Below are 54,258 nucleotides of genomic sequence, written 5' to 3' on the forward strand. Positions count from 1 at the left end.
CGCCGATTGGAGCCGAAGAGCTCATGCCTGAATCCTCCCTATAGCCATGCCTGCAACCGTATGTTGCCGCGACCGATCACAAAGCCGATTGTTTTGCGGTGTTGTTTCGCTCCCTAGAGTACTCTGAAAGCCATGAGTCTTCCGCAACGAGTAACCAAGACACACGCAACCGGCAATGATTTCGTGGTATACCTCGACAAGTCCGGCAAATTCGAGCCTACCGCCGATGAGGTCCGATTCCTGTGCGACCGTCACTTCGGCATTGGCGGTGACGGCCTGATTCGCCTGACACGGCCTGATTTCGTGTCTGATTTAAGCGATGATCAGCTTTCGGACGTACTGGCCGGGGGCACGAAATGGTTCATGGACTATCGCAATGCGGATGGATCGTTGGCGGAGATGTGCGGCAACGGTACACGCGCCATCACCTTGTTCGCTCAGCGTGAGGGTGTGGCCGACTCCACCGAGCCGTTCCGCCTCGGCACCCGTGCCGGCGTCAAGATTCTGACGCCACGCGGCAATATGAGGCCGTACGGAGCCAACGTGTTCCAGGTCGAAATGGGGGAGTGGAAGATCGGCGAAACCGACGCCTACGAGGTCACCATCCCCGGCACTGAGGGCTCGGCGCGCGGTACGTTCGTGGATATGGGCAACCCGCATGTGGTCGCGGTGATCGAGGATGCCTTCGCGTCCCTGCCAGTGGTTGAATCACTGGATTTGGTCACCAAACCAGTGGTGGCTCCGGTCATCGAATCCGACCAGAACGTGGAATTCGTGCGGGTCGACGACATCGACCAGAACACCGGCGTGGGTGAAGCCACGATGCGCGTCAACGAACGTGGCTGCGGCGAAACCCTGTCCTGCGGCACCGGCCTGTGCGCCACAGGCATTGTGCTGCGGGCCAAGACCGGCATCAGCCACTGGGACATCACCGTACGTGGCGGTACCCTGCGCGTGGACGTCACCGACAGCGACGTAAAGCTGACCGGAGCAGCCACGCTGGTCGCCGATATCGATTTGTTGTAAAGGAATCAGGCAGCGAACAGGGCCGCGCCTTCGGTGACGATGATGAGTACCACGATCGCCACGATCCACAGTATATCGACCATGAGGTCGATGTTGAGGCGGTAATACTTATTGAGTCCGGCCGGCACCATTGCGACCTCAGCCTCACCGTCGCTATCATCAGCCGCCACAGCTTTACGTGACGGCAATCCCTGCACGGCCACGGTCGCATGGCTCAACGCCATGAACTGGATGGTGGTGGAGAACATCAGGGTCAGGCACCACGGGCACAGCGCGTGAATCACGAACAGCGACTGCGTGCTCAGCCAGTACGAGTAAGCCAAAGCGGCCAGTCCGCCCAGCCACGTGCAGGTCGCGAACCAACGCGGCACCTTCACACGCGCCAGACCGATCACCGCGATGGTAACGAACACCGATTCGGCGGCGATGCCGAAGAACGCGTTCGGATAGCTCAGCCCGCCGAATTTCACGATTTCCGCCTGCCAGGACTGGGCCACCGCCGAACAGGACACCGCCGAGTTCAGATCGCAGCCGAGCGCGGACTCCGGATGCCGAGCCAATTGCAAAGTCTCAGCGGACAGAATGAGCGAGGCCCCCAACGCCACTGCCGAGGCAATCAGCATGATGAGATATGTCCAAGTGGCACTGTGGCGCCATCCAATCAACGGTCGTGCCTCCGCCAAGCCAAGCGGCGTGGTGTTCGTGGTGCTGGATGATGTGTCGGTTGCGGTGTTACGAGTCATCATGTCCCTTTCGATAGCGCTGCGCTCCAGATTAGCCTCTGCGGTTGTCAGCTGGGTGCCGAATGTCTGGTTTCGGCCGTTGGCAGAAGGTGACGACCTGTCTGCGCCTTGCGTGGGAATGCTGAAATGAGGTTACGATGGAAGGTATGACTGGATATGTGATGCCTTTGGAACCGCCCGCCGTCGGGTGGGACATCCACTGCCATACCGCCTTCTCGGATGGCACGGAAACGCCGGCCACGTTGGCCGAACAATCCAAGGCATTGGGACTCAAGGGCGTGGCCATTTCCGATCATGACACCACCGCCGGCTGGCCGGAGGCCGAAGCCGCGGCTCATAGGGTCGGTTTGCCGTTGCTCCGCGGCACCGAGATCACCGCCACGGATGAGAACGTCTCCGTGCACATGCTCGGCTACCAGTATGATCCCACGAATCAGCACATCACGGACTTGTTCGCCAATACTCGAGCCGCACGGTTGCAACGCACGCAGCGCATGGTCGAATTGTTGTCTCGTGATTATCCGATTACCTGGCAATCCGTGCTCGCCCAAGTCAAGGAGGGTGGCAAAACCACCATTGGCCGGCCTCACATCGCTGATGCTTTGGTGAGTGCCGGCGTATATCGGACTCGTTCGGAAGCGTTTGCGGATGCGGTCAGCGCCTCATCCAAATACTATATTCCCACGCCTTCGCCGACCTCTCATGAAGTGGTGGCCGCCGTCAAGGGAGCAGGCGGTGTGATTCTGATCGCCCATGCCGGTGATGTGAGCCGTAACCGCAGACTGTTGTCCGATGACCAGATCGAGGCATTGATCAGCGAAGGACTGGACGGGCTGGAGGTATGGCACCGTGGCAATTCACCGGAGCAACGAGAACGGCTGCTCACCATCTGCCGCCGGCACCAGCTGCTGGTCACCGGTGGGTCTGACTGGCATGGCAAAGGCAAACCGAACAAACTGGGGGAGAACCTCACCGACGAGGCCACTGTCGAAGAGATCGTTCATCGCGGCGTGCTTCCGCTATATCGGTGATTCAGCAATACAAAAGCGGCCTTGAGATAATGCCCAAGGCCGCTTATGCGCGATTCATGGTCACAGCGTGCCGAAGCCGACGGCGTGCTTGGTTTCGGAGCCGATGATCGCGTAACCGAGTGCCTTGGCGGGCACGATGATGCGACGGCCCTTGTCATCGGTCAGATCGATCGTCGTGTTGTCGGCCACGGCCTGCGCGATGGCCTGGCTCACATTGTCGGCTGATTCGTCGGTGCTGAAGTTCACCGGTCGTGCCACGTTCTGAATGCCCAGTTCGATATCCATATAAGGCTCCTTGTTCTGCCGTCTTTGTGACGAACATCATGGTAAGTGGCCGTCGCCGGCCGAGGTTCTGTACTCTATTGTGCCGCGTGTCTGCGTCGTCATGTGCGGTGTTACGCGCTCGGCGTGGCGCGGAACACCGTACACGACATTATTTGGATGATGTGGACGATTCGGCCAGCGGATTGCCCTCGCTGTCATACCCGTCCAACCCGGCACGGGCATCGCGCAGAGCGCGTTCTTCCCGCTCCAACAGCGGAATCACCGTGGTTTGGGCACTCGAGGCTCCGTACTGAACGAGACTGTCCGGAGTATCGTCATTCACCGCATCGTCGGTCGGGGCGGCGGATTGAGACGCAGGGGAAGCGTCGGTTGACGTCGTGCCGCTATGCCCGTTCATACTGAGGAGCTCCTTCAGCGTGATCGTCACCGAAGAATGGGAAGCGCCATGTGAGGGCTGCGGTTTGGTCGATCCCGTACCGGTTGCGATGCCGGAGACATTCGCTTGCGGGTGATTGGCGGTCCGGTCAGCATCGGGTTCGACTTCCGGGGTAAGATCCACGTCGCCAGCGGCCACGATGTCAGCGGAACCGGTGCGATCGGGATCGGGCGTGTCGTCCGAGACCTCGGCCGCCGCGGTACCGGTGTCGGACTGCTGCGGTTGTGCGGGTGCCTGATGACGGTCGTCCTGCAACAATGTGCCGACGGTGATTGTGGAAGGCAAACCGGGCTTCGTTGACGAGGCGGCGGCCGACCCTGCGGCTGGGGCCGGTGCCGGAGTGTGCTTGATCACGCCCAACTGGTGTGCGAGTCGTTCGACCTGTGCCTTGAACTGCATGATGTGATCGTTGTCCGCACGGTTCAACGCCTGAATGAATTCGCCCACCTGTTCCATCTGCAGCCACAGGTTGGCCCTGAGCATGATGAGATCGTCAAGTCGAGAGCCCATCATGCGGCCGTATGCGGAAAGCACGGCGTTGCGATGGGATTCGTCGAGCTTGCCGAAAATCCAGGCAAGGTCTCGTGCCGGATCGTTGACCTGCATATCCTGCCAGTTGGTCACCGTGGTGATGGTGGAACCGGAGAACAGGAAGTCGCCGTCGGAAAATCCGCCGTGAACCGTGCAGGTGGAGAACGACCACAATCCCTCGGTGTCCATGATGCGCGCCCAGCTGTCGGTGATTTCTTGGGGAACATGGCCGGCGGAGCGTAAGCGGCGAATCCAGGCGGTCAGCTGCGAACGAATCTGACCGGTGGTAACTACCGGATATTTGGCATTGGCCAGAAAAGTCGAAGGCAGGCGATGAATGGCTCCGATGGCGGTGCCGACGGCCGCGCAGTCATCCAATGTCAACAGGTCGAGAGGCCGCGCCTGGCCATCACGGTGGACGGCAATCATCACGGTCGTCTCGCCTGTGGGACCGGGCTTGCGCGGGGTCAGCGGTGTGGACTCCGCCTGGGTCTGCTGCCCCACGGCCTGTGCGGTGGCCGTCTGGCCGGGTCGGGAAACGTCTCCCGGGGCGAACGCGACCACACGGTCCATATCGAAGCCGAGGCCACCAGGCTCGCGCGCGGCTGCCAGTGTCTGCGCCGCTTTCACACGGCGAATCAGACGCGTACGCCCTTCCTTGGTATTAGTGGCGTATACGTCGTACAACTTGCCTGAGGCATCTTGGATCACGGTCTGATCGATGCCTTTGGCCTCGTCGGTTGCGCTGGCCTGCACGTTCTCGCGTACGCCGGCCACCCCCAGATTCGGCAGGACGGCTGAGGCGAGTGCCGCCAACATATAATCGCTACGTTTCATCACCCTTCCACACTAATACATCCGTGGCGATTCGCACCGCAGAATGACACGCAAAACGCATGATTCTGGCGATGTTTTGTCGTGAGTCCGATTCAGCCATAGGCATGAGTCGTGCCGTGAGCGCGAATCGTGCCACAATGGACGCATGGAACAGGCGCAGGGGATTCTTGAGGGGCTCGATGAGCGGCAGCGTACCGCCGCGACTACGTTGCAAGGGCCGGTGCGCATTATCGCCGGCGCAGGTGCCGGTAAAACACGCACGGTCACGCGGCGAATCGCCTATGCCTGCGCCACCGGGGCATGGAAGCCGGAGCGGGTGCTTGCCGTCACCTTTTCGGTAAAAGCGGCGGCGGAAATGCGCGCACGATTGGGCCAGCTCGGCGTAGGGGGAGGTACTGGACGTTCCGGTTTGGGTGCGGGAACTGCCGGAGTCACGGCCGCGACCTTCCACTCAGCGGCATTGCATCAGCTCAACAGCGTCTGGGCAGACATATGCGAGGCTCCATTTCCGCATGTGATCGAAGATCAGCGTGACGTCGTCTCCCGCGCGATCATCCGCGCCACCGCACGTACCGATGCCGATCCGCTGACCGTTCGCGATGTGCTCGCCGAAATCAATTGGGCCAAAATCTCGTTGGTGGCGGTGGAAGATTATGCCCGGGCATGTGCCATCGCCCATAGGCAGCCGCCCGCCGGACTCGACACCGCTCGGTTCGCCGACGTCTACAGCGCCTACGAGCAGGAAAAGACCTCGCGTGGCGAAATCGATTTTGACGATATTCTGCTGCTCGTATGCCATATCATGGATGGTTTTCCCGAAGCCGCCGCCCAAATTCGTTCCACCATCGGCTGGCTCACCGTCGACGAGTATCAGGACGTCTCGCCCCTGCAACACAGGCTGCTGACCCTGTGGCTGGGCGGGGGAGGACCTGACGGCAAGAGCGCAATGAACCGCAACGTATGCGTCGTGGGCGATCCGGCCCAGACCATCTACTCGTTTGCCGGTGCCTCCAGCTGGGATCTGCTGCGTTTCGCCGATGAATTCGGGCCGCTCGCCGCCGATGTCAATCTCAACACCGACTATCGTTCGACGCCGGAAGTCGTGAACCTCGCCAACCGGGTGCTTGCGGCCGCGCCGAACCGTGAGGATTACCTGAAACTGGTTTCCGCCCGTGAATCCGGCCCGCGCGTTACCCGAACCGCTTATGAGAGCGATATGGAAGAGGCACAGGGCGTGGCGGCACGCATAGCCCGGTTGGTTGCCAACGGGGCCAAGCCGTCCGATTGCGCGATCCTCACCCGCATCAACGCCCAACAGCCGGTATTCGGTGCCGCCTTGCGCGCTGCGAGACTGAAATATCGCGTCCGCAAGGATTCGGGATGGCAATCATCCGCGCTCGCCGACGATGCCGCGTCCAAACGCGCACTATTGGAGGCGATGGGTTTGGACGCCACCGGACTTGCCGCAAACGACGATCTCGGGGTTACGATTTCCACGATCCACGCATCCAAGGGTCTGGAATTCAAGCACGTGTTTCTGATCGGCTGTTCGGAAGGGCTCTTGCCGTATGGTTCGCCGGAAACGGGGGATGCGCTGGAAGAGGAACGCCGGCTTATGTATGTGGGCATCACCCGAGCTGAGGATTCGCTGCATTTGTCGTATGCACGGACCAAGGATGGTTATGGAGTGCAGCGCAGACGCCCATCACGATTTTTGTGACGGGCGTCTGTAATGCATACTGAATGCTCCTGAACGTCGTTCAGGAGCGGGAATTGGCTGAAGGCCGGTTGACTATGCCTGCGTATCCTCCGAGTTGCCGTTTTCACCGTCTTCGCCATCTTCGCCGAGCAGCTTGGACAGTTCGGCATCCCAATCGATATCGCCGGTCTTGCCATCTGCGGCAGGGTGAGAAGCGGAACCGTTGGCATCGGAAGAAGAACCTGAAGGGGCGTCGGATGACGGAGACGCGCCATCTGCGGGCTTGTCGCCAGGCAGCGAAGGCAGCAGATCGGGATGCGACCACTTGGCGTCACGGCCTTCAGGGCCTTCGGCGGCGGTGATCATCTCCCATAGCCCGGTGGCCTCGCGCATGCGCTTGGGACGCAGCTGCAAACCGAGCAGACTTTCGAACGTACGCTCGGCGGGGCCACCCATCGCGCGCTCGCGGCGCATCATCTCACGCAACTGTTCGATATGAGGCAGATGGGCCATACCGGCGCGCCACACCACGCAATCCACCCAGCCCTCGACCATAGCCAGCAGCGATTCCAGCGAAGCCAGCGCCTCGCGCTGTTCGGGAGTGTCGGGGATGCCGACCTTGGTGAGATTCACCGCGCCGGAAATCGACTCCGGATCCATTGACGTGGCGTCACGCAGCTGTTCCTCCATCGCATCCAGATCAATGGAGATGCCGCGTGCGTACTTGCCGATGAGCGCCTCGAAACGCGGCATCAGCCACGGTACCGAGGCATACAGGCGGGCGTGAGCCATTTCCTGCAGGGCCAGGAAGGAAAGCACTTCAGATTCGGGGATTTTCTCGGTGGTCTCGAATCCGGAGAGCGCAGCCTCGAACGCGGCGGCGTCGGCGGCATCGGCGGAAGCATCAGAGCCGGAGACTTGGGCGGTACCGTCAGTTGCCGGAGTATCGCTGTTGCCGGCCGAAGTGAAGCCAATGGGATTGGCAGAAGCGTCGGTGGATGTGGAGAACGGATTGACCGAGTCGGTTGAAGTGCCGGCCGTGTCGGCCTCGGCCGCAGAAGCCTCACCGTTCAGCATCTTCGCGTATTCGGTGGCGTTCTGGGCAATCAGTCCACCAGCCGGGTTCTTCAGCAACGCGATGCCCTGATCGAAGCTGCCATGCACTTCATGGCTCAGATTGCCGGCCGCATGCCCCAACTGCATGGCAAAGGACGTGTTGCCCAGCAGCTTCATCAGTTGGGCTGGGTCTTTCATACCGTCGGGAATCGGAATCGGCACCGGTCCGGCGAACATGCCGGCAATCTCGCCATCGCCGAACGCGCCGCCAAGACGCTCCGAAATCACCGAAGCCAAAGCGTCGTTCATCGACTCGGCCACAGGAGCTGCGAACTTCGCCCACTGGTCGATGGTGCCCTCCACCCAGCCGGCGCGGGTCAGCACATCCGGATCGCCGGGTGCGGGATTGAACTCGCAGGCGGTATCCAGCCACAGGTTCGCCTCACTCATCGCGCGGCGAGCCGCCTCGCCATCCACGGCGGACACGCTGGATGCAGAACCGGAGGCGTTGGCCTGCTGCAAGGCAATCGACTTGGCGAGCTTGACGTTGATCGGCCCTTCCTCGACAGTGCGCTGCATATCACCCATCGTGTTGAGTCCGCCGGCGCTGAACGCGGCCATCATCTGCTGGACTTCAGATGGATTGGGCAGTCGGCTGGGGTCCTGACTCATCAGCTGTTCACGGATCTCCTCAGGCAACTGGCTGATCTGCTGCCAGGCCATCTCACCCTGAATGGGGCCGAAGCATTTGATCAGCCACTCGTGAATCGCGTTGTCGTCCATGCGTATCCTTCTTTGCCGCGGTGTGTTACCCCAAGTGTAGGGTCTGCCCGGGCCTGTTCGCTTGTGGCCGAGCATTATTTTCGGTTTATGTTCGTTTTCGGCCGATTTCGGCCCTCCGCTTACACTGTAGGGTATGTTTGCACGCCACAGGAATCAGGAACCAGACCTCGTCCAGGAGCAGGAGAGCCCGACTGCGGATTCGGAAGCGGGAGATGAGCACATGCCATCGTTCGAAGTGAAGCATGATTCGCGCCTATCTCGTGGAATCAGCCGTGCTCGGGCCTATGCGGCCGCTCGTTCGAAACGCCATTTCGTCGGTGCATTCGCCGTGTTGCTTGGTGTGGTGATTCTGCTGCTGCCCAGCCCGTACGTCATCGAGATGCCCGGACCCACCCAGGATGTGCTGGGCAAAGTTGAGGATGGTGCGGTTATCGACATCACTGGTACCGGCGTGACGACGTATAAGGATTCCGGCAAGCTGCTGCTGACCACGGTGAACGCGTCCGGCGTGCCCGGGTACCCGATCATCAACGCGCAGGCCGTCTGGGGTTGGTCCAATCCGCAGGTGGAGGTCATGCCGCGTGAGGCCACGGTACCGGTGGGCCAGAGTGCGGACCAGTATCAGAAGAAAGTCGAACAAGACATGGCCGGTTCCCAGGATTCGGCCAGTGCCGTCGGTCTGGCGTATGCCAAAGCCCATGCGGACGAACTGGGCATTGACGCCAGTGCATTGCAACACGCCAAGGTGACGATGCACGTGGACAGCATCGGCGGGCCGTCCGCAGGCATGATGTACACGCTCGGTCTCATCGACAAACTCACCCCCGCCAACGAGAGCGGCGGCAAGACCATCGCCGGCACCGGCACCATAGACAAGGACGGCAAAGTCGGCAGAATCGGCGGCATAGAGCTGAAGATGCTTGGCGCCAAGCGCGATGGCGCCACATGGTTCCTGGCCCCCGCGTCGAATTGTTTGGATGTGGCAGGCCGCGTGCCGGATGGTCTGCGCGACGTCAAGGTCGCCACGCTGGACGAGGCGTATCAGGCGTTGGTGGCCATCGGCAAGGGGCAGGCCGACGATTTGCCTCATTGCGAGGCATGACACGCGCGGCCAGTCGTTGTTTCTGGTGAGACGACTCGCATGGGTCTGCCCACAATGCGGCGATTTTCGGCCGCGTTAACGCATTTGTTCGCGAAGACTTGCTAATGTGTCCCCTGTGAATCAAACGGCATCACAGAACGCTGAAGAATTTGGTTTCGAGCCCGGCGATATCGTCCAGGAGTGGCTCTGGGACGACGACGTGGACGATTCCATTCGTGCCCAGATTGAAGAGCTCACGGGCGAGGATCTCGTGGACGAGGACTACGACTCCGCTGTGGACGGCGTCATCGTATGGTGGCGCGACGGCGATGATGAGGACGAATTGTCCGATACGATCGTTGACGCCTACGCGGTACTGGGCAATGACGGCCCGCTGTGGATACTGACTCCCAAGCCCGGCCGCCCGGGTGCCGCCAGCTCGTCCACCGTGCAGTCCGCTGCACAGACCGCCGGTATGAACGCCGCCACCCCGCTGACCGTCAGCTCGGACTGGAACGGCATCCGCCTGCGCGCATTCGGCAAGGGCCGCTGATAAGCCTCAATCAATACGCTTGACTTTAAGCGTGTTGACCGGCGTCGTGTGCTGCGTAGTGCTGCTGGGCGTGACTGAATGTCATTGCGATTGAGCGCTACGGCACGCGTATGCGACACCACGTGTCGCGCAGTGCTGGCCATACGCTATTGTTGTCATTTGCGGGCAATTAGCTCAGTTGGTTAGAGCGCCACCTTTACACGGTGGATGTCGGGGGTTCGAGTCCCTCATTGCCCACTTTCATTTTTCATCGCTTCATGGAATCCCCTCATTCCACGGATATAGGCTGTGACGATATTCCCTGACAGTCTTCGGCAAGGGTTCTGAAATCTCAATGAGATGCGTGCAGAAGGAAACCGGCAGTACTGCTACAAAATCGTGAATTTCGGTCTTCTTGGTCAGATGCGTCTCAATAGTCACGTAAAGTTGTGGCAGAGTGTTTATATCCAGCAGGAGGTCGAATAGCCGATGGCGCAGGAACTTCGTGAAGGGGACGGCAAGTCGGGCATCGCACGTGCGGGCAAGCGCAAGTGGGGGTATGACCCCGCTCAGGTGGACGCTTTCCTGGAGCGCGCCCATGCTTTGTATGACAGCGAGGGCATGAATCTCACCCAGCATGACATTCAGAACGTGTCCTTTGATTTGCGCAAGAACGGCTATGTGATCGCACAGGTTGACGCCGCGCTTGGACGTCTGGAACGTGCCGTGGTCGATAAGCAGACCACATGGGAGATCGCACAGCACGGGCGTGTGACGTGGAAGGCGAAGACCGAGAAGCTGTATCACGAAGTCCAGAACCATGCGGAGCGTAACGAGCGCGAACGCTTCAAGTCCGGAGCGCCCAAGCAGCCTTCGTACGATAAGAAGCAGGTGGATCGTCTGGTCGACCAGATTGTGGACAAGGCGGCGGCCGCATTGGGCGTTGACGGCGTTACCGAAGACGATGTACGGTCTTTGGCCGATCTCAATGCGAATACGGTCAACAATGTGATCTTCACCCAGCGCAAGGGCAAGAAAGGCTATGACGAGCGACAGGTCGATTACTTCCTGAACGCCTGCGTACAGTTGCTGAGTCGCTTGGAATCCTATGCCCGTGTGGCCGATTTCGTGTCCGGCGAGCCTGCGGCTCCTGCCCAGACCGCCACGAACGTGACCGTTCAAGCGAACGGCGTCTCACCGTTGTTCGCTTCCGGAACGCAGCGCCCGGCAACTGACGAACGTTTTGCTCCGGCTGCCGTTGCTCATGACGAATCATTCGATGCCCTGCATCAGGCCGAGCAGAGCTTGTTCACTGCTCCGGCTCCGGTTGCTCCCGCAGCGCCGGCCGCGGCGGCACCGATCGCCTATGCGTCGGCTCCTGCATCGTTCGATGCTTCCACAAGCACCAATAGCACCAATGCGGAACAGCCGGTTTCCTTTGCTCCCGCAGCATACCCGGTGCATGCGTCCAACGAGTCTGCGGCGAAGCCCGTCTCCGAGACGCCTTCCGTGGCTCCTACCGCAGTTGCTGCGGCTGAGCCTCCCGTCAGTGCCCCGTCCGCGCCGGTTTCCGGTGTGACCGCTGGCAGCGTCCCCTCGTTTGCTCCGGCACAGGCAGCTCACGAACCCGCAGCTCCGTCATCGACCCCGTCGGTGTTCGCGGAACAGCCCGTGGATATGGTGCAGAACGATTCCTCTTTGGCCGCTCTCGCCCACATGGCTGCGGTTTCTCAGGAACTTCCGGCAGTGGATGCACCGTCCTTCGCTCCTAAGATGCCCAGCCTTGATGCACCGAATGCGCTGAAATTGAATGAGGTACCGGGTTCGGTTTCATCCCCGGCACCCTCCGCCCCGGCAGTACAGCCTGTGAATAGCACTGCTGACGAGGCTGCGTCCGCTGCTATGCCGGTCTCCTTTGCTCCCATCAGCAAGCCGGATCGTAACACGAACTCCATTCCGGTTCGCGTATCCGATAGTCAGCCTGCAGACAGCACGATCTCCCGTCCGGCTGCGGAATCATCTGAATACGTTGCCGCCTCCCATGACACGGAAGCAGCTCAGCCGTCACAGGATAAGCACGATTCCAGCGATTCGTTCCCGCTGCTGTTCCCGCTTGGTGGTAACTTCGATTCGGATATCCCCGACCTGTCGTTCCCCACACTGAACAATGACGATACGAAGAAGGAACAGTGAGCATAGCCTCCAACTCCACTGTCATCATTCTCGGATCCACCGGATCCATCGGCACCCAAGGACTTGACGTCATCTCGCGTCATCCTGAACGATTTACCGTCACCGGTCTGGCGGCGGGCGGAGCACATATCGAGCTGCTGGCGCAACAGGCCGCACAGTTCCATGTGTCCGAAGTCGCGGTGTTTGATGAGACCAAGGTTCCAGCGCTGCAAGCAGCTCTCGCACAGGCCGGCGCACAAGGTGTCCGCGTGACCGGCGGTCCGGATTCGGTCATCGCCATGGCCGGCTCCGGTGCGAATGTCGTATTGAACGGCATCACCGGCTCCATCGGACTCGAACCGTCGATCGCGGCGCTCAAGGCCGGTTCCCAGCTGGCATTGGCCAACAAGGAGTCTGTAGTCGCGGGCGGGCATCTGCTGTTCAGCGCGCAAGTGCGCGAGAACCAAATCAACCCGGTCGATTCCGAGCATTCCGCCATCTGGCAATCCCTGCGCTCCGGAACCCACGCCGAAGTCGCCAAGCTTGTGGTCACCGCCTCCGGCGGACCGTTCCGCGGCTGGAAACGTGCCGACATGGAGAACATCACTCCCGAGCAGGCGCTGCATCATCCGACGTGGAACATGGGGCCGGTTGTCACCATCAACTCCTCCACACTGATGAACAAGGGCCTCGAAGTCATCGAGGCGTCCCGCTTGTTCAACGTGCCGCCTGAACGCATCGACGTGACCGTGCACCCGCAGTCCATCGTCCATTCCATGGTCGAATTTGTGGATGGCGCCACGATTTGCCAAGCTTCGCCCCCAGACATGCGTCTGCCCATCGCGCTGGGCCTGTCCGCGCCGGACCGCATGACCAATGTGGCCGCCGCGTGCGACTGGACGCAAGCCGCAACTTGGACCTTTGAACCGTTGGACGATGAGGCGTTCCCTGCCGTGCAACTGGCCCGCCACTGCCTGGCCGCCTCCGAGAAGCATACGGCGGTGCTCAATGCAGCCAATGAACAGGCCGTGCATGCCTTCCTCGAGCATCGTCTGCCATACCTCGGCATCGTGGACACGGTCAAAGCCGTGCTGGACCAGATGGACGCCGAGCTTCGTGGTAACCCGCTGTTCACGGACGTGGAGGAAATGAACCAGCTTGAGCTTGAAGCCCGCCGACGCGCCGACGACCTGATAAACAAGCAATGATGAATACCTTGAATACGGAAAATCCCATCGAAAAGCCGTTCCGCAAAACCGGTGATCCGGTCGACCTGACCAGCGAATCGCCCTTGCACCCGCGCCGCAAGTCCCGCCGCATCATGGTGGGCCCGGTGCCGGTGGGCGGGGGCGCGCCCATCTCCGTGCAGTCGATGACCAACACGCTCACGGCCAACGTACCTGCCACGTTGCAGCAGATCGCCGAACTGACCGCCGCCGGCTGCGACATCGTGCGCGTGGCCGTGCCGAGTCAGGACGATGCCGACGCACTGCCGGAAATCTGCCGCAAATCGCCGATTCCGGTCATCGCCGATATCCACTTCCAGTCCAAATACGTGTTCCAGGCCATCGACGCCGGCTGCGCGGCCGTGCGCGTGAACCCCGGCAACATCCGTAAGTTCGACGAAGTCGGCCCGGACATCTGCAAGGCCGCCACCGACGCGGGCATCTCGCTGCGTATCGGTGTGAACGCCGGCTCGCTGGACAAGGAACTCTACGCCAAATACGGTGGCCCGACTCCGGAAGCATTGGTGGCCTCTGCCTTGAAGGAAGCGCACATGTTCGAGGACGTCGGCTTCCACGATTTCAAGATCTCCGTCAAACACCATGACGTCATCACCATGGTCGAAACGTACCGACTGCTCGCTTCCAAGGGCGATTGGCCGCTGCACCTCGGCGTCACCGAGGCCGGCCCTGCTTGGCAAGGCACCATCAAATCCTGCCTGGCGTTCGGTGCGCTCTTGGCCGAGGGCATTGGCGACACGATTCGCGTGTCTCTCTCCGCGCCGCCGGCCGAAGAGGTCAAGGTGGGTTGCAAACTCTTGGAATACATGGGATTGCGCCCCCGCAAGTTCGACATCATCTCCTGCCCGAGCTGCGGCCGCGCCCAAGTGGATGTGATCCAGCTCGCCTCCGCCGTCACCGAAGGCCTGAAGGACGTGACCGCGCCGATCCGAGTGGCCGTCATGGGTTGCATCGTCAACGGTCCGGGCGAGGCACGCGAAGCCGACCTCGGCGTGGCCTCCGGCAATGGCAAGGGCCAGATCTTCATCAAGGGCAAGGTCATCAAGACCGTGCCCGAAGACCAGATCGTCGACACGCTGCTCACCATAGCGAACGATATCGCCGCCCAAATGGAGGCCGACGGTCAAGTCCCCGTCAATTCCACCGGCCCGGTCGTGGTCCCAATCCAGCACCCCGGTCACTGATTCGGCCGAATAGGCCCTCGGCATAAATATCGCGGTCAGATTACAATAGCGCACGTGCCGCAAGAAGAAGAGCATCGCCTGACTGTTCGATCCAAGCCGTGGACCAGCACCCACCGGCTGATGGTCAGCCTGCCCATCTTCATTATCCTGATTGGCGTGCTGGTCTCCATTTCCAATCTGACCACGGTGCCTTGGAACATCGAACCCACCGGCCAGTCGATGGCCACGCTCACCGACGATACCGAAGTCACCTTCGATAACCCGTCCGGAGAAACGCTGCCGGCAAAAGGCACGTATGAGGTCACCGAGCGATACATCACGCTGAACATGACCGGCGACGGCAATCTGACCAAGGAGTCCGGTGCTCGGGGCAAGGCCAATGCGGACGGCGTCCAAGCCATCAAGGTATTGATTCGGGAACCTCAGAACGCATCAGGCAAGCGCCCCGGCGTGGTGTTCATGCACGGTGCCGGATACGGCACCTGTGACAACTCCTTTGGCGACGTGGCCTCCGGTATGGCTTCGGCCGGCTTTGTGACCGCAGTGCTCGACAAACCCGTCTGGAACACCACCGACATCAACCGCGATTATCCGGCCTCAGCCAAGGCTTATGATCAGGTCATCGAATACCTGCGAGACCAAAGCGATGTAGACGAGGCCAAGGTCGGCATCTATGCCACCTCCGAATCGACATGGATCTCCTCGTATCTGCTCGAGGACGATCCGGACATCGCCTTCCAGATTCTTCTGAGCCCGATGGTGTTCAGCCCACGCCAATCACTGGGATTTTTCGTCACCCAAGACTTCACCCTTGTTGGCGCGAACGAAGGCTATCAATCCATCGTCCAACGTGTGTTCAGCGCGGACACCGGCCTGTTCGGACTGAACAATTTCGACCTCGCCACACTCAAACCCGCCGCCTACGCCGTACCCACCTATGTGGCTTACGGTTCGAAAGACGTGATGACGACGCAGGTCGACGGCGTGCGTGCGATTCTCTACAACGCCCACAAAGCCGATAACTGGAATGTGACCGTGCGCAGCTACCCGGTCGCCAACCATGTGCTGCGTTTGGGAGATGAGTCCGAAGCGGGCACCCCGTTTGCGGACGCCTATGTGGACGATCTCATCGACTGGGCCGTCGGCACTTCCGCCGGACTCACGCAGACCAGCGAAAAGGTGGCCGGCACCAATCTGTACCAATCAATCGGTCTGCCGGGCGCTTTGAAGGCAAGACGCGTCGGCACCATATATGGTGTGATTCTGCACGTCACGGTGGTACTGCTGCTGCTCGCATCCATCGTGCTGGCACTGGTGGCGCTGGGTCGCAAAATCGCGGCGGATGCCCGATGGCGGCGAGAGAAGCGCGAGGCCAAACGTGCGGGCATGCTGATACCGGAACGGCCTGTGGTACTCGGTTTCGCACATGGTTTCGGCAATGCGCTGCTGACTTTGACCCTCACCACTCTTGCCACATTGCTCATCTTCTTCGCCGGACTCGGGCAGGTGATCATGGGCGTGGTCAAACTTGCATGGGGTGGCGCACCTACCGAGACGCCGGGTGTCATGTATTGGAGCTGGCCGGTCATCCAAGTGGTGTCCGTGCTGGTGCTATGGGCTTGGTCCCGCGTCTTTATGCATCTGATAGAAGTCGCTTCCGTCCGCGGCCTGATTCAGATACCCCCTCGTCGCGAATCCGTTCGAGACATCGTCACCGGTGCTGACCCGGTACTGGCCTCCACCCGTCTGGGCCGAATCCTGTTCTGGCTGGTGGCCTTCACCATGCTGTACATACTGTTGGTGTTCGCCTTCTGGGGTCTGTTTATTTACTGACTACTTCATTGAGTAGAGTCTGCCAGGCGTCGTGGGAAAGGAGATGAGATGTCGCTGTACCGAGACGAAGGTGTGGTGTTGCGCACCTCCAAACTGGGCGAGGCTGATCGTATCATCACCATCCTGACGCGTGGGCATGGCAAGATTCGGGCGGTCGCCAAAGGCGTACGTCGCACCAAATCACGCTTTGGTGCCAGGCTCGAGCCGTTCATGCGAGTCGATGTGCTTATCGCTGAAGGCCGCTCGCTTGACGTGGTCTCCCAAGCTGAAGCGGTCGCCGCTTATGGTGCTCCGATCGCGGCGGATTATGCGGCGTATGAGGCCGCCAACGTCATCGTTGAGACTATCGATAAAATCGCCAGCACCGAACATGAGCAGCTGCCGAACCAATATCGGCTGCTCATCGGCGCGTTGAACGCGCTCGCCAAACAATCCCACGCCCCGCAAGCCATAGGCGACTCCTATGTGATGCGCGCCTTGGCCTTGGCCGGTTGGACGCCACGATTGGGCACTTGCGTGGTATGCGGCAAGGCGGAGCCGGCGTACCTGTCCATCGCGTCCGGCGGTGTGATGTGCGAAGCCGACCACACTACCGATGCGCGCCGTATCGCACCGTTCGTGTTAAACCAGTTCGATGCACTGATTCGTGGCGATTGGTCGGTGCTTGATGCCGCGCCTGTGGAGCGGGTTGTGCAGGAGTTGGTTGAAGATTGGGGGGAGTATTACCTCGAACGCCCGATTCGTTCGCTGCGCTTGATAGATTCATGAGTATGGCTTTTGAGAACGTTGATTACACGTCGTTGGACATTCCCGCAGCTCCGTTCAGCGACCCCGCTCGTATTCCCGACTTCCCCAAGAACAAGGTACCCCGCCATATCGGTGTGATTATGGACGGTAATGGTCGTTGGGCCAAGCAGCGCGGCATGGTCCGCACCAATGGTCATCAGGCCGCCGAACCGGTGGTGTTCGACACTATCGCCGGTGCCATCGAAGCCGGTGTACGGTATTTGAGCCTGTACACGTTCTCCACTGAAAACTGGAAGCGCTCGCCACAGGAAGTGCGCTTCCTCATGGGTTTCTCGCGTGAAATCATCCACCGTCGTGTGGAACAGATGGACGAGTGGGGTGTGCGCGTGCGCTGGTCCGGCCGTCGCCCCAAGCTGTGGAAGTCGGTGATCGACGAGCTTGAAGCCGCCGAGGAGCGCACCAAGAACAACAAGGTCATCGATGTGGTGTTCTGCATCAACTATGGTGGCCGTGCTGAAATCGCCGACGCCTGCGCCGCCATCGCTCGCGAAGTGCGCGATGGCAAGATTTCCGGCGACCGTGTGACTGAAAAGATGATTGCCGACCATCTGTACAATCCGGACATTCCCGATTGCGACTTGGTGATCCGTACTTCCGGCGAACAGCGCACCTCCAACTTCCTGCCGTGGGAGGCCGCCTACGCCGAGCTCGACTTCGTGCCCGAACTCTTCCCGGACTGCGGCCGTGACGTGCTATGGCGCTCCATCGACCATTACATCCACCGCGATCGCCGATTTGGCGGCGTGAAATAAAGAACAGTCCGGTGGACTGTTCGTTCACGCCGCCTGGCCGAGGCCGATAGGACATGACCAGGTAATGATGAGTCCGGCGAAGCCGGTCCTTGATTGCTGGGGGTGTGAAATAGTCCTTGTTAGGCCCCCTCTGACGGGCTGAGCCGTAAAGCAAACGCCCGGTGGACTGTTTGTAGGCGAAGGCGAGACGAGAGTCGAGCCAGAAGAATGCGAGCGGCAGCTTGTCCGTAATTGCGGTCGAGCTGCCCGTGTAGCGGACTGAGGGGAGTTACCGGCACACCTCAGCCATCCTCTCTACAAACTCATCCAAAAAACGTCCCGAATCCACACCAAGTGCCACATGCACATGCGGCATGGAATGATTCACCAGCCCAACCGGGTCTCCGGTGGTCCGGCCTCGTACTCCATTGAAATCACCGGTATTGGTCTCCGCGCGCAACGCAAGATCAAAACAATCGACCAGTGAAGAATCAAGTGCAACCGCCGCCGCCAACGGATCATGCAACGGCATGCCGCCAGAGAACAGTGCGGGGTCGGCTTCCAAATTTGCCTTGATGGAAAAGTCCGCGAGATCAGCCAAGAACCGCCCGCGCTTGGTCCCCGTCGCACGCCACCGGTCGGCCGCCGATTGCGGTAGCAAACACTGGTGAGTCACATCAAGTCCCACCATTGTGATGTCTGCGCCGGAATGAAATACACGATTCGCGGCCTCAGGGTCTTGGATGATATTCGTCTCAGCTACCGCATCCCAACAATTACCGGGTTGGGTAAGCGTACCGCCCATCATCACCAGCCTGAGTTTCGATGCAATATCCGGTGCTCGAGTAATAGCCGCATCCACATCCGTCAACGGCCCGGTAGCCAGCACGGTAACGTCTCGGCCAAACTCGCGAACCTGCTCAATCAGATACTCAATCCCATCCGCAGCATCAACGGAGCACCTCCTTTTGCCCCCGCTGGCGAGAGCTGTCGGCATAGCCGACTGGGGATGGTCCACCGACTGAGAGCGGTTCACACGAGAACAAGCACCCAACGCCGGATGAGCATGAACATCCCCCGCCAAATACCCGCCAACAGAAACAACCTCATCGGGCACATCCACAGACATATCATCACCAGGCACACAAGCTCCATCAGCCAGAGCCCCGGACCCTGCCAGCCGAGTATTCCCCAGTCCATCATCCCCGTGGAACTGGGCACACCCTGCATCAGGAATAAACGCATCAGCCCAAGAAGGATGCTCAGACCCTAAAAACACTGGAATATCCGCCCGACCAAACAAATCAAGCACCGCGCAAGTATTGGCATAAGCCGTGTTCGCATCCACATTGCCATAACTGGCAATCACGCCACCCAACTCGCACTCATCCGTCGACCCCAACAAATACGCCAACGCCAACGCATCATCAACACCCGTATCTATGCTGGCAATAATGCGGTCAGGACATTGGACCATAGAATCGTCTCCTTGTTAGCGTAATCCGCTATGAATAACCTTATCGGCCGATACGCAAAAATGCGTCCTTTCCTCATGGGAAGGACGCATTTTTGCGTAGATTCAAACTCGGAATATCGGAAATTACTTGCCGATGAATTCGTCGGTGGCAAGGTCCTTGGCCTGCGGGGCCTCATGAATTATCTTGTCATGACTGTCGGTGTATGCGTCTTCTTCAGCCAGGAAGTCGAAGTATTCCTGAGCGCCCTTGAAGTCGTTGGTGCCGAGCACGAAAGAGCCGTCCTTGATCTTGGCCGGATCGCCCCAGTACTGGCCGTCGACGATAACCTGCATGCTCTTCTTGACGAATTCGGGCTTGAGGTTGGCGTCAGGGGCTTCGTCCACGAGAATCTGCGCGGCGTCATCCGGGTTGGCGTACGCGTACTCGTAACCCTTTTGAGTGGCCTGAGTGAACTTCTTGACCAGGTCGGGATTGTTCTTGATGGTCTTGTCATTGGTGATGATGCCGATGGTGTCGGCGTTGCCGGGCACGCCATAGTCAGGCTCGGTGAAGCAGTTGAGCTTCGGGCCGTACATGTCGGCTTGCACGCCTTCCCACGTGGCGTAGAAGCCGCCGAAATCGGCCTTGCCGGATTCCATGGTCTGGAAGGTGGAGGTGCCGACGGTCACCTTGTCGAATTCGCCCTTGCCGCCATCGGTTTGGATCATGCGGCGCACCACGGCATCGGACTCGTTGGAGCCGAAGGTGGCGAAGGTCTTGCCATCCAAATCCTTAGGGGACTTGATGGCGGTGTTGGACGCCAGTGCGCACCAAATGGCGCTCGGCTTCTGCTGCACCTGCAGCACCTGCTTGATGTGAGCGCCCTTCAGCGTGTAGACGCCCACGTTGGTCAGGTTGGACAGGGCGAAGTCGGCCACACCGTTGTTCACGGCCTGTTCGGCACCGGCCTGGGCCACGGCCACGATATCCACGTCAAGGCCGGCGTCCTTGAAGTAGCCCTTGTTCTTGGCCACGTACACGCCGATGTGGTTGGTATCGGGTGCCCAGGAAAGCATGAAAGTGACCTTCTTGAGGTCGGAGGTGTTGGAGTTGGAGGAGTCGGCGGTGTTGGTCTGGCCACATGCGGCGAAACCGAAAGTCATGGCAAGGGCGCCCACGAGGGCAGCGGCCTTGGATACAAGGCTTTTCTTCATAATGATGGTTCCCTAATTCGTTGTCTCTCTATCGTTCTCTGGGATTGCTTCGAACGGAAGTCGGCAGAAAACGATATGGAGGGCCTTGATTTCCGTTCGACCAGCGCCCCCGACATTCCCTATGAAAGCTCGGGAAAGCCGGTTTGCCACACGCTGGTAAAGCTGTTCCATTATAGAGACAGGGTTGGAGACCTCATGAGAAGCCGCCTCGTTCAGTCGGTCCTGGCTGCCGGCTCGTGCCTTTGACGGTAAAAAAGAACTACTGGTCCGCGTCGGGGTCTTCGTCGTCGCCGGCCGGGCCGAGCAGGATGCGCTCGCTGGCGTTTACCGCCAGCATCAGTACGCATGTCATCAGGATAATGACGATGGTGGCGGAGAAGATCAGCGGCGTGCGGAATGAATTGTAGGCAGCCTGCAGCCAGATGCCAAGGCCCTTGCGTGCGCCAAGGTATTCAGCGGTGGATGCCGTGGCGAAGATGTATGCGGCAGATACTCGGATACCGCCATAGATCTGACGTGCGGCAACGCGCAGCTTCACGTGCCAGAGCGTCCAGACCGGGGTCGCGCCGCAGGTCAATGCGACGTCGGAATAGAACTGGGGCACTGCTTCTAGTCCGCGCACAGTCTGCACGGCGATGGGGAAGAGGCCGAATACCGCCACGATTACGATTTTGCCGGAAATCTCAAAACCGAACCAAATCAGGAACAACGGGGCGATGGAAATCAGCGGCATGGTTTGTGCGGCGGCAAGCAGCGGATAGAACGCCGCGTTGAACGTGTGCGAGCAGTACAGTGCAATGCCGATCATAATGCCGAAGAACACGGCAAACAGGAAGCCGACCACGCCCTCATAGCCGGTGATTGCCGCGGCCGGGCCGAGCGTGTTCCATGTTTCGATGGTGGCGGCGAAAATCTCGCTTGGCGCGGAGATCATCGTGGGGGAGACATGTCCTAGATCCACCCACGTTTCCCAGACTGCCAGCAATACGATGACGGCGATGACGGTGGGCATGCGGCGCTTGAGGCGCTTGGCGATGGACATGGGATGTCACCTTGCTTTCCGCGCCAGTCCGGTTTGTTGGTGGCGCTTGCGGCCGGGGCGTGGAACAGTAAGGTGAGGAGCCTGCGCGCCTGCCGGTCGTGTGATGGATCGTGTTATATGCCGTCCATCAGTATAGGCGAAGGCGAACGACAGGGCGCACAAAAAACCTCCCTCGTCAGAGGGAGGTGAAAGAGCTACTCCAGTCCGATGGACTTCATGTGGTGGAGCTTCAGGGAATCCACCTTGAGACTACCGGACTCGGCGACGAGCTTGATGGCGCGCGGGCCTTCGGAGGCGTAGGAGTAGGAGCTCAGCACTTGGTGGCCACCGTTGACGTAGACCTCCACGGAGCCGCGATCCACGAACACGCGCAGGTCCAGCTTGCCGGAGGCCAGTTCGGCGTCGGTCAGTGGGGCGGCGCGGTAGCCGCGATCGCCGTTGGCCATGGCCTGACGATCCACCACCACGCGGCCGATCTGGTCGTCATAAGCCACGTAGGTGTAGGCACCGTCCTCAGTGGCGTGAATCTTCAGACCCGCACGCTCGGCAGTGGAGGCAGCCAAGTCGATGGTCATTTCGATTTCCACGGCCTCGGCGTCATCGGCGATGATCTGCTCGCCATCCATGTCGAGTGTGACCGAACCATGGTCGAGGGTATCCTCGCGCAGGCCTTCCATTTCGGCGACCGGCGCGGTGACCACGTCGCCGTCATCGCCAAGGGTGATCTCGCGCGGCAGGGTGAGCTGGCCACACCAGCCGTCATCCTCCATGGGAATCGGCTGCACGAACGGGCTCATCCAGCCATAGACGATCTGACGGCCGTCCACATTGAAGGACTGCGGGGCGTAGTAGTTGTGGCCGCAATCCCACAGGCGGAACTCGGTTTCCGGCTTGAATTCGCCGCCCGGCTCCCACGTGCCGATCATGTAGCCGGCGTTGCTGACGTTGCGGTTCATGAAGCCGCTGGGCTTGGACCCCATGGCGGAGAAGCCAATGACCCACTTCTCGTTGCCGTCCTTGTCTTTGATGGGGAAGAAGTCGGGGCATTCGAGCATGAACACATCCGGATCCGGGTGCTGGAAGAGCACGCGCTCGTATTCCCAGCGGACCATGTCCTTGGAGGAGAACAGCCACATCTGGCCGCGCTTGTCCGCAGAGGAGACACCGAAGGTCATGTACCAGATGTCGCCGGTCTTCCAGACCTTCGGGTCGCGGTAGTGGTGGTCGACCTTGTCGGTCGGGCAGTCGATGATCATGCCCTGCTTGGTGGCGGAGGTGAGCTCGTCATTGTCCGGCAGCGCGGTCATCTGCACTTGCCAGTCGCCGCCGGTGTTGTCGTGGCCGTTGGCCCAACGGTGGCCGGTGTAGTAGAAGCGAAGGTCTCCGTTGTCGTCGATGACGGCAGAACCGGAGAACACGCCGTCCTTCTCCTGCTCTAGAGACGGTGCGAACATGATGGGCTCGCGCTTCCAGTTGAGCATATCGGTGGAGGAGACGTGGCCCCAGTGCATCGGACCCCACTGGGTGCCGTAGGGGTGCAGCTGGTAGAACACGTGCCAGCGGCCCTTGTAGAAGCACAGGCCGTTCGGGTCGTTGATCCAGCCACCGTTGGAGGCGATGTGATACTTCGGGTACCAGCGGTTGTTGCGATTGGCGGCCATCTCAGCCACGCCGGCTTCGGCTTTTGCCAGTTCAGCAGCGTGGTCGTGGATGGGGGTGAGAACAGGGGTTTCAGGAGTGAAGTCAGTCATGGCTGTCCTTTCAGGCCTTGGCGGCTTCCATCTGGCGAAGCTGCTTGTCGGTGTAGAACGGGTCGCCGCCGACTTCCTGATCATCATGCTTGATGACGAAGAAGCCGTAAATCAGTGCGCACAGCACGATGGCAGAGATGACCCAGAAGGTCACGCGGGATCCCATGTCGTTGTTCGGCAGAATCTGAGCCATCTTGTCGTGGAAGGCACCCAGAGGGGTCGAGAAGATGACCTGACCCACTTGGGAAGCGATCTGGAAGCCCACCATGTACAGCGTGGCAGAGAGCTTGGTGTCGAAGTGCAGAGTGAAGTAGCGGAATGCCGGCAGGCAGAACAGCGGCACTTCGATGGAGTGGAACAGCTTGACGATGGAGATGGTGACCGGGTCGTGGAACACGCCGCACAAGCCGATGCGCAGGAACATCACGGTAGCGCCGAGCAGCAGAGCGTTGCGCACGCCGATCTTCTTCATGATGATCGGGACCACGCCCATCATTGCGGACTCAAGGAAGACCTGGAAACCGTTCAGGGTGCCGTAGGTGGCGTTGCCGATTTCTTCAGTGGGGAAGAGGTTGGCGTAGTAGGTCGGGAACATCTGCTGATCGAACACAGTGTAGAAGGTGTTGGTCAGCAGCATGAAGACGATGAGCACCCACAGGGTCGGCATCTTGAGAACGGCGACCATTTCCTTGAGGGACGGGTTGGTGGGGGCTGCGTTCGGGTCGGTTTCCTTCTTGAGCTCTTCCTTCTGCTCGGCCGGGACCCAGAAGGCGTACACGAGGAGCATGCCAAGGCCGAATGCGGAGCCGACCCAGAAGTTGATCAGCGGGTTGATGTTGAACAGGAAGCCGGCGCACAGCGCCACGATGGCGTAACCGAAGGAGCCCCAAGCACGGGACTGGCCATATTCGAAACCGAATTTACGGGAGTAGCGTTCGGTGACGGCCTCGAACAGGGAGCAGCCGGACATGAAGCCGGCAGACAGAACGATGGAGCCGATGAGTGCGCCGATCCAGCGGGTGGTGCCACCGGCGAGGATCATCGGGGCGTAAACGAATTGGACGAATGGGCCAACGCAGGCGGCGATTACCGAGACTACGATGACGAGCTTGCGCTTGATGCCGAGCTGATCCTGAATCACGCCGTACACAAACATGATGACCAGGGTGGCCAGCGAGTTGATGGAGTAGATGGTGCCAACTTCAGCATTGGTCAATCCAACGCCTGAGATGAGCCAGCGCTGGAAGAAGGACCACCAGATGCCCCAGGAGCAGAAGAACATGAAGATGCCGAAAGAGCTCTGCAGATAGGAAGGATTCTTCCATGCAGACTTGGTTGCACTTGCCATAATCATCCTTTGATTACTACTTGGTTGGTTATTGGTTATGTAACGCTTCTGCTCGGGCGGCCGTGCCTTTGTAGAAGTTGTTATGTAGTAATTATTATGCGACGTCAATCGATTTACGTCAATCGATTGACGTAAATCGGCGTGTCGTACCTGTTCGACACGCAAAAAGGCCTCCGTGCTGGACGGAGGCCTTGAGAAATCGTGTGGGACTCGGCTACTTCACCGAGGTCTTTTCGATCAGCGTGCAGTGGATCTTCGCCGGAATCGGCGCGTCAATCGGCGGCAGGGGAGCGGTGGTCGCTGGCCGTGAGACGTCGTCCATCGAGCGTCCTTCGATAATCGACACCAGCTTGGCCACGGCCCAGTAGCCCATCTCGAAATGCGGCAGTTCCACAGTGGTGAGCGTCGGTTCCAGCGTTTCGGCGAACACGCGATGGTTGTCCACGCCGACCACGGAGATGTCCTTGCCGACCGTGAGTCCTCGGCGTGCGGCGCATTCGTACACATACCAGGCGCGGGCATCGTTGAAGCAGAAGAATCCGTCCGGATGCTCGGCGTCGAACAAATCGCTGACTGCGGTCAGTGCCGGCCCGTTGTTGAGCACATTGACGACCAGATGATCGTCATAGTCGAGGCCTGCGTCCCTGAGCGCCGCCTGATAGCCTTCCAAACGATCGTCCTGCGCAATCATCGGCTCCAAGCAACCCACATAGGCGATACGTGCGCATCCGGCCTTAACCAATCTGGTGGTGGCGTCGTAGCCGATTTGGAACTCGTCCGGTTCCACGCTCGGGACTTTGCCAAGCGAGTCGGTGGCATTCACCAACACCAGTGGCGTCTGGGCCAGCGAAGAAGGCACATGGGTGATGCGATTCGACATCTTGGCGTACAGAAAGCCGTCGGTGCCGTATCGCTTGAGTGCGGCGATTTCCTCGCTCTCGCTGTTCTCGCCGTCGGTGCTCACGGTGATGAGCATATAGCCGAACTGGCTTGCGGCGGTCTGCGCGCCCAGAATCATACCGCCGGCGTACGGGGTGGTGGCTACCTCCTCGCTGATGAAACCGAGGATGTGCGTCTTGCCTGTACGCAGCGAACTGGCCAGCGGATTCGACCGGTAGCCGAGCTTGGTGGCGATGGCGCGCACATTGTCCGCAATTTTGGACTTTACGCGCCCCTCGTCGCGTCCGTTGAGCACCAGCGACACCGTAGAGACGGAAACCCCCGCCTTGTTCGCGATTTCCTTCATCGTAACCATGCGTCAAACGATACACCCTAATTGACGGACTGTCAGGAAAGTATCAGTTTTCTCCATCGACTCCGCCGAGGTTGCGCACCGCACCGATGAATAATGGTATGCCGTCCGGGGTGACGTACGAATACAGAAATGGGCGATCCACCGTGAACTCGACGTTGTCCACCGGCGCGCTAACGGCGTCCACGCCGACCTTGGTGAAGGACATGGCCTTGGCGCCGGCTTCGTTCACCTCGATGCGCGTGCCTTGCAGAATCGAGCCGATATACAGGTTCTCGCCGTGCGAACCGGTGTCGATCATCTTGGTGAAGTCGGCGTCGCCTGCACTGAACGCATCGGTCACCCCCAGTTTTTCGAATGCCTTGATGGTGGCTTCCGAGTCGAACATGCTGTCGATGGTGAATCGCGGTAGCGTGACGTTCACCATGACCGAGTTGACGGAGACGCCCCATCCGGGCATACTGTCCGCGGCGCAACCCATTGCGCCCTCGCCAAGGGAAGCCGTCGAGCATGTACCGAACGCCCAACTGAGCTTCTCGGCATCGCCGGCCAACTCGTCGAAATGCCCTTCGGCCGGCAGCACGATGGCCAGATTGCCGCCGTTGTCGAACGGAATCTCCACCCGCTGCCAAGTGTTGTACTCATCATGTCCGTAAGCCATTTGGCTGAAGGTCCGGTGCATCATCGGCACCTGAGCATCTCCGGCTTCGCCGTGGAAGGTGCCGTTGCCGGTGGACTGCTCTTCGAACGGATCCTTCCAACGGCCATCCGCATAGACGGTGTTGATGATGGACAGGACTTCACGGTCACGCAGCGTGATCTTCGGCTTGAGCGAACCATTCGTATGCTTGGCGATCCAATCGGACATCTTTGCGGCGGCCTGATCGTCGAACGGTAACGTGGTGACTTCGGCCTCGAACATCTTCTTGACGGTGGATTGGTAATCGCTGGCAAGAGAGTAGTCGTCATCAATCCACAGCGAGTTCGCGGCGCTCATCTCGGATTTCGCCCCCGAATATTGCCCGTTGATCGAACTTAGCAGCGATTGGTAGTCGCTATCGGTCAGCGAACCGGAGCCCAGCAGTTCGTTCAGTTGCGAGCGGGTCGTGCCATTGGCGCCCTGCGCGGCGATGACCAACGCCATCCACATCGAAGCAGGAGAGTAGTTCACATTGCCGGTGCCTCGGTCGCCGGCTTCCATCGCCAGGAATTCCGGTGCGGTGCGGTAGGCGAAGGTTGCGGTGCTGTTGACTACCGGCTGCGTGGCAGGCGTGGCCTTCGGCTTGAACATATTGCGAACCAATGCGCTGCCATCGCCGGCCGTCCACCATACGCCGCCGGCGACGGCAAGGACAAGCACTACTGTCACGATGGCGGCGATACAAGCGTTACGGCATTTGCGTTGTCCGCGCAACCGGTACTGTTCCATCAGTTGCTCGCTCATGGTTGGCCCCTTTGCTTGGATCGGCTCGTGCATCATTGCATGAAATCGCTGTTTTCATTATATTGCGGCTTTCCCTTGAGCCCAGGAACGGTATGGGAACCCCGGCCGTAAGCGAAGATTGGTCCAGCCGAATGCCAGTGGTCCGATGATTGCGCTCGCCAACGGGAAAGACAGACTGCCGGATCGTGTCGAACCGAGTATCAAGTTGGTGATTCCCAACACCAATGGCCAGTGCAGAACCATACCGGGGAACCATACGAACAGGTTTTTGGCAGCCCTGTCAAGAACCTCGTCGGGCATGAGATACATTGATGAGCTCCACTGCAGTAGCAGCAACACCGCTATCAGTACAACCATGCCAATCCAATGCGCGCGGTTCCATGTGAACAGTCGTTGCATCCCGCGCTCGGCGGCGGCATTGCGCATATCGCTCCTGTTGAGCTTGCTGAGTGCTTGTGCACGGTTCATTGCCGTCCTCCTTTACCGCCTTGTCAAGGATTGATGATGATTCCATCGTAAATCACGCAGGAAATGTGGAATGATAGTTGTCATAGTGACCATGACGTGTCAGGACGGAGTAGTTCGGCGTCGGGCACACTGAAGGGGGTGAATGTAATGGAAGAAGCGCGCAACCGCAACATACGCATCGGCATTGTGGACAATGACCCATATGCGCTGAAAGTGTTCGGCGCGCTAATCGAACGTATGTCCAGCGATTTTGCCGTGATATAGACCTGCGATTTGGGTGCTGTGGCCATCAGCCGATGCCTGAGCCCCACCAAGCGGCCTGACGTGCTGGTTACGGATATGTCTATGGGCGCATTGGATCGCACGCATCAAGTCATTGATGTGATTGAAGGCAGGGGAGAAGCGGCGCACAGTGCAGTGACTCCGCATGATTCGACCGTTGATGCCGCTCCTGGCATTGCATGTGACATCACAGACGCTGATTGTCCGCTGGAGACGCAGACCTATCCACCGGCACCGGCCTCAACCGTTACCAACAATTACTAGAACAACAAAACGGCGCCCTGCATATCACCACGCAAGACGCCGAATGGACATTATCAGCAGTTATTCCACTGTGAGGAAACCGATCACCCAACCGACTTCTGCGCAGTCTCCGCGCCAAAGAAGCCGACAATCAGCATCGATGCAATAGCAATCGCGCTGATGGCCACAAAGATGGACGTGGCACCAAGCGAGGTAAGCATCCAGCCCACCACCATCGGCATCAACACATTGAGCAGCTTGGCCACGGCGTTCGCGAAGCCGACGCAACGGAAGCGAACCTTGGTGGCGAACAGTTCCGGAGCGTACACAGCCACCACGGAAGCCATAAGCACGTACAGGCACATCATGAGCAGGAAGCCAACGATAATTGCGCTCACGGTAGAGGTCTGGAAGGCATACATCAAACCGAACACGCCAGTGAACAGGAAGGCCGGCACAATCGTGCGCTTGCGGCCGATACGGTCGATAAGCAGAGAGCCAATCAGGCAGCCGACCGGGGCACCGAGCATCATCACCGTGGAGGTGAGCAGCGAGCTGGACAGGTTAATACCACGCTTGACCAGAATCGTCGGAACCCAAGAAGTGAAGGCGTAGGAGCACACGTTCGTGGCGGCCACAGCAACCACAGCCACAAGCAGGCAGATGCCGAGCGAACGGCCGCCGGCGTTGCGGGTGTCGCTGGTGTCGGCCTTGGCGGCTGCGTCGATCAGTTCGGAGCCGTTGGCCTCAAGCTGCTTGACGATGGCGTCGGCCTCATCGTAACGGCCGTGCACGGCGAGCCAACGCGGGGATTCGGGGATGTCGCGGCGCAGCCACCAGATGATGGCGGCCCCCAGACCGATGGCCACGAACAGCGGACGCCAGGACCAGCGGGGGATGATCCATGCACACAGCAGCATAGCGATCGGCACACCGCAGTTGGCCACGAGCGAGACAATCGCGCACCAGTGGCCACGGCGGTTCATCGGTGCGAACTCGTTGACCATGGCGAAGCCGGTGACGATTTCAGCGCCGAGGCCCAGGCCGGCACCCAGACGGCACAGGGACAGCACGGCCATGTTCGGGGCGAATGCGCCGAGGAAGGTGAAGCCGCCAAACAGCAGCAGGTTGATTTGGTAAGCCACGCGGCGGCCCTTCAGGTCACCGACGAAGCCGGCCAGCAGCGAACCGACCAGCAGCCCCAGGAAGCCTGCGGACATAAAGGTGGAATTTTGCGCAACGGTGGACCAGTGTGTGGCCAACGCGCTGGAGGCAACGGCGCTGCCAATATATACGTCGATGCTGTCCATCAGCATGCCAGCGGCGACCAGCGCCACGATGCGATGGAACATCGGGGTTTCATGTGCGCGATCCACGCGCGAGATAATATCCTGAACCTTGGCTTGATCCGTCACGGTGGTACGTGCTTGTGCGCTTTCCATAGCCGCGGGATTGCCGGAAATCTGCTGTTCAGCAGCAGTCATATTTGAGCCCTCTTCTTGCAAACCTGCCCGCGTGCAACTGCTCAATGATGTTGCGGCGAGCGAACTCTTGATTGGACTGCGTGTTCCGTTCGCCCTCCCATTGTGTGGGATGAACGACGTTTGCAGTCCAAGTCTTGAATTCCACGTAGCGAGCCAATCGTTGTGAGATAGCTCACTACATGGGGTTTAACTATAGGTTCGATCTTGTGGCACGCCGCGTTGCGGTCACATTGTGAACGATAACAGAGTTTGTAACGCTCCTATATATGCCCCACTTACGCTCTTACCCTGTTGAAAGAAGGCAGAACCGTGATTCCCATGGGGCGGTAAAACACTCATGGGGCGGTATTTGGCCCATGGGGCGGTTAGCGGATTTTGCCTTTCCGCAGAATAGAGCCGTTTTCGCCTACCGCCCCATGAGGGTTTTACCGCCCCATGAGATATTTACCGCCCTATGGGTGAGTTACCGCCCCATGAAACGTGTAATAACAAAGCATGCCCTTGCTGGTGGAAGCGATGCTTTGCTATTTCGCCTGCTTGTCGGCGAGGATCTCATCCACCAGCTTGGGCTTTTCGGTCAGCTGGCCGGTGAAGCCGGGACGGATATCCATGTGCAGCACCAGAGAAGTGCGGTAGCCCTGCTCGGCGAGCTTCTTGGCGGCCTCACCGGCCACCTTGAGCACGTCGTCCAGATTGCCTTCCACGTTGGTGAACAGGGCGTTGGTTTCCTGCGGCAGGGCGGATTCGCGAATCACTTCGACGGCCTGAGCCACGTATGGTGAAACCTCGGAGCCCACGCCATTGGCCGACACCTGGATGGCTGCCACGGTGTTGAGGTACGGTTTGCCGGTTTCCGGGTCGATCGGCACTTCCTGAGTAACGGCATTACGGTCAAGAACCATGATTCTCCTTTTTCAGTAGTGTTAAGCTCCCCTGGCAAGGGGAGCTTAACAACCACACTTATGTCAGCGATACTTCCAGAAATGATCCATCGGGCCGGAGCCGTGGCCGAGATTCAGCTGGGTCTTCAGCGCACCGGTCAGATACTTCTTCGCATGCTTGATGGCTTTGGGCAGCGTGTCGCCAAGCGCCAGATACGAGGCGATGGCGGAGCTCAGCGTGCATCCGGTGCCGTGCGTGTTCGGATTATTGATACGCGCGCCATCAAACCAGGTCACGGTTCCATCCGTCTCGGCAAGCACATCGTTGGCATCCTCGGTGCCATGACCACCCTTGACCAGCGCGGCACAGCCGTAACGCTCCACGATGCGGTGGGCGGCAGCCTCCATATCCTCCTGATCGCGAATCAGCGTATCGGTCAGTACTTCGGCCTCGGGAATGTTCGGAGTCACGACCGTAGCCATCGGGAACAGCTTGCCGGTCAAGGCCGCAATGGCATCGTCACTGATGAGCTTGGCACCGGAAGTGGCCACCATAACCGGGTCGAGCACGATGTTCGTGGCGTGATGGAAGGTGAGTCGTTCAGCAATGACGTCGATGATGTCAGTGGCAGACACCATGCCGATTTTCACCGCGACCGGCGGAATATCCTCAAACACCATGTTGATCTGGTCGGCGAGAATGTCCGGTTTGGTGTCCTGAATGGAACGCACGCCGGTGGTGTTCTGTGCGGTGAGCGCGGTGATGGCGCTCATGCCGAACACGCCGCAAGCCAGCATGGTCTTCAGATCGGCCTGCATGCCGGCACCGCCGGACGAGTCGGAGCCGGAGATCGCGAGAACAGCGGGAAGTGTAGATGTTGCAATCTGTGCCATAGTGTTCATTCTAAGTGGGGCCCATGATGTTTTTCGGAGCGGTTTTCCTTGATGTTTTGCCGCTCCTGTGGTGAGATGGGAGGGTTTGCTGATTGCGATTGATTCATGAAATGTTCGGGAGGGGACATGGCTGATAACGATGTACTGCGCCGTGACGGCGTCTTGGTACGCATCACCGGTTTTGACGATGAACGCACCGCATATTTTGGCGTAATGCCTAATGGGCACACCACACAGCTCACATTTCCGCGTCAGGAGGTGTTCGATGTGGGCGACGTGTTGCTCGTCGGCACGGATTTCTATCGTAAAGTGCCGCATGATGTGTGGCCGTTGAAGCCCCGTGTGGGCATCGTGCGCCGTGCGCTCAACGAAGGCGTGGTCCTGGAGACTTCCGACGGCCTCGGTCCAGATGTCGCACACTTCGGCACCGCCTTCGAGCGAGTCGAGCGTCGTCCCGAATTAAGACACCACCGGGCATAATAATTGGCTCCCCTCAGAGAGGGGAGCCAGAGAGGTTTACTCCTGGGCGGTGGAGTAGAGCTTGCCGCCTTGGGCGGTGTACTTTTCGCTCATCGCATCCATGCCGGCGAGGATTTCTTCGGGGCTGAGCACGTTGGCGGACACCACGCCGTTATCGACATTGGCCTTGGCCGTAGCCAGTGCCTCGGAGTCGATGCCTGCAGCAGCCTCCTTCACGATTTGCTGCTGAGCGGCCTCGCCACCGAATGCCTTGCGGATGTTCTGGGAGATGGCCATCGAGCAGAACTTCGGGCCGCACATCGAGCAGAAGTGCGCCATCTTGGCCGGCTCGGCGGGCAGGGTATCGTCGTGGAAGGCGATGGCGGTGTCCGGATCGTAGGACAGATTGAACTGGTCGAGCCAACGGAACTCGAAGCGAGCCTTGGAAATCGCATTGTCGCGATCCATCGCGTGCGGGTGGTGCTTGGCGATGTCTGCGGCGTGGCAGGCGATCTTGTAGGCAATCACGCCCTGCTTCACATCATCCTTGTTCGGCAGGCCGAGGTGTTCCTTCGGGGTCACGTAGCACAGCATAGCGGTGCCGTAACGACCGATCTCGGTGGCGCCGATAGCGGAGGTGATGTGATCGTAACCCGGAGCGGTATCGGTGGTCAGCGGTCCGAGGGTGTAGAACGGGGCGCCCTTGCACACGGCCTTCTCCAGCTCGATGTTCATGCGTACGGTATCGAACGGCACGTGGCCCGGGCCCTCGATCATCACCTGCACGTCCTTGGCCCAGGCGCGCTCGGTCAGCTCGCCCAGAGTCATGAGCTCGGAAAGCTGCGCGGCGTCGTTCGCGTCGGCCAGGGAGCCGGGGCGCAGGCCATCGCCCAGAGAGAACGCCACGTCGTACTTGGCGAAGATGTCGCACAGCTCGTCGAAGTGCGTGTACAGGAAGCTCTCCTGGTGGTGGCGCAGGCACCAGTCGGCCATGATGGAGCCACCGCGGGAGACGATGCCGGTCACGCGGTTGGCGGTCAACGGCACGTAACGCAGCAGCACGCCGGCGTGGATGGTCATGTAATCCACACCCTGCTCGCACTGTTCGATCACGGTGTCGCGGAACAGTTCCCAGCTCAGCTTGGAGGCATCATCCTCAACCTTTTCGAGGGCCTGATACATCGGCACGGTGCCGATCGGCACGGGGGAGTTGCGCAGAATCCACTCACGGGTGGTGTGGATGTCGTTACCGGTGGACAGGTCCATCACGGTATCGGCGCCCCACTTGGTGGCCCACGTCAGCTTCTCCACTTCCTCGTCGATGGAGGAGGTGACGGCCGAGTTGCCCATGTTGGCGTTGAGCTTGGTCAGGAAGGCGGATCCGATAATCATCGGCTCGGCCTCGGGGTGGTTGATGTTGCAGGGCATCACCGCGCGGCCGGCGGCCAGCTCGGAGCGCACGAGCTCCACATCGCAGTTCTCGCGGGTGGCCACGTACTGCATCTCCGGGGTGATGATGCCGTGGCGGGCGTACCACATCTGGGTGATCGGGTGGTCCTTGGCGCGCATCGGCTCATGCTTGCGTCCACGCCATTCCTTGGTGGCGCGGCCGCGCTTGATGGCGCGCTTACCATCATCCTCAAGGTTGCGGCGGCGGCCCTCGTAGTCTTCGATGTCGCCGCGGTCGCGGATCCAGTCGAGACGCAGGGGCTTCAAACCTTCCTTCGGGTCGCACTTGGGGCCTTCGGTGTTGTAGTCGTGGAACGGCGGGTTCGGGCCCACGCCGGGCGTGTCGCTCAGCTTGATTTCGGTGTACGGCACTTCCAGGTCGTAGGAACCATACTGATAGGTGAACGGTACGGACTTGGTCTTGCGGATGTGCGCCTTGTCGCGCTGCTTGGAACCACGGGCGGCGATGTCCACGCGCTGCTGCTTGGCGAGCTTCTGGGCATTCTTGGCGTCCTTGGCGTTGGTGAACTTCTTCTCAGTGGCCTCGGAGCCAGGCTTTGCGGCCCCTTCCTGAGCAGCCTGAGTATCAGCAGCGGGGGTGTGGGCTACGACGCGCGGCGCGTAGCCGTGCTTCTTGTCGCCGCGGACGGCCTTCCAGCCTTCGACCATGGTGCGCGCGGCCTCTTCCGGGTTCTCGGCACCCGCGATGGCGGAGACCGCGAACCAGCCGGCGGCCTTGGTGCCGGCGAGCATGGCCATATCGGCTGCGGTCACGCCGCCGCCCACGACCACCGGGAATTCGCTGGCAGCGCAGATGGTGTTGATCTGGGCGGCGTCCAGCGTCTTGCCGGAGCCGTCGTTGCCGCCCACGGAAGCCTCGGGCTTGGTGGTGGAGACGTGCAGAGGACCGGCGCCAATGTAGTCGATGCAGCCGTCGGGCAGCTCGTTGATGAGCCGAACGAGGCTTTCGGTCTCAGCCGACAGGCCCACGATGGCCTCGTCGCCGAGCAGGGCGCGGGCTTCGCGCGGCTCCATGTCGGTCTGGCCGATGTGCACACCGTCCACCTTGATGCCCTTGCGGCGGGCCTGCCACACCACGTCGGCACGGTCGTCGATCACAAAGGCCACGGAATCGGACTTCTCATTGTCCTCGATGATTTGCGCGATGTCGCGAGCCATGTCGGTCAGCTCAGAGGCATCGGCCTCCTTGGCGCGCAGTTGGATGAAGGTTGCGCCGCCGTGCAGAGCCTGATCCACCACGTCGGTCAGCGGACGGCCTTTGCAGTCCTCCGGCCCCACCACGAAGTACGCGGACAGGTCGAAGCTGTCGCGCATGGAGGCGTATAGGTATTCATTACTCATTATTATTCCTGCTTTTGTTGTTTCTTGTGGAAGTCTTATTGGAAAAAACTGTTATGAGCTCCCTCATCAGAGGGAACTGAAACTACTGCACCAAAATCTCGGATTCCGCCACCTGTTCGGCGGTCACATTCCACAGCGCGTCAAGGAACGCAACTTGGAACGAGCCCGGTCCGTACGAAGTTGTATCGGCCACCTCTCCCGCGCGGTTGTACAGCAGAGACGCGGACAGGGCGGCGGTCAACGGATCGGAGACCGCCAAATACGTGGCAGCCACGCCGCCCAGCGAGCAGCCGGCACCGGTGATCTTGGTCATCATCGCGCTGCCGCCCGGCAGTCGGTACACGGTTTCGCCATCGGTCACCAGATCGGCGATGCCGGACACGGCCACGGCGCAGCGGGTGGAAGCGTCATGGGAGGAATGCTTGGCGTGCTGTTCGGTCAGATACTGTGCCAGCGCCACCGCCGCGCCGGTTGCGGACTCCACGTCGTCGACGGATTCCACTCCGGCGGGGCGGTGCTCGGAAGCGTCCCCCACGGTTTCGGTATTGAGCCCCCACATGTTCGCCAGCGCGATTACCTCGGATGCATTCGCGCGAATCATGGTCGGGGGAGCGGCCTTGAAGGCCTGAAGAATGGCGGTACGGGTGCGGCCGATGCCGGCGGCCACCGGGTCGAGCACCCACGGCTTGTCCAAGTAGTTGAGTCGCTGGGCGATTTCGGGCAGTGCGTCCTTATAGAACGGCAGCAGCGTGCCCACGTTGATGTAGTTCGCGCCCGCGATTTTCGCGGTTTCGATCACGTCGTCCGGCAGGAAACTCATGGCCGCAGTGCCGCCGGCCGCCAGTTGCGCGTTGGCAACCAAATTGATGGTCACAAAATTGGTGAATGACTGGGCCAACGGAGTCGTCTCGCGTACGCGGCGAACGGCATCGGCGATATTGTCACGGATGGGTGAATCGGCTGGAACCGGAGTCCCGGCGGTATAACCGCTGGACACGCCGGTAAACGATGATGCACTATTGCTCATTTACTGCTCCCTACGATGGTCTTAACCAACAGGTTCTAAGGGTCAGGCTCAGGCCTTTCTCAACTCGCGAACCACATGCGAGTTCCCCTGCATTACAGTGCCGACGCTATGCGCCAACATGGACATTATCGTGACGGATTTGTTCGATACGTGTCGTCAGGTCTGGCGCGTCCCCGTCCATTCGTGATACATAGACGCCTCCGCCGAGCAACATCTCCCGAATTTGTGACGCTGACGCGATGTCAGTGGCACAAATTCGGGAAGGGTAAAACAACAGGAACAATATGGAGGTGTTGCGATATAGGAATCGCTGCGAACGGCCGCTCGTGAGACGCGGAACATATACCGGACAATGCCGCCTGACCTGTCACCATATACGGCTATCCTGAAGCGGTTGTTATTAGACCCCAAACCGTTCAAACCAGAAGGTGCATTGTGGCTCAGTCCAAACTCGATGAAGTCGTATCCCTTGCGAAGCGTCGCGGCTTCGTGTTCCCCGCCGGCGAAATTTACGGCGGCACCCGTTCCGCTTGGGATTACGGCCCTCTCGGCGTCGCTCTCAAGGACAATATCAAGCGTGAATGGTGGCGCTCCATGGTCGTCACCCGTCCTGATGTCGTCGGTGTCGACACTTCCATCATTCTGCCGCCCGAAGTGTGGGTGGCGTCCGGCCACGTGAGCGTGTTCAACGATCCGCTCGTCGAGTGTCTCAACTGCCACAAGCGCAACCGCGCCGACAAGCTCGAGGAATCCTACGCCGAGAAGCACGGCGACAAGATGCCGGAAAACGGCATGAAGGACATCGTCTGCTCGAACTGCGGCACCCGTGGCCAGTGGACCGAACCGCGCGACTTCAACATGATGCTGCGCACCCACCTCGGCCCGGTCGAGGACGAGAACAGCCTGCACTACCTGCGTCCGGAGACTGCACAGGGCATCTTCGTGGACTTCAAGAACGTGATGACCTCTTCCCGTTCCAGGCCGCCGTTCGGCATCGCCAACATGGGTAAGTCCTTCCGTAACGAGATCACCCCGGGTAACTTCATCTTCCGCACCCGTGAGTTCGAGCAGATGGAGATGGAGTTCTTCGTCACGCCCGGCACCGATGAGGAATGGCACCAGTACTGGATCGACGCCCGCACCCGCTGGTACATCGACCTCGGCGTCAAGCCGGAGAACCTGCGCCACTACGAGCATCCGAAGGAGAAGCTCTCCCACTACTCCAAGCGCACCGTGGACATCGAATACAAGTTCGGCTTCCAGGGTTCCGACTGGGGCGAGCTCGAAGGCATCGCCAACCGTACCGATTACGATTTGAGCGCGCACTCCAAGCACTCCGGCGAAGACCTGAGCTACTTCAACCAGGCCACCGGCGAGAAGTACGTGCCGTACGTCATCGAACCGGCCGCCGGCCTGACCCGCTCCCTGATGTGCTTCCTCGTGGACGCCTACGATGTGGACGAGGCCCCGAACACCAAGGGCGGCGTTGACAAGCGCACCGTGCTGCGTCTCGACCCGCGTCTGGCCCCGGTCAAGGCCGCCGTGCTGCCGCTGAGCAAGAAGCCTGAACTGCAGACCGTGGCCCAGAACCTGGCCGACGACCTGCGCTTCAACGAGTGGATGATCGACTACGACGAGTCCGGTGCCATCGGTCGTCGTTACCGTCGTCAGGACGAGATCGGCACCCCGCTGTGCATCACCGTGGACTTCGACACCCTCGAGGACCACGCTGTGACCATCCGTGAGCGTGACACCATGGCCCAGGAGCGCGTCGCTCTTGACAAGGTGGCCGATTACGTGGCCGCCCGCATCGGCGAGAAGCGCACCCGCGTGCCCCTGAAGCCTGTGGAAATGGGCGGTGAGCCTTGGCCTGAGTCCGGCGTTCAGGAAGCCGGCGGCCTGTACTAAGCCGGAGTCGCACAACTTGGGCTCCCCTCTGTGGGCTGAGCCGTAAGGAAGACATCCCAGTGGGCTGTTTGTAGGCGAAGTGGCGGCGATAGACGCCGGGGCTCCTCTCTCAGGGGAGCCCCTACTTATTTTCTTAGGAATCACATGGCACAATCCGAATCCGAAACAGTGCTCACCGAGCATCACGAGACCGACAACCTCGACCCACGTACGGACGCGCCGGCGCGCCCCGGGACCCCGGTGCATATCGCCCCGGTCCAACTCGGCAACATCACCGTGCCGACCCCGGTGGTGCTCTCGCCGATGGCGGGAGTGACCAACTGGCCCTTCCGCGTGATTTGCGAGGAATATGGTCCCGATGGACTCTACGTGGCCGAGATGATCACCGCTCGAGCCCTCGTGGCGCATAACCCGAAAGCACTGCGCCTCTGTCATTTCGCCAAAAGCGAAAAAATCCGTTCACTGCAGTTGTACGGCGTGAACCCCTCCATCACCGAACAGGCGGCGAAAATCGTGGTCGACGGCAACATGGCCGACCATGTGGATCTGAACTTCGGTTGCCCGGTGCCCAAGGTCACTCGTCGAGGCGGTGGTTCGGCCTTGCCTTGGAAAACCGACATTTTCACTGAGCTATTACAGCGCGTGGTCGCCGTATGCGAGCCGGCGGGCATCCCCGTCACCGCGAAGATCCGCGTCGGCATCGACCATAACCATGAGACCTTCCTCGAAGCCGGACACATCGCGCAGGAGGAGGGCTGCAAGGCCGTAACCCTGCATGCCCGTACCACCGCCGAATACTATGGCGGTCATTCCGACTGGTCCCGCATCGGCGAGCTCAAGGAACACCTCAACATTCCGGTATTCGGCAATGGCGATATCTGGGGTGCCGAGGATGCGCTCGAAATGGTGCGCGAGACCGGCTGCGACGGTGTGGCCATCGGCCGCGGATGCCAGGGCCGGCCGTGGCTGTTCGCCAACATCAAAAACGCCTTCGAGGGCAATCCCGAACGGCTCAACCCGAATCTGGGCGAGGTCTGCCGCGTGATTCACCGTCATGCCGAGCTGCTTACCGAGTTTTATGAGGGCGATGAGATGATGGCCGTCCACGATCTGCGCAAGCACATCGCCTGGTATCTGAAAGGATTCCCGGTGGGCGGCTCCACCCGCAAGGCCTTTATGGAATGCGAGAGCCTGGCCGATGTGGACCGCGAGATCGGCAAGCTCGACCCGACTATCGAATACCCGCCACGCGTGGTCGACAAACCGCGCGGCCGCGTGCGTTTCGCCAAGAAGGTGCACTTGCCGTATGGCTGGTTGGAATCGCGTACCACCACCCACGAAGAGCGTGAGGCGCTCTTCGGTGACGACCCAATGGACGCCAGTTACTGAGAAAATACTGAAAATACACGCAACACGCGCCATTCTGCGCGTGAATTTCCCTCCAAGAGTAGCCTGTTTGCGCTACTCTTGGGTGTAACCGTGAAGTGACAGGAGCCAAACGTGAGCGAGATCGCGCAGAATGAGTTCAACGACAAGACCAACATCAAGGTTGTTGGCGTCGGCGGTGCCGGCGGTAATGCCGTCAATCGCATGATTGCCGAGGGATTACAGAATGTTGAATTTGTGGCGGTAAATACCGATGCGAAGGATCTTCTGCGCTCTGATGCGGATGTCAAGATTTCCCTTTCCGATAAGTCCAGTCGTGGTCTCGGTGCTGGTGCCGACCCGGAGCGTGGAGCCAAGGCGGCCCAGGACCACCAGTCGGATATCGAAGAGGCGCTTAGGGGTGCCGACATGGTGTTCGTCACCTGCGGCGAGGGCGGTGGCACCGGTACTGGCGCCAGCCCGATCGTCGCTCGTGCGGCTCATCAACAGGGTGCTCTCACCATCGCGGTTGTTACTCGTCCGTTCAGCTTCGAAGGCCCTCAGCGTTCCGCTTCCGCCGAATACGGCATCGACAACCTGCGCAAGGAAGTCGACGCGCTGATCGTCATTCCGAACGATCGCCTGCTCGAGCTTTCCGACCGTTCCATCGGCATCATTGAGGCCTTCAAGACCGCTGATACCGCACTGCTTGCCGGTGTTCAGGGCATCACTGACCTGATTTCGATGAACTCCTATATTCACGTCGACTTCAACGATGTGAACTCCATTCTTCGTGGTGCTGGTACTGCGCTGTTTGGTATCGGTTCCGCACGGGGAGAGGATCGTGCCACGCAGGCCGCCGAAATCGCCATCAGCTCTCCGCTGCTTGAGGAAAGCATCGAAGGCGCACACGGTGCGCTGATCAACATCGCCGGTCCGACCGACCTGAAGTTGCAGGAGGCCTCTGCTGCCACCGAACTGGTGCGCAAGGCCATTCACCCTGAAGCCCAGATTATTTGGGGTCTTGCTCTGGACGATGCTTATGGCGATGAAGTGCGTGTCACTGTTATTGCTGCTGGTTTTGACCCCGTCGCCGCTCAAGATGACGACACTCAGAGCACGGTGACGCCGGTTGTGCCAACCGCCGCCGATCCTGCGACTCCCGTGGCACAGCCAGCTCCAGCACCGGCACCGGCTGCACAGCCCGCTGCCACTGCCCAACCGGCATTCACACCGGCTACCGGTGACTCCGCATCGTTGCCTTTTGATGATCCGACTTCCGCTCATCCGAATATCGCCGTGAACGATCCGGCTGGCGATCTCGACATCCCTGACTTCCTGCGCTGAAAGGATTGATCCATGGCTGGGTTCATGAAAAACGCGATGTCCTATCTGGGCATGAGTGACGTTGTGGACGATGAGGACGACTACATCGAGGAGGACGAGGAGCAGAAGCCGGCTTCGAAGTCCGCATTTGATTCCGACCATACGGTCACGCCGCTGGCGTCAACCACCGCGCCTGCCGCATCGTCGACTACCAAGCCGTTCCCCGGTGGTCGTGTGAACAGAATCACCACCATCCATCCGAAGTCATATGAGGATGCTCAACTGGTCGGCCGTGCATTGCGTGACGGTGTTCCGGTCGTACTGAATCTCACCGGTGTGGCCGAAGCCGTGGCATATCGCATCGTGGACTTCTCCGCCGGCGTGGTGTTCGGCGTGCGTGGTTCCCTCGAGCGTGTCACTCCGCGCGTGTTCCTGTTGAGCCCGGCGCAGGTGAACATCAAGGTCGAAGAGCCGACAAAACCAGCCTCGGCACACGATTTGTTCGCTGACTGACCGGTTCAGTAGTTTTCGCATTCGACGTTATATCGGTATTCGGCCGACTCCCAGCAAGGAGTCGGCCGATTCTTATTGTGCTCCGAGCAAACTTTTCATGCGCGGTTGTTAGTCTGTCAGCATGCTTTCCTTAGTGTTCTCTTTGATCGGCCGCATTCTTGCATGGCTCATCAACGCGTATATCACGGTTCTGTTCGTGCGCATGATTCTGGACTGGGTCTCCGTTCTCGCACGAAACTGGTATCCACGTGGTGTGGTGGCCCAGCTGATCAATATTGTGTATTCCATTACCGAACCCCCTCTGCGCTGGCTACGTCGCTATATTCGCCCATTGCCGCTCGGTTCGATTTATCTTGATGTCAGCTTCATTGTGCTGTATTTTGCGCTGGTGGTACTGGAAAGTGTTGTTCTGATAGTGTTCTGAGGCCGTTTTTGACCCGCCGGAGGCATATATCTGGCATAAAAACCCACGTCGAATGTTCTGAAACGATGGGGTCGTGATAGCATTCTGACTTGAGACCAACGTAAGTGCGGGCGATGCCCCAAAGCGAGGTGCAAGATTTATGGCTCTGTTGACGCCGAAGGATATTAGGGAGCATACCTTCCAGACTGTTCGATTCAAGGAAGGTTATGATGTCGACGAGGTCGATGACTTCCTTGATCAGGTCACGGAAACCGTCGAGGCTCTTGGACGTCAGGCGGTAGCCGGCGGTCAGGCCACCCAGTCTCTGGGTCCTGACGTGACCAACCTTAATGCGAAGATCTCCGATCTTACCGGTCAGGTGCAGCAACTCGAGTCGGAGAATGCTGGTTTGAAGAACGCTGTGGCTCAGGCCCAGCAGGCCGCTCAGGCTGGCAATGATCAGGCAGCACAGCTTGTCTCTGCCAAGCTCAGCGAAGCCGAGGAATCCAACCGCGCGCTGTCCTCCCAGAATGAGCAGCTCAAGGGTCAGGTCGATCAGCTGAACGCTCAAATCGATCAGCTCACCGCTCAGGCTGCTCAGGCCTCCGGTGACCAGGAGGCTGTCGGTCAGCAGATCGCCGCCATTCAGCAGGAACGTGATCAGTTCCGCGCGGCCAATGAGGAGCTGTCCCGTCAGCTCGCCGCCGCTCAGCAGCAGGGTTCCGCCGCTCAGCAGCAGTCCGCTCAGATCGCTGAGCTGTCCCGTCAGCTCGAAGAAGCCAAGCAGCGTGAAAACCAGCTTCGTGCTCAGGTTTCCAAGGTTGAGCCGAGCACCGAGACCGGTTCTCTGCAGAAGATCGCTGGCGCCGCTTCCATGCCGGGCACCGAGCCCGAGCGCGCCACCGCCATGCTGACCCTGGCTATGCAGCTGCACGATCAGTACGTGGAGAAGGGCAAGAACAAGGCCAAGGAAATCACCGAGGCCAGCCAGAACAAGTACAACGATCTGGTCACCAAGGCCAACAACTACTCCGAGCGTACCCGTTCCGAGGCCGACGACTACTCCACTCGTACTCGTTCCGACGCCGACACCTATTCGGATCGTACCCGCTCCGAGGCCGACGCTTACCGTGACCAGACTCACGCGGATGCCGAGACCTACTCCCAGAACACCCGTTCTGAGGCCGACGCATACTCCGTCAAGACTCGTCAGGATGCGGACAACTACTCCAAGTCTCAGCACGATGACGCTGACAACTACGAGAAGGAAGTGCAGCAGCGTGCCGCCGAGTATGACAAGAACACTCGTTCCGCGGCTGATGCGTACGACAAGAACACCCGCTCTGCAGCCGATACGTATGCCGAGCAGGTGCGCGACAACCTTCAGGCTCAGTCCAAGGTCGTCGAGGGCAACATCCAGAGCCTCAAGCAGTTCGAGACTGAATACCGCGCCCGCCTCACCGAGTACCTCGGCCAGCTGGCATCGCAGGTTTCCGAGTCGAACAACTACGTCGACCAGACCTCGTCCAAGACCAACTGAGCGTAGGCAGGTACAGGTCGTATGACGAACCAACAGGGACGGCTGCGCACCCGCGTGGCCGTCTTTGCATGTGTGGCCGCGGCTGCGCTGATTGTCGATCAGCTCACCAAGGCTTGGGCGATGGCCGCGTTATCCAACGGTCAGACCATTCGAGTGATTCCCGGACTGCTGTCCTTCACCTTGGTGCGTAATCCGGGCGCGTCCTTGGGCATGGGATCAGGCGCTACTTGGGTAATCAGTCTGTTGGCCGTTGTGGCTTGCGTGGCCCTTGCTGTGGCTGGGGTGCGCACTGTCTCCATGAAATGGTCGGTGGCGATTTCTTTCGCGTTTGCAGGCGCTCTGGGCAACCTGATTGACCGTGTTATGTACGCTGACGGCTTCCTCGACGGCAAAGTGGTGGATTTCCTTAACTATGGCTGGTCCGTTGGCAATGTGGCGGATATCTATCTGGTAGTCGCCGGTGTGGTCCTGGTGATTCTGATTCTTATGGGGGAGCCGTTCTCACACAAGGATCTCATCGAGCAATCCGACGAATCCCTACAGTCTGAGCCGGAGGCGGACGCCAAGTAATGAGTCGAATAGTCCCTGCTCCCGATGCATTGGTGGGTAAGCGTTTCGACGTAGCCGTGGCCAAAATGCTGGGTATTTCACGATCTAAAGCCGCCGATCTGGTTGACTCCGGGCAGGCGCGCGTTTTAGGACGTGAAGTTGCGCGGTCCAGCACATTGCAGGCGGGGGAGACCGTCGAATTTGATTTGGCGGAGGAACAGGCCGAGCCTGAGCCTATCGCAACTGATATGGCCGTTGTCTACGAAGACGATGATGTCGTTGTAGTCGATAAGCCTGTAGGCGTGGCGGCGCATGCCTCGGTTGGCTGGACCGGTCCAACCGTGCTCGGATCACTGCGTGACCGCGGCGTGCATATCACTTCCTATGGTGCGGCCGGGCGTGAGGGCATTGTTTCTCGCCTTGATGTAGGCACTTCCGGCTTGATGTTGGTGTGCAAGTCCGACCTTGCGTACACCGAGATGCGTCGGCAGTTCGCCGAGCATGAGGTAAAGAAAACCTATCATGCGCTCGTGCAGGGTGGTCTTAAAGAGAACAAAGCAACCATTGAGGCACCGATCGGGCGCGCCAAAGTGTCCGATTTCCGCTTCTGCGTGACTCCGGCCGGCAAACCGGCCGTTACGCACTGGGATGTGCTGGAGCGTTTCGGCCATGAGGCCACTCTGGTATCCGTGAATCTGGAGACCGGACGTACTCATCAGATTCGCGTGCATTTCTCCTCGATTGGGCATCCCCTGTGCGGCGACCCCATGTATGGTGCCAATCCGGTGCTGTCTGAGGCCTTGGGACTTGACCGGCAGTGGCTGCACGCCATGAAGCTCGAATTCCGTCATCCCCGCACCCGCGTCTGGACCACGGTCCGGTCCCAGTACCCGGCCGACTTGGCTGCCGCACTCGATGCCATGCGTGCCCGACATATCGAACCCGCTGAACCTGCCGAATATGCCGAAGTTCTGGTGGACTAATTCCGCAACGTGTGCATCATGCGTTTTAATATTTAGATTCAGTTCCGGCTTCGCCGGATTCATCCCAGAATAACGAGAGATCGGTCATGATGGCTCTCCGTCATGACCATACCCCAAGTGACTGCGGATGCTGAGTACCATTCAGTCCAATGGTCGGTAACCGTACGTGAATTACCGGTATTTCCGCTCAACGTGTCTCGGTACTCCAGCGTGAAGTGAACAGAAATGAGCCAAAGCAGTAATGAAGCCGGGCGGTATATGCCATCCGGATTGCAGAATCTCCTGCTGATAAAAACCGTTTCCTAGTCGTTGACCGTGCCCGTTCCGACGACGATCGCGGCCTACGACGCGTTCATCCTCTACCCGGCCCACCGATACGACATCAAGGGCAAGAGGATTCTCAAGCAGGAAAAGAAGTACTATGCCGTGGACTTGGGGATGCGACGTATCCTGTGCTCCAACAACGTGCGGGACATCGGACGCCTCCTCGAGAACGTGGTGTTCCTCGAACTGATGCGCCGCGAGGGCGACGTGTATGTCGGACAGAGCTCCGGCAGCGAGATCGACTTCGTCACGAACGGGCCAGGCGGACGTCGGTACTACCAGGTCAGCGAATCGGTGCACGATTCGGCGACGCTGGATCGGGAGCCGTCCTCGCTGCGCGCCGTGCGTGACAACTATCCCAAGACGCTGATTACGCTGGATGACGAACGGCCCTACTCCCACGAAGGCATCCGACAGATATACGCGCTTGACTGGCTGTTGAACGAAGACCACAAGAAACAGTAGATACTAGGGCGGCCAGCGGGTTAGCAAGACATCAGTTGGTGAGGACTGCTGACATTGCACTCCGACGGATGAATTGAATACTCATATGGTATCCGATTCTGAACAATTGAGTGGGGGCGTTGATGGTTGCCATCGTTTGAGCTGGCTAAATGCGATTTCGCGCCATGCTGTTTCAACAACGGTGGCAACAGCTACAGTTGAACTATGCATGGGTTGAAGAGTGCGATTGACAGGGGAGCGGACGCGTGGGCACGTTCGCTGCCTGGGCGCGTGCTCGACCGGTATGTGTCGCGGAGCGGCCCCCTGCTGGCGAATGGTCTGGCATATGGTCTGCTGTTCGCCTTTTTTGCCGGCGTCTGGATTGCGGTGAGCGTGTTCGGCCTTATCATGGTCGGCAACATTGATTGGCAGCAGATGCTGATTGACGCGGTGCGTGAAGTCATTCCCGGTGTGGCCGACTCGTTTCTGACGTCTTCCGCGCTAGGCGCCATGTCAAGCGCATTGACGTGGACCGGTCTGGCCACGTTGGCCATATTCTGGTGGACAGTGACCGGCTGGATGAACTCGCTGCGCCACGCCGTACGGGCCATGTTCGACGACTGCGGCGACGAGCTCAATATCGTCGTCGCAAGGTTACGCGATACGCTTGCCGCCATCGCCATCGCAATACTGTTCATTCTTTCGACCGCGGCCGGTACGGTGTCCGGCGGCATCGTACGCCGACTGCTGCAATGGGGCGGCATCCCCAGCAGTTCGTTGCCCGGCATCGTGCTTTTGGAGATGACCGGTTTCGGTACCGGTGTCGCGCTGAATTTCGCGTTGTTCATGTTGCTGCTGCGCGTGGTCTCCCACATCAAAGCCGGACGATTCACGATACTCGGCGCGTTACTGGGATCTCTGACGGTTTCCGCAATGCAGCTTCTCGGTGCGCGACTATTAGCCGGAGCCTCCCGGAATCCGATGCTTGCCCCGTTCGCCGCGTTGATCGGCGTGCTCATTTGGTTCAACCTCGTCGCCCAGGTCATTTTGCTCTGTGCCGCCCTCATTGCTGAGTGCCGACAAAAGAGCTGAGCGTCTGAACTGACTAATATGACGATTAGCGATGAAGCCTCTCTCGCCGAGATGATTCGCGAACTCAGCTGGCACTACAGTTATTGCCGTGGTCTCTCCATCTTGGCATATCGCAAACGAGTAGCTTCACCCGTGATACCGAGCTTGCGACCAATTGTTTCCCATGATTGTCCACGTTCATGCATGAGCAGTACCATCTGCGCAATGCGGGCATCAATGTATTCCAGTTCGGCTTTGCGTCGATTGATTAGACGGCTGAGCTCCAGTTCGGGAGAGAAGTTTGGGCTGTCCTCGGGAATGCCTTCTGCTGGTGATTCCTGAGACTCCACGGCATCTGCCGCAGCGTTGCCGATTTCCATGAGTTTGGCCTGTATCTCGGGAGAGTAGTCTTCAAATTTCATCGTTATCACTGCCTTAGTGTCGCTGTTGCTGATACTCCACTTTATAGGCATGTGGCCTCACCGGTAAATATTTACCGCCGCCCAGACCACACGGTATGGTGGAGCGCATGGCTGATTACGGGAACAACTTTGTGCAACTGCATAACCACACGCACTATTCGCTGCTCGATGGTGCGTCGAAGATTCCTGATTTGGCCAAGCGTGCGGCCGAACTTGGCATGCCTGCGGTCGGCATCACCGACCATGGCAACATGCATGGCGCCTACGAGATGTACACCAACTGCGTGGCCAATGGCGTCAAGCCCATCATCGGCATCGAAGCTTATGTGACCCCGGAAACCGCACGTCAAGACAAGTCCCGTGTGCATTGGGGTACCGAAGCCCAGCGCCGCGACGACGTCTCCGGTGGTGGTCTTATCACCCACTTGACCATGTGGGCCGAAAACGACGAAGGCCTGGTCAACCTCATCAAAGCCTCGTCCGTGGCCAACCTCGAAGGTCGCGTCATGCGTTATCCGCGTATGGATAAGGAGGTGCTCGCCACCTATTCCAAAGGTGTGATCGCCTCCTCCGGATGCCCTTCGGGCATCATCCAGACCCGTCTGCGCCTCGGTCAATTCGATGAGGCCCTGCGCGCCGCCGGCGAATTCCAGGACATCTTCGGCAAAGACAACTTCTTCATCGAACTCATGGATCACGGTCTGACAATCGAGACCCAGGTCACCAACGACCTGCTGACCATCGCCAAGAAGCTGGACGCCCCGCTGCTGGCCACCAACGATTCCCACTACGTACACGCCGAAGATGCACAGGCGCAGGACGCCATGCTCTGCATCAACTCCGGTTCCCGTCTTGACGATCCGGACCGATTCAAGTTCGACGGCACCGGCTACTACATCAAAACCGCCGAAGAGATGCGCGAACTGTTCAAGGACCACCCGGACGCCTGCGACAATACGCTCGTTATCGCCGAACGCTGCAACGTGATGTTCGACGACCACGAAGACGGCGCGTTCATGCCGAAATTCCCTTGCCCCGAAGGCTGGGATGAGACCTCCCTGTTCCTCAAAAAAGTCGAGGAAGGTCTGGAGAAGCGTTACGACGGCAACCCGCCGCTCGACGTATTGAAGCAGGCCGACTACGAATGTGGTGTGATCTGCCAGATGCAGTTCTGCGGATACTTCCTCGTGGTCGCCGACTACATTCAGTGGGCCAAGGACCACGGCATTATGGTGGGGCCGGGCCGTGGTTCGGCCGCAGGCGCCATGGTCGCCTATTCCATGGGCATTACCGAGCTCGATCCGCTCAAGCATGGCCTGATTTTCGAGAGGTTCCTGAACCCTGAGCGAGTGAGCCTTCCTGATATCGATGTCGACTTCGACCCTGAAGGTCGTGCGCGAGTCATCGAATACTGCGGCGAAAAATACGGCACCGATAAGGTCGCCCAGTGCGTGATCTATGGCACCATCAAAACCAAGCAGGCCCTGAAAGACTCCGCCCGCATCATGGGTTATGAATTCTCAGTCGGTGAAAAAATCACCAAGGCGCTGCCTCCGGCGGCCACCGGCGGCAAAGACATCAGTCTGCATGACATCTTCGACCCTGCCGCCAAACGTTATGCCGAGGCCAGGGAATTCCGAGAACTCTACGATTCCGACCCGGACACCAAGCGCATCACCGAAGAAGCCAAGGGTATCGAAGGCCTGATCCGACAGACCGGTGTACATGCCTGCGCCACCATCATGGGTAGCGCACCCATCACCGACACCTCGCCGTTGCTGGAACGCACCGATGGCACCATCACCACCACCTTCGAATACCACACGTGCGAAACGTTGGGGCTGGTCAAGATGGACTTCCTTGGCCTGTCCAACTTGACGATCATCCACGACACCCTGAAGAACATCGAGGCCAACGGCAAACCCGCCATCGACTACACCAAGATTCCGCTCGATGACGCCGAAACCTACAAACTCATGTCCCGAGGAGACACGCTCGGCGTGTTCCAGCTCGATTCCGACGGCATGCGTTCACTGCTGAAAACCCTGAAGCCCGATAACTTCAACGATATTTCCGCACTTATCGCCCTGTACCGACCGGGCCCGATGAGTATGGATTCGCACACCAACTACGCCAAGCGCAAAAACGGCCTGCAGAAGATCACGCCAATTCACCCTGAGCTTGAGGAGCCTCTGAAGCAGGTGCTTGACGAGACCTATGGTCTGATCATCTACCAGGAGCAGGTGCAGTCCGCCGCCCGAATCCTCGCCGGTTATTCACTGGGCAAGGCAGACGTGCTGCGTCGAGCCATGGGTAAGAAGAAGCCCGAAGTGCTGGCCAAGGAGAAGGTGCCGTTCTTCGCCGGTATGAAGGAGCACGGATATTCCGAAGAGGCATCCCAGGCCGTGTGGGATATTCTGGTGCCGTTCTCCGGCTACGCTTTCAACAAAGCGCACTCCGCCGCATACGGTCTGATCTCCTACTGGACCGCATATCTGAAGACGCACTACCCGGTCGAGTTCATGGCCGCCTTGTTGCAAGGTGCCGCCACCAACAAAGACAAGACCGCACTGTACTTGGGCGAGGCCCGCCGCATGGGCATCCAGGTGCTCTCGCCGGACGTCAACGAATCGGTGTACGAGTACTCGGCAGTCGGCGACGTCGTCCGATTCGGTCTTGGTGCCATCCGTAACGTGGGTGACAAGGCCGTGGCCGATATCATCGCCGAACGCGAAGGCCCGCGCGGCAAGTTCGTGAACTTCATGGACTTCATCCGCCGCGTGCCCCTGACCGCGCTGAACCGGCGATTGGTCGAATCGTTGATCAAGGCCGGTGCCTTCGACTCGATTGACCCGAACCGTCGCGCGCTGCTCACCGTGCACGAGGCCGCCATCGATTCGGTGGTGAGTCTGAAGCGCAAACAGGCGGAGGGCCAGTTCGATTTGTTCTCCGATGCCGAGGATGGGGGAGCGGAGGCCATGGGCGACGCTTCCGTGACCGTACCCGATCTTGAGGAATGGGACAAGAAGACCAAACTTAACTTCGAACGCGAAATGTTGGGCCTGTATGTGTCTGACCATCCGCTCTCCGGTATGCAGTCGATTCTCGCGTCCTTGCGTGAAATGTCCATCGCGCATCTGGTTGATCGAGCCAAAACGATGGGTGAAGGACAGCAGGTCACGTTGGCTGGTTTGGTCACCAATGTGGACCGGCGCGTATCCAAGAAGGGCAACCCCTGGGCCATCGTGACCATCGAAGACATGGAAAGCTCCATCCAATGCATGTTCTTCGGCAAGGTCTATGAAGCGGCCGCCGCCGAACTTGCCGTGGACGCCATCGTACAGATTCGTGGCCAAGTGGAGTTGCGCGACGAAACCGTTTCTCTGAGAGCCACGGAAATGCAGATTCCGACCTTGGAAGCCGAGGATGAACGTCCGTTGGTCATCACGCTGCCGCCGGTGGCGTTGGAGCGCCAACGCATGATGCAACTCGGTCAGGTGCTCGCTAATCATCCTGGTTACTGCGAAGTACATCTTGCGGTGCTGGATGAGAAGGGTAACGCTCAGGTGCTCACGTTTGGCGATCGTTTCCGCGTCAAGCGAGATACTTCGTTGTTTGCTGAGATCAAGATTCTGTTTGGCCCCAGCTGCTTGTCTGCCGCCTGATTGGCGGGTTTCGCCCCTGGCCTCTCCCTCACCTGGCTTTGCTGGGGGCTCCTTCATCAGAGGGAGCTAAGGCGTGTGCCACCATACGATGTGCGCGACTACTGTGGAACGCATGGGCATGGAGATGGCGGATACTGGTAACAACGATGACGAGCAACAATGGATTGCCACGATGCTGGAACGGCTGTCTCATTCGCAGTTCCGCGCCAAATTCGCTTTGACCGACAAAGACCGAGCCTATGCCCGCACCAAAGGCAGGGCGACCATCGATCGTCATGCGCGAGAAATGTTGCGAGACCGCATAGGCGCAGCCGAACCGAAGAACGACGGCAGGCAGACGCCATGGCGCGGCCATCCGGTATTCGCCGCTCAGCATGCTACCGCCACATGCTGCCGCGGATGCATCGAAAAATGGCATCATCTGCCCAAAGGCCGTGAACTCGCCGAAGCGGAGGTAAACCGACTTGCCGATTTGGTCATGGCATGGATTGAGCGGGACCTTATCAATCATCCGGTTCGGTGAAGCACCCCGCATCCTCAGTATGCCTGTATGCCTTCAATAGTTATGAGCCAACAGCCAACATAGGCCTCGAAAACCGTAGATGCAAGGTATTGGCGAATGCGGCAGAACGCCGAACGTTGCCTATGGCGCGTTCGTCAATAATGCGACATGATGTCTATTCAAGAAGAGTTGATGAAGTGTCAACTCTGCCCCAAGGAGGCGGAATATGTACTACAGCAGCGGCAATTATGAGGCTTTCGCACGTCCGAAGAAGCCGGCCGACGTGGACAACAAGCATGCATACATCATCGGTACCGGACTGGCGGCATTGTCTGCAGCCTGTTATCTGGTGCGTGATGGTCAGATGCCTGGCGAGAACATCCACATCCTTGAGAAGGACCCGGTACCCGGCGGCGCCTGTGACGGTCTTGATATTCCCGGCCTTGGCTATGTGATGCGTGGCGGCCGCGAAATGGACAATCATTTCGAGGTCATGTGGGATCTGTTCCGCTCGATTCCCTCCATCGAAACCGAAGGCGTCAGCGTACTCGACGAGTACTACTGGCTCAACAAGGAGGACCCGAACTACTCGCTGTGCCGCGCCACCAAGAATCTCGGCAAGGACGCGGGGCTCAAGGGCAAGTTCGGGCTGTCCGACAAGGCTTCGATGGAAATCATGAAGCTGTTCTTCACCCCGGACGAAGACCTGTATGACAAGCCGATCACCGATTTCTTCGATGATGAGGTGCTGAACTCCAACTTCTGGCTGTACTGGCGCACCATGTTCGCCTTCGAAAACTGGCACTCCGCGCTGGAAATGAAGCTGTACATCAAGCGCTACATTCATCACATCGGAGGCCTGCCGGACTTTTCCGCGCTGCGTTTCACCCGCTACAACCAGTACGAGTCGATGATTCTGCCGATGGTCAAGTATCTGGAATCGCACGGCGTCGAATTCCGCTACAACACCAAGGTCGAGAACGTGGAATTCGCGATTGGCGGGGGAGCCGGCCCCAAGCGCGAGCACACCGGCGTAGGCCAAGACACCATCCAGAAGATTCAGGCCACCTCCGGCTTCTTCAAGCGCAACCCTGCCAGCACGCCCACCAAGAAGCTTGCCGTGCGCATCGACGTGGACCACGAGGGTGATAAATCCTCCATCGACCTGACCGAGAACGATCTGGTGTTCATCACCAACGGCGGTTGCGTGGAGAACTCCACCATGGGTTCCCAGAACTCGCCCGCCGCATGGAACCCAGACCTGAAGCCCGGTGGCGGCTGGGATATGTGGAAGCGTATCGCCGACCAGGACCCGAGCTTTGGCCATCCGGAGAAGTTCTGCTCCGATCCGAATGCCACCAAGTGGATGAGCGCCACCGTCACCACCCTGGACGGCGAGATTCCGCCGTACATCCAGAAGATCTGCAAGCGCGACCCGTTCTCCGGCAAGGTCGTCACCGGCGGCATCGTCACCGTGCAGGACTCCAACTGGCTCATGAGTTGGACCCTGAACCGCCAGCAGCAGTTCCGCGACCAGCCCAAGGACCAGCTGTGCGTATGGGTCTACGGCCTGTTCCCGGACAAGCCCGGCAACTATGTGAAGAAGCCGATGACCGAATGCACCGGTGAAGAGATTTGCGAGGAGTGGCTTTACCACATGGGCGTGCCGACCGACAAGATCGAGGCGCTCGCAAAGCACCACGCCAACACCGTGCCGGTCATGATGCCGTACATCACCGCGTTCTTCATGCCGCGCGCGGCCGGCGACCGCCCGGACGTGGTGCCCGATGGTGCCGTGAACTTCGCATTCCTTGGCCAGTTCGCCGAGACCCCGCGCGACACGATTTTCACCACCGAATACTCGATGCGCACCGGTATGGAAGCTGTCTACACGTTGCTCGGCGTGGACCGCGGCGTGCCTGAAGTGTGGGGTAGCGTCTATGACGTGCGCAACCTGCTCAACGCCACCGTCAAATTGCGTGACGGTGCACCGGTCACCGATATGAAGCTCAACTTCATTGAAAAGGCCGTGGTCAAGAAGGTGCTCAAGAAACTCGACGGCACCGATATTGCCACCCTGTTACGCGAATACCACGTAATCTGACATCCATCTGGCTCCCCTCGACTGGCACGCGAAGCGTGACTGAGGGAAGTTGCTCACAACGGAGTGTTAAGAGAAGGACAAAAACATGACTGATTCTGATCCCCAGTTAATCCGCCACGCCACCATCGACGATCTGGACGCGCTGGCCGCCATGGAATCCGAATGCTTCCCGGCCGCCGAGGCCGCCGACCGCTCGTCCCTGCGCGCCCGAATCGAGACCTATCCGGAATGTTTTTGGCTATTGATTGATGGCGAGATCGTCATGGCGTTCATCAACGGTTTCGCGACCGATCGGCGCGACTTGACCGATGACATGTACGAGGATGCCGCGCAGCACAACCCTCAAGGTGACTGGCAAATGATTTTCGGCGTGGATACTGCGCCGAAGTATCAGCATCGCGGTTGCGCCAGTACACTCATGAGGAAAGTCATTGAAGACACTCGTGCAGCTGGACGTAAAGGCCTGGTGCTCACCTGCAAAGATCGGCTGGTCGGATTCTATGCGCAATTTGGGTATGAGGACGAGGGCATTTCGGAGTCCACTCACGGTGACGTGGTCTGGCATCAGATGCGCCTGACCTTCTAATCCCCCTTTGGTTCCCCTCTTTGATGCTGAGGCGTCTAAAAAACAGTCCGGTGGACTGTTTTTTTAGACGAAGGCGAGACGATAGTCGAGCCATAAGGACGAGAGCTTTTTGCGGGTGAGCCGTCCGCGTGATCGGACTGAGGGGAGTTGAACGTGGAATAAATTGTTGCGACACGCCGGTGAACATCTGATTTCGTTACGTGAGCCCATAAAAAGCCGGCGTATCCTGATGGTAACGGCGTGATTCAAGCTGATTTCGACACGCCGGGCGAAGCCTGTCGTTTCAACGATTTGGGCTTATCTTCGTGCGCCTGATTTGCGTGAATCCGGACATGCGTGTAAGTTATTCACCTGTTGCCGCTCAGCGCGGCGGGTTCCTTTCTCTGGTTGGTTTCCCGTCTGGCTGGTGTGGTGGTGGTTTGAGAACTCAAGAGCGTGTTTGTACTACTTCTTTATAGTCAATGATTGCCAGTTCATTCCTCGCC

44 protein-coding genes, 1 tRNA gene, 2 pseudogenes and 1 riboswitch (1 of these 48 cut by a window edge) are annotated in these 54,258 nt (G+C 59.4%); of the genes and pseudogenes, 28 read left to right on the forward strand and 19 right to left on the reverse strand.

Translation table 11 applies throughout. The features are described 5' to 3' along the window. Positions 1-25 carry the start of a glutamate racemase gene (gene murI / locus AB5287_RS01815; protein WP_007053283.1) on the reverse strand. The gene continues 770 nt to the left of window position 1, outside the view, so the window shows 25 of its 795 coding nt (coding positions 1-25); its start codon is at positions 23-25; its stop codon lies off the left edge, out of view. Positions 26-132: 107 nt separating this feature from the next. On the opposite strand from murI, the gene dapF reads away from it, so the two are divergent. Beyond that, positions 133-1,026 (forward strand): diaminopimelate epimerase, encoded by an 894-nt coding sequence (gene dapF / locus AB5287_RS01820; RefSeq protein WP_007053284.1) that lies wholly within the window; start codon positions 133-135, stop codon positions 1,024-1,026. A 5-nt stretch (positions 1,027-1,031) separates the two neighbouring features. Here dapF and AB5287_RS01825 read toward each other — a convergent pair whose 3' ends face one another. Beyond that, positions 1,032-1,769, reverse strand: coding sequence for a vitamin K epoxide reductase family protein (locus tag AB5287_RS01825; RefSeq protein WP_021975457.1), 738 nt, complete (start codon positions 1,767-1,769; stop codon positions 1,032-1,034). A 137-nt stretch (positions 1,770-1,906) separates the two neighbouring features. Between AB5287_RS01825 and AB5287_RS01830 the strand changes: the two genes are divergently transcribed. Continuing rightward, complete coding sequence (locus AB5287_RS01830; RefSeq protein WP_007053286.1) at positions 1,907-2,800, forward strand: PHP domain-containing protein; 894 nt, start codon at positions 1,907-1,909, stop codon at positions 2,798-2,800. 60 nt (positions 2,801-2,860) lie between these two features. Here AB5287_RS01830 and AB5287_RS01835 read toward each other — a convergent pair whose 3' ends face one another. Further along, complete coding sequence (locus AB5287_RS01835) at positions 2,861-3,085, reverse strand: DUF3107 domain-containing protein (RefSeq protein ID WP_007055412.1); 225 nt, start codon at positions 3,083-3,085, stop codon at positions 2,861-2,863. A 148-nt stretch (positions 3,086-3,233) separates the two neighbouring features. Beyond that, complete coding sequence (locus AB5287_RS01840; RefSeq protein WP_065438576.1) at positions 3,234-4,889, reverse strand: phosphotransferase; 1,656 nt, start codon at positions 4,887-4,889, stop codon at positions 3,234-3,236. 145 nt (positions 4,890-5,034) lie between these two features. Between AB5287_RS01840 and AB5287_RS01845 the strand changes: the two genes are divergently transcribed. Next, a complete protein-coding gene (locus AB5287_RS01845; RefSeq protein WP_008782659.1) occupies positions 5,035-6,609 on the forward strand; it encodes an ATP-dependent helicase in 1,575 nt (524 codons plus the stop codon). A 72-nt stretch (positions 6,610-6,681) separates the two neighbouring features. Here the strand turns inward: AB5287_RS01845 and AB5287_RS01850 are convergent, their stop codons facing one another. Then, positions 6,682-8,427, reverse strand: coding sequence for a zinc-dependent metalloprotease (locus tag AB5287_RS01850; RefSeq protein ID WP_007055437.1), 1,746 nt, complete (start codon positions 8,425-8,427; stop codon positions 6,682-6,684). Between the two features lie 220 nt (positions 8,428-8,647). Here AB5287_RS01850 and AB5287_RS01855 point away from each other — a divergent pair, with 220 nt between their 5' ends. The 9 genes from AB5287_RS01855 (at position 8,648) to AB5287_RS01895 (ending at position 18,032) form a co-directional block, all read left to right on the forward strand. Next, entirely contained in the window at positions 8,648-9,529 is an 882-nt protein-coding gene (locus tag AB5287_RS01855) for a S16 family serine protease (RefSeq protein ID WP_368220513.1), read from the forward strand. A 115-nt stretch (positions 9,530-9,644) separates the two neighbouring features. Beyond that, positions 9,645-10,061: a DUF3052 domain-containing protein gene (locus AB5287_RS01860; protein ID WP_007053292.1), complete on the forward strand. Its 417-nt coding sequence runs from the start codon at positions 9,645-9,647 to the stop codon at positions 10,059-10,061. 163 nt (positions 10,062-10,224) lie between these two features. Beyond that, a tRNA-Val gene (locus tag AB5287_RS01865) sits at positions 10,225-10,298 on the forward strand. Between the two features lie 231 nt (positions 10,299-10,529). After that, the gene (locus AB5287_RS01870; protein WP_206822203.1) at positions 10,530-12,233 is read left to right on the forward strand and encodes a DivIVA domain-containing protein; all 1,704 of its coding nucleotides are present in this window, start codon (positions 10,530-10,532) and stop codon (positions 12,231-12,233) included. Next, positions 12,230-13,420: a 1-deoxy-D-xylulose-5-phosphate reductoisomerase gene (gene dxr, locus AB5287_RS01875; RefSeq protein WP_007053294.1), complete on the forward strand. Its 1,191-nt coding sequence runs from the start codon at positions 12,230-12,232 to the stop codon at positions 13,418-13,420. The genes AB5287_RS01870 and dxr overlap by 4 nt, the downstream gene beginning before the upstream one ends. Beyond that, on the forward strand, positions 13,417-14,640 hold the full coding sequence (gene ispG, locus AB5287_RS01880; protein WP_007054049.1) for a flavodoxin-dependent (E)-4-hydroxy-3-methylbut-2-enyl-diphosphate synthase: 1,224 nt from the start codon (positions 13,417-13,419) through the stop codon (positions 14,638-14,640). Before dxr ends, ispG begins: the two co-directional genes overlap by 4 nt. Positions 14,641-14,694: 54 nt before the next feature. Then, on the forward strand, positions 14,695-16,473 hold the full coding sequence (locus AB5287_RS01885; protein ID WP_368220468.1) for an alpha/beta hydrolase family protein: 1,779 nt from the start codon (positions 14,695-14,697) through the stop codon (positions 16,471-16,473). Between the two features lie 48 nt (positions 16,474-16,521). Beyond that, positions 16,522-17,241 (forward strand): DNA repair protein RecO, encoded by a 720-nt coding sequence (gene recO / locus AB5287_RS01890; protein ID WP_007055411.1) that lies wholly within the window; start codon positions 16,522-16,524, stop codon positions 17,239-17,241. A 2-nt stretch (positions 17,242-17,243) separates the two neighbouring features. Next, a complete protein-coding gene (locus AB5287_RS01895) occupies positions 17,244-18,032 on the forward strand; it encodes an isoprenyl transferase (RefSeq protein WP_007055433.1) in 789 nt (262 codons plus the stop codon). Positions 18,033-18,300: 268 nt separating this feature from the next. Here AB5287_RS01895 and AB5287_RS01900 read toward each other — a convergent pair whose 3' ends face one another. The 8 genes from AB5287_RS01900 to AB5287_RS01935 all read right to left on the reverse strand — a co-directional run bounded on the left by AB5287_RS01900 (position 18,301) and on the right by AB5287_RS01935 (position 27,987). Then, positions 18,301-19,488 carry a nucleoside hydrolase gene (locus AB5287_RS01900; RefSeq protein ID WP_007053299.1) on the reverse strand — a complete coding sequence of 396 codons (1,188 nt, stop codon included), beginning with the start codon at positions 19,486-19,488 and terminating at the stop codon, positions 18,301-18,303. Between the two features lie 123 nt (positions 19,489-19,611). After that, positions 19,612-20,682 (reverse strand): ABC transporter substrate-binding protein, encoded by a 1,071-nt coding sequence (locus AB5287_RS01905; RefSeq protein ID WP_007053300.1) that lies wholly within the window; start codon positions 20,680-20,682, stop codon positions 19,612-19,614. Positions 20,683-20,941: 259 nt separating this feature from the next. After that, positions 20,942-21,724 (reverse strand): ABC transporter permease, encoded by a 783-nt coding sequence (locus AB5287_RS01910; protein ID WP_007056912.1) that lies wholly within the window; start codon positions 21,722-21,724, stop codon positions 20,942-20,944. Positions 21,725-21,918: 194 nt separating this feature from the next. Then, on the reverse strand, positions 21,919-23,475 hold the full coding sequence (locus AB5287_RS01915; protein ID WP_368220471.1) for a glycoside hydrolase family 32 protein: 1,557 nt from the start codon (positions 23,473-23,475) through the stop codon (positions 21,919-21,921). Positions 23,476-23,485: 10 nt separating this feature from the next. Further along, positions 23,486-24,823, reverse strand: a complete 1,338-nt coding sequence (locus AB5287_RS01920; RefSeq protein ID WP_007053303.1) for an MFS transporter — start codon at positions 24,821-24,823, stop codon at positions 23,486-23,488. Between the two features lie 214 nt (positions 24,824-25,037). Further along, the gene (locus tag AB5287_RS01925; RefSeq protein WP_007053304.1) at positions 25,038-26,078 is read right to left on the reverse strand and encodes a LacI family DNA-binding transcriptional regulator; all 1,041 of its coding nucleotides are present in this window, start codon (positions 26,076-26,078) and stop codon (positions 25,038-25,040) included. 43 nt (positions 26,079-26,121) lie between these two features. Further along, positions 26,122-27,555, reverse strand: coding sequence for a serpin-like protein SerU (gene serU / locus AB5287_RS01930; protein WP_368220474.1), 1,434 nt, complete (start codon positions 27,553-27,555; stop codon positions 26,122-26,124). Positions 27,556-27,576: 21 nt separating this feature from the next. Further along, positions 27,577-27,987: a hypothetical protein gene (locus AB5287_RS01935; RefSeq protein ID WP_007053306.1), complete on the reverse strand. Its 411-nt coding sequence runs from the start codon at positions 27,985-27,987 to the stop codon at positions 27,577-27,579. Positions 27,988-28,326: 339 nt separating this feature from the next. On the opposite strand from AB5287_RS01935, the pseudogene AB5287_RS01940 reads away from it, so the two are divergent. Next, a pseudogene (locus AB5287_RS01940) lies at positions 28,327-28,607 on the forward strand (2CS histidine protein kinase); the annotation flags it as partial. Positions 28,608-28,616: 9 nt separating this feature from the next. Here the strand turns inward: AB5287_RS01940 and AB5287_RS01945 are convergent. The 3 genes from AB5287_RS01945 to thiD all read right to left on the reverse strand — a co-directional run bounded on the left by AB5287_RS01945 (position 28,617) and on the right by thiD (position 31,771). Next, positions 28,617-29,996: an MFS transporter gene (locus tag AB5287_RS01945; RefSeq protein WP_368220479.1), complete on the reverse strand. Its 1,380-nt coding sequence runs from the start codon at positions 29,994-29,996 to the stop codon at positions 28,617-28,619. Between the two features lie 524 nt (positions 29,997-30,520). Continuing rightward, positions 30,521-30,898, reverse strand: a complete 378-nt coding sequence (locus tag AB5287_RS01950; protein ID WP_003830347.1) for a thiamine-binding protein — start codon at positions 30,896-30,898, stop codon at positions 30,521-30,523. 63 nt (positions 30,899-30,961) lie between these two features. Next, on the reverse strand, positions 30,962-31,771 hold the full coding sequence (thiD, locus tag AB5287_RS01955; protein ID WP_015439007.1) for a bifunctional hydroxymethylpyrimidine kinase/phosphomethylpyrimidine kinase: 810 nt from the start codon (positions 31,769-31,771) through the stop codon (positions 30,962-30,964). 126 nt (positions 31,772-31,897) lie between these two features. Between thiD and AB5287_RS01960 the strand changes: the two are divergent. Continuing rightward, positions 31,898-32,173 (forward strand): annotated as a pseudogene (locus AB5287_RS01960) (26S protease regulatory subunit); the annotation flags it as partial. Between the two features lie 114 nt (positions 32,174-32,287). Here AB5287_RS01960 and thiC read toward each other — a convergent pair. Both thiC and AB5287_RS01970 read right to left on the reverse strand, forming a co-directional pair. After that, positions 32,288-35,041, reverse strand: coding sequence for a phosphomethylpyrimidine synthase ThiC (thiC, locus tag AB5287_RS01965; RefSeq protein ID WP_368220482.1), 2,754 nt, complete (start codon positions 35,039-35,041; stop codon positions 32,288-32,290). 82 nt (positions 35,042-35,123) lie between these two features. Then, the gene (locus tag AB5287_RS01970; RefSeq protein ID WP_014485496.1) at positions 35,124-36,068 is read right to left on the reverse strand and encodes a hydroxyethylthiazole kinase; all 945 of its coding nucleotides are present in this window, start codon (positions 36,066-36,068) and stop codon (positions 35,124-35,126) included. Further along, positions 36,059-36,167: riboswitch (TPP riboswitch) on the reverse strand. Its footprint overlaps the gene before it by 10 nt. A gap of 336 nt (positions 36,168-36,503) precedes the next feature. Here AB5287_RS01970 and AB5287_RS01975 point away from each other — a divergent pair. The 10 genes from AB5287_RS01975 (at position 36,504) to AB5287_RS02020 (ending at position 46,515) form a co-directional block, all read left to right on the forward strand. Beyond that, a complete protein-coding gene (locus AB5287_RS01975; RefSeq protein ID WP_368220484.1) occupies positions 36,504-37,976 on the forward strand; it encodes a glycine--tRNA ligase in 1,473 nt (490 codons plus the stop codon). Between the two features lie 144 nt (positions 37,977-38,120). Beyond that, entirely contained in the window at positions 38,121-39,365 is a 1,245-nt protein-coding gene (gene dusB / locus AB5287_RS01980) for a tRNA dihydrouridine synthase DusB (RefSeq protein ID WP_007056907.1), read from the forward strand. A 111-nt stretch (positions 39,366-39,476) separates the two neighbouring features. Next, entirely contained in the window at positions 39,477-40,688 is a 1,212-nt protein-coding gene (gene ftsZ, locus AB5287_RS01985; protein ID WP_007054067.1) for a cell division protein FtsZ, read from the forward strand. 12 nt (positions 40,689-40,700) lie between these two features. Continuing rightward, entirely contained in the window at positions 40,701-41,180 is a 480-nt protein-coding gene (locus tag AB5287_RS01990; RefSeq protein WP_007053320.1) for a cell division protein SepF, read from the forward strand. Between the two features lie 121 nt (positions 41,181-41,301). Further along, a complete protein-coding gene (locus tag AB5287_RS01995; protein ID WP_007054068.1) occupies positions 41,302-41,604 on the forward strand; it encodes a YggT family protein in 303 nt (100 codons plus the stop codon). 139 nt (positions 41,605-41,743) lie between these two features. Continuing rightward, the gene (locus AB5287_RS02000) at positions 41,744-43,123 is read left to right on the forward strand and encodes a DivIVA domain-containing protein (RefSeq protein ID WP_013410602.1); all 1,380 of its coding nucleotides are present in this window, start codon (positions 41,744-41,746) and stop codon (positions 43,121-43,123) included. 21 nt (positions 43,124-43,144) lie between these two features. After that, a complete protein-coding gene (lspA, locus tag AB5287_RS02005; protein ID WP_007053323.1) occupies positions 43,145-43,693 on the forward strand; it encodes a signal peptidase II in 549 nt (182 codons plus the stop codon). Next, a complete protein-coding gene (locus AB5287_RS02010) occupies positions 43,693-44,655 on the forward strand; it encodes an RluA family pseudouridine synthase (protein ID WP_007054072.1) in 963 nt (320 codons plus the stop codon). The genes lspA and AB5287_RS02010 overlap by 1 nt, the downstream gene beginning before the upstream one ends. Before the next feature lie 315 nt (positions 44,656-44,970). Continuing rightward, on the forward strand, positions 44,971-45,444 hold the full coding sequence (locus AB5287_RS02015; protein WP_225090357.1) for a DUF4143 domain-containing protein: 474 nt from the start codon (positions 44,971-44,973) through the stop codon (positions 45,442-45,444). Between the two features lie 204 nt (positions 45,445-45,648). Further along, positions 45,649-46,515: a YihY/virulence factor BrkB family protein gene (locus AB5287_RS02020; RefSeq protein WP_023658465.1), complete on the forward strand. Its 867-nt coding sequence runs from the start codon at positions 45,649-45,651 to the stop codon at positions 46,513-46,515. A gap of 80 nt (positions 46,516-46,595) precedes the next feature. Here AB5287_RS02020 and AB5287_RS02025 read toward each other — a convergent pair whose 3' ends face one another. Continuing rightward, positions 46,596-46,916 (reverse strand): hypothetical protein, encoded by a 321-nt coding sequence (locus AB5287_RS02025; RefSeq protein ID WP_007055442.1) that lies wholly within the window; start codon positions 46,914-46,916, stop codon positions 46,596-46,598. Between the two features lie 107 nt (positions 46,917-47,023). Here AB5287_RS02025 and dnaE point away from each other — a divergent pair, with 107 nt between their 5' ends. The 4 genes from dnaE to AB5287_RS02045 all read left to right on the forward strand — a co-directional run bounded on the left by dnaE (position 47,024) and on the right by AB5287_RS02045 (position 53,773). Beyond that, complete coding sequence (gene dnaE / locus AB5287_RS02030) at positions 47,024-50,581, forward strand: DNA polymerase III subunit alpha (protein ID WP_368220491.1); 3,558 nt, start codon at positions 47,024-47,026, stop codon at positions 50,579-50,581. A 112-nt stretch (positions 50,582-50,693) separates the two neighbouring features. Next, a complete protein-coding gene (locus AB5287_RS02035) occupies positions 50,694-51,104 on the forward strand; it encodes a DUF4186 domain-containing protein (protein WP_368220516.1) in 411 nt (136 codons plus the stop codon). 205 nt (positions 51,105-51,309) lie between these two features. After that, positions 51,310-53,187 (forward strand): oleate hydratase, encoded by a 1,878-nt coding sequence (locus AB5287_RS02040; RefSeq protein ID WP_007054862.1) that lies wholly within the window; start codon positions 51,310-51,312, stop codon positions 53,185-53,187. An 85-nt stretch (positions 53,188-53,272) separates the two neighbouring features. Next, on the forward strand, positions 53,273-53,773 hold the full coding sequence (locus AB5287_RS02045; protein ID WP_007053332.1) for a GNAT family N-acetyltransferase: 501 nt from the start codon (positions 53,273-53,275) through the stop codon (positions 53,771-53,773). Positions 53,774-54,258: the final 485 nt, after the last annotated feature.

This window comes from Bifidobacterium sp. RTP21102st3_E2_RTP21102_210122, from assembly GCF_040916945.1.
Classification (GTDB): domain Bacteria; phylum Actinomycetota; class Actinomycetes; order Actinomycetales; family Bifidobacteriaceae; genus Bifidobacterium; species Bifidobacterium longum.

What these genes read in the sequence shown, in the direction of transcription:
- dapF (WP_007053284.1), top strand. Translation starts at nt 133, where the DNA reads ATGAGTCTTCCGCAACGAGTAACCAAGACACACGCAACCGGCAATGAT.
- AB5287_RS01825 (WP_021975457.1), bottom strand. Translation starts at nt 1,769, where the DNA reads ATGACTCGTAACACCGCAACCGACACATCATCCAGCACCACGAACACC.
- AB5287_RS01830 (WP_007053286.1), top strand. Translation starts at nt 1,907, where the DNA reads ATGGAAGGTATGACTGGATATGTGATGCCTTTGGAACCGCCCGCCGTC.
- AB5287_RS01835 (WP_007055412.1), bottom strand. Translation starts at nt 3,085, where the DNA reads ATGGATATCGAACTGGGCATTCAGAACGTGGCACGACCGGTGAACTTC.
- AB5287_RS01840 (WP_065438576.1), bottom strand. Translation starts at nt 4,889, where the DNA reads ATGAAACGTAGCGATTATATGTTGGCGGCACTCGCCTCAGCCGTCCTG.
- AB5287_RS01845 (WP_008782659.1), top strand. Translation starts at nt 5,035, where the DNA reads ATGGAACAGGCGCAGGGGATTCTTGAGGGGCTCGATGAGCGGCAGCGT.
- AB5287_RS01850 (WP_007055437.1), bottom strand. Translation starts at nt 8,427, where the DNA reads ATGGACGACAACGCGATTCACGAGTGGCTGATCAAATGCTTCGGCCCC.
- AB5287_RS01855 (WP_368220513.1), top strand. Translation starts at nt 8,648, where the DNA reads ATGCCATCGTTCGAAGTGAAGCATGATTCGCGCCTATCTCGTGGAATC.
- AB5287_RS01870 (WP_206822203.1), top strand. Translation starts at nt 10,530, where the DNA reads ATGGCGCAGGAACTTCGTGAAGGGGACGGCAAGTCGGGCATCGCACGT.
- ispG (WP_007054049.1), top strand. Translation starts at nt 13,417, where the DNA reads ATGATGAATACCTTGAATACGGAAAATCCCATCGAAAAGCCGTTCCGC.
- recO (WP_007055411.1), top strand. Translation starts at nt 16,522, where the DNA reads ATGTCGCTGTACCGAGACGAAGGTGTGGTGTTGCGCACCTCCAAACTG.
- AB5287_RS01895 (WP_007055433.1), top strand. Translation starts at nt 17,244, where the DNA reads ATGGCTTTTGAGAACGTTGATTACACGTCGTTGGACATTCCCGCAGCT.
- AB5287_RS01900 (WP_007053299.1), bottom strand. Translation starts at nt 19,488, where the DNA reads ATGGTCCAATGTCCTGACCGCATTATTGCCAGCATAGATACGGGTGTT.
- AB5287_RS01905 (WP_007053300.1), bottom strand. Translation starts at nt 20,682, where the DNA reads ATGAAGAAAAGCCTTGTATCCAAGGCCGCTGCCCTCGTGGGCGCCCTT.
- AB5287_RS01910 (WP_007056912.1), bottom strand. Translation starts at nt 21,724, where the DNA reads ATGTCCATCGCCAAGCGCCTCAAGCGCCGCATGCCCACCGTCATCGCC.
- AB5287_RS01915 (WP_368220471.1), bottom strand. Translation starts at nt 23,475, where the DNA reads ATGACTGACTTCACTCCTGAAACCCCTGTTCTCACCCCCATCCACGAC.
- AB5287_RS01920 (WP_007053303.1), bottom strand. Translation starts at nt 24,823, where the DNA reads ATGGCAAGTGCAACCAAGTCTGCATGGAAGAATCCTTCCTATCTGCAG.
- AB5287_RS01925 (WP_007053304.1), bottom strand. Translation starts at nt 26,078, where the DNA reads ATGGTTACGATGAAGGAAATCGCGAACAAGGCGGGGGTTTCCGTCTCT.
- serU (WP_368220474.1), bottom strand. Translation starts at nt 27,555, where the DNA reads ATGATGCACGAGCCGATCCAAGCAAAGGGGCCAACCATGAGCGAGCAA.
- AB5287_RS01935 (WP_007053306.1), bottom strand. Translation starts at nt 27,987, where the DNA reads ATGAACCGTGCACAAGCACTCAGCAAGCTCAACAGGAGCGATATGCGC.
- AB5287_RS01945 (WP_368220479.1), bottom strand. Translation starts at nt 29,996, where the DNA reads ATGACTGCTGCTGAACAGCAGATTTCCGGCAATCCCGCGGCTATGGAA.
- AB5287_RS01950 (WP_003830347.1), bottom strand. Translation starts at nt 30,898, where the DNA reads ATGGTTCTTGACCGTAATGCCGTTACTCAGGAAGTGCCGATCGACCCG.
- thiD (WP_015439007.1), bottom strand. Translation starts at nt 31,771, where the DNA reads ATGGCACAGATTGCAACATCTACACTTCCCGCTGTTCTCGCGATCTCC.
- thiC (WP_368220482.1), bottom strand. Translation starts at nt 35,041, where the DNA reads ATGAGTAATGAATACCTATACGCCTCCATGCGCGACAGCTTCGACCTG.
- AB5287_RS01970 (WP_014485496.1), bottom strand. Translation starts at nt 36,068, where the DNA reads ATGAGCAATAGTGCATCATCGTTTACCGGCGTGTCCAGCGGTTATACC.
- dusB (WP_007056907.1), top strand. Translation starts at nt 38,121, where the DNA reads ATGGCACAATCCGAATCCGAAACAGTGCTCACCGAGCATCACGAGACC.
- AB5287_RS01990 (WP_007053320.1), top strand. Translation starts at nt 40,701, where the DNA reads ATGGCTGGGTTCATGAAAAACGCGATGTCCTATCTGGGCATGAGTGAC.
- AB5287_RS01995 (WP_007054068.1), top strand. Translation starts at nt 41,302, where the DNA reads ATGCTTTCCTTAGTGTTCTCTTTGATCGGCCGCATTCTTGCATGGCTC.
- AB5287_RS02000 (WP_013410602.1), top strand. Translation starts at nt 41,744, where the DNA reads ATGGCTCTGTTGACGCCGAAGGATATTAGGGAGCATACCTTCCAGACT.
- lspA (WP_007053323.1), top strand. Translation starts at nt 43,145, where the DNA reads ATGACGAACCAACAGGGACGGCTGCGCACCCGCGTGGCCGTCTTTGCA.
- AB5287_RS02010 (WP_007054072.1), top strand. Translation starts at nt 43,693, where the DNA reads ATGAGTCGAATAGTCCCTGCTCCCGATGCATTGGTGGGTAAGCGTTTC.
- AB5287_RS02020 (WP_023658465.1), top strand. Translation starts at nt 45,649, where the DNA reads ATGCATGGGTTGAAGAGTGCGATTGACAGGGGAGCGGACGCGTGGGCA.
- AB5287_RS02025 (WP_007055442.1), bottom strand. Translation starts at nt 46,916, where the DNA reads ATGAAATTTGAAGACTACTCTCCCGAGATACAGGCCAAACTCATGGAA.
- dnaE (WP_368220491.1), top strand. Translation starts at nt 47,024, where the DNA reads ATGGCTGATTACGGGAACAACTTTGTGCAACTGCATAACCACACGCAC.
- AB5287_RS02035 (WP_368220516.1), top strand. Translation starts at nt 50,694, where the DNA reads ATGGGCATGGAGATGGCGGATACTGGTAACAACGATGACGAGCAACAA.
- AB5287_RS02040 (WP_007054862.1), top strand. Translation starts at nt 51,310, where the DNA reads ATGTACTACAGCAGCGGCAATTATGAGGCTTTCGCACGTCCGAAGAAG.
- AB5287_RS02045 (WP_007053332.1), top strand. Translation starts at nt 53,273, where the DNA reads ATGACTGATTCTGATCCCCAGTTAATCCGCCACGCCACCATCGACGAT.